46 protein-coding genes (2 of these 46 only partly in view) are annotated in these 57,671 nt (G+C 59.4%); 15 read left to right on the top strand and 31 right to left on the bottom strand.

Going from position 1 to position 57,671, the window contains the following annotated elements:
- Nucleotides 1-222: the beginning of an nSTAND1 domain-containing NTPase gene (locus ACOY6C_RS12665; protein ID WP_420905834.1), read on the bottom strand. Its footprint begins 4,305 nt before the window's first position; 222 of the gene's 4,527 nt are visible here — the first part of the coding sequence; the start codon lies at nt 220-222; its stop codon lies beyond the left edge, outside the window.
- A 390-nt stretch (nt 223-612) separates the two neighbouring features.
- The gene (locus ACOY6C_RS12660; protein WP_420905833.1) at nt 613-864 is read right to left on the bottom strand and encodes a hypothetical protein; all 252 of its coding nucleotides are present in this window, start codon (nt 862-864) and stop codon (nt 613-615) included.
- On the opposite strand from ACOY6C_RS12660, the gene ACOY6C_RS12655 reads away from it, so the two are divergent.
- On the top strand, nt 841-2,061 hold the full coding sequence (locus ACOY6C_RS12655; RefSeq protein ID WP_420905832.1) for a tetratricopeptide repeat-containing protein: 1,221 nt from the start codon (nt 841-843) through the stop codon (nt 2,059-2,061). The two genes, ACOY6C_RS12660 and ACOY6C_RS12655, sit on opposite strands and share 24 nt — an antisense overlap.
- Nucleotides 2,062-2,070: 9 nt before the next feature.
- Here ACOY6C_RS12655 and ACOY6C_RS12650 read toward each other — a convergent pair whose 3' ends face one another.
- From ACOY6C_RS12650 to serC, 3 genes are all read right to left on the bottom strand, one after another.
- On the bottom strand, nt 2,071-3,447 hold the full coding sequence (locus ACOY6C_RS12650; protein WP_420905831.1) for a DEAD/DEAH box helicase: 1,377 nt from the start codon (nt 3,445-3,447) through the stop codon (nt 2,071-2,073).
- Nucleotides 3,444-4,037: a VanZ family protein gene (locus tag ACOY6C_RS12645; RefSeq protein ID WP_420905830.1), complete on the bottom strand. Its 594-nt coding sequence runs from the start codon at nt 4,035-4,037 to the stop codon at nt 3,444-3,446. Before ACOY6C_RS12645 ends, ACOY6C_RS12650 begins: the two co-directional genes overlap by 4 nt.
- 122 nt (nt 4,038-4,159) lie before the next feature.
- On the bottom strand, nt 4,160-5,248 hold the full coding sequence (serC, locus tag ACOY6C_RS12640; RefSeq protein ID WP_420905829.1) for a 3-phosphoserine/phosphohydroxythreonine transaminase: 1,089 nt from the start codon (nt 5,246-5,248) through the stop codon (nt 4,160-4,162).
- A 227-nt stretch (nt 5,249-5,475) separates the two neighbouring features.
- Between serC and ACOY6C_RS12635 the strand changes: the two genes are divergently transcribed.
- Nucleotides 5,476-6,576, top strand: a complete 1,101-nt coding sequence (locus ACOY6C_RS12635) for a SpoIIE family protein phosphatase (RefSeq protein ID WP_420905828.1) — start codon at nt 5,476-5,478, stop codon at nt 6,574-6,576.
- Between the two features lie 122 nt (nt 6,577-6,698).
- Here the strand turns inward: ACOY6C_RS12635 and ACOY6C_RS12630 are convergent, their stop codons facing one another.
- Nucleotides 6,699-6,971 (bottom strand): hypothetical protein, encoded by a 273-nt coding sequence (locus ACOY6C_RS12630; protein WP_420905827.1) that lies wholly within the window; start codon nt 6,969-6,971, stop codon nt 6,699-6,701.
- A gap of 1,198 nt (nt 6,972-8,169) precedes the next feature.
- On the opposite strand from ACOY6C_RS12630, the gene ACOY6C_RS12625 reads away from it, so the two are divergent.
- A complete protein-coding gene (locus tag ACOY6C_RS12625) occupies nt 8,170-9,978 on the top strand; it encodes a hypothetical protein (protein WP_420905826.1) in 1,809 nt (602 codons plus the stop codon).
- A 270-nt stretch (nt 9,979-10,248) separates the two neighbouring features.
- Entirely contained in the window at nt 10,249-11,382 is a 1,134-nt protein-coding gene (locus ACOY6C_RS12620) for a hypothetical protein (protein WP_420905825.1), read from the top strand.
- A gap of 80 nt (nt 11,383-11,462) precedes the next feature.
- Here ACOY6C_RS12620 and ACOY6C_RS12615 read toward each other — a convergent pair whose 3' ends face one another.
- Nucleotides 11,463-12,287, bottom strand: coding sequence for an aldo/keto reductase family protein (locus ACOY6C_RS12615; protein WP_420905824.1), 825 nt, complete (start codon nt 12,285-12,287; stop codon nt 11,463-11,465).
- A gap of 151 nt (nt 12,288-12,438) precedes the next feature.
- Here ACOY6C_RS12615 and ACOY6C_RS12610 point away from each other — a divergent pair, with 151 nt between their 5' ends.
- Nucleotides 12,439-12,837: a hypothetical protein gene (locus tag ACOY6C_RS12610; RefSeq protein WP_420905823.1), complete on the top strand. Its 399-nt coding sequence runs from the start codon at nt 12,439-12,441 to the stop codon at nt 12,835-12,837.
- Nucleotides 12,838-12,864: 27 nt separating this feature from the next.
- Here the strand turns inward: ACOY6C_RS12610 and recD are convergent, their stop codons facing one another.
- The gene (recD, locus tag ACOY6C_RS12605) at nt 12,865-14,946 is read right to left on the bottom strand and encodes an exodeoxyribonuclease V subunit alpha (protein WP_420905822.1); all 2,082 of its coding nucleotides are present in this window, start codon (nt 14,944-14,946) and stop codon (nt 12,865-12,867) included.
- Between the two features lie 120 nt (nt 14,947-15,066).
- Between recD and ACOY6C_RS12600 the strand changes: the two genes are divergently transcribed.
- The gene (locus ACOY6C_RS12600; RefSeq protein ID WP_420905821.1) at nt 15,067-16,404 is read left to right on the top strand and encodes a DUF790 family protein; all 1,338 of its coding nucleotides are present in this window, start codon (nt 15,067-15,069) and stop codon (nt 16,402-16,404) included.
- A 19-nt stretch (nt 16,405-16,423) separates the two neighbouring features.
- Here ACOY6C_RS12600 and ACOY6C_RS12595 read toward each other — a convergent pair whose 3' ends face one another.
- Nucleotides 16,424-17,731 (bottom strand): DUF2252 family protein, encoded by a 1,308-nt coding sequence (locus ACOY6C_RS12595; RefSeq protein ID WP_420905820.1) that lies wholly within the window; start codon nt 17,729-17,731, stop codon nt 16,424-16,426.
- Between the two features lie 334 nt (nt 17,732-18,065).
- Between ACOY6C_RS12595 and acnB the strand changes: the two genes are divergently transcribed.
- Nucleotides 18,066-20,603, top strand: a complete 2,538-nt coding sequence (gene acnB / locus ACOY6C_RS12590; protein ID WP_420906120.1) for a bifunctional aconitate hydratase 2/2-methylisocitrate dehydratase — start codon at nt 18,066-18,068, stop codon at nt 20,601-20,603.
- 185 nt (nt 20,604-20,788) lie between these two features.
- Here the strand turns inward: acnB and ACOY6C_RS12585 are convergent, their stop codons facing one another.
- On the bottom strand, nt 20,789-21,067 hold the full coding sequence (locus ACOY6C_RS12585) for a hypothetical protein (RefSeq protein ID WP_420905819.1): 279 nt from the start codon (nt 21,065-21,067) through the stop codon (nt 20,789-20,791).
- 269 nt (nt 21,068-21,336) lie between these two features.
- Nucleotides 21,337-21,681 carry a hypothetical protein gene (locus tag ACOY6C_RS12580; RefSeq protein WP_420905818.1) on the bottom strand — a complete coding sequence of 115 codons (345 nt, stop codon included), beginning with the start codon at nt 21,679-21,681 and terminating at the stop codon, nt 21,337-21,339.
- A gap of 312 nt (nt 21,682-21,993) precedes the next feature.
- On the opposite strand from ACOY6C_RS12580, the gene ACOY6C_RS12575 reads away from it, so the two are divergent.
- Together ACOY6C_RS12575 and ACOY6C_RS12570 are read left to right on the top strand one after the other, a co-directional pair.
- The gene (locus ACOY6C_RS12575; RefSeq protein ID WP_420905817.1) at nt 21,994-23,448 is read left to right on the top strand and encodes a bacteriohemerythrin; all 1,455 of its coding nucleotides are present in this window, start codon (nt 21,994-21,996) and stop codon (nt 23,446-23,448) included.
- Nucleotides 23,449-23,783: 335 nt separating this feature from the next.
- Nucleotides 23,784-24,242: a transposase gene (locus ACOY6C_RS12570; protein ID WP_420906119.1), complete on the top strand. Its 459-nt coding sequence runs from the start codon at nt 23,784-23,786 to the stop codon at nt 24,240-24,242.
- Here the strand turns inward: ACOY6C_RS12570 and ACOY6C_RS12565 are convergent.
- From ACOY6C_RS12565 to ACOY6C_RS12540, 6 genes are all read right to left on the bottom strand, one after another.
- Nucleotides 24,200-24,718, bottom strand: a complete 519-nt coding sequence (locus tag ACOY6C_RS12565; RefSeq protein ID WP_420905816.1) for a hypothetical protein — start codon at nt 24,716-24,718, stop codon at nt 24,200-24,202. The two genes, ACOY6C_RS12570 and ACOY6C_RS12565, sit on opposite strands and share 43 nt — an antisense overlap.
- A complete protein-coding gene (locus ACOY6C_RS12560; RefSeq protein WP_420905815.1) occupies nt 24,715-26,100 on the bottom strand; it encodes an AAA family ATPase in 1,386 nt (461 codons plus the stop codon). Before ACOY6C_RS12560 ends, ACOY6C_RS12565 begins: the two co-directional genes overlap by 4 nt.
- A 2-nt stretch (nt 26,101-26,102) precedes the next feature.
- A complete protein-coding gene (locus tag ACOY6C_RS12555) occupies nt 26,103-26,285 on the bottom strand; it encodes a restriction endonuclease subunit S domain-containing protein (protein WP_420905814.1) in 183 nt (60 codons plus the stop codon).
- Nucleotides 26,286-26,925: 640 nt separating this feature from the next.
- Entirely contained in the window at nt 26,926-29,895 is a 2,970-nt protein-coding gene (locus ACOY6C_RS12550) for an FAD-dependent oxidoreductase (protein WP_420905813.1), read from the bottom strand.
- Nucleotides 29,896-29,927: 32 nt separating this feature from the next.
- Complete coding sequence (locus ACOY6C_RS12545; protein ID WP_420905812.1) at nt 29,928-31,697, bottom strand: NADH-ubiquinone oxidoreductase-F iron-sulfur binding region domain-containing protein; 1,770 nt, start codon at nt 31,695-31,697, stop codon at nt 29,928-29,930.
- Complete coding sequence (locus tag ACOY6C_RS12540; RefSeq protein ID WP_420905811.1) at nt 31,694-32,272, bottom strand: NADH-quinone oxidoreductase subunit NuoE family protein; 579 nt, start codon at nt 32,270-32,272, stop codon at nt 31,694-31,696. The genes ACOY6C_RS12545 and ACOY6C_RS12540 overlap by 4 nt, the downstream gene beginning before the upstream one ends.
- A gap of 397 nt (nt 32,273-32,669) precedes the next feature.
- Here ACOY6C_RS12540 and ACOY6C_RS12535 point away from each other — a divergent pair, with 397 nt between their 5' ends.
- From ACOY6C_RS12535 to rsxC, 6 genes are all read left to right on the top strand, one after another.
- Nucleotides 32,670-33,995 (top strand): sigma-54-dependent transcriptional regulator, encoded by a 1,326-nt coding sequence (locus ACOY6C_RS12535; protein WP_420905810.1) that lies wholly within the window; start codon nt 32,670-32,672, stop codon nt 33,993-33,995.
- 14 nt (nt 33,996-34,009) lie between these two features.
- Complete coding sequence (locus tag ACOY6C_RS12530; protein WP_420905809.1) at nt 34,010-35,167, top strand: hypothetical protein; 1,158 nt, start codon at nt 34,010-34,012, stop codon at nt 35,165-35,167.
- Nucleotides 35,164-36,966, top strand: a complete 1,803-nt coding sequence (locus ACOY6C_RS12525) for an ATP-binding protein (RefSeq protein ID WP_420905808.1) — start codon at nt 35,164-35,166, stop codon at nt 36,964-36,966. Before ACOY6C_RS12530 ends, ACOY6C_RS12525 begins: the two co-directional genes overlap by 4 nt.
- Before the next feature lie 353 nt (nt 36,967-37,319).
- Nucleotides 37,320-38,648: a citrate transporter gene (locus ACOY6C_RS12520; protein ID WP_420905807.1), complete on the top strand. Its 1,329-nt coding sequence runs from the start codon at nt 37,320-37,322 to the stop codon at nt 38,646-38,648.
- A gap of 926 nt (nt 38,649-39,574) precedes the next feature.
- Nucleotides 39,575-40,882 (top strand): citrate transporter, encoded by a 1,308-nt coding sequence (locus tag ACOY6C_RS12515; protein ID WP_420905806.1) that lies wholly within the window; start codon nt 39,575-39,577, stop codon nt 40,880-40,882.
- Between the two features lie 302 nt (nt 40,883-41,184).
- Nucleotides 41,185-42,663 (top strand): electron transport complex subunit RsxC, encoded by a 1,479-nt coding sequence (gene rsxC / locus ACOY6C_RS12510; RefSeq protein ID WP_420905805.1) that lies wholly within the window; start codon nt 41,185-41,187, stop codon nt 42,661-42,663.
- 307 nt (nt 42,664-42,970) lie between these two features.
- Here rsxC and ACOY6C_RS12505 read toward each other — a convergent pair whose 3' ends face one another.
- From ACOY6C_RS12505 to ACOY6C_RS12440, 14 genes are all read right to left on the bottom strand, one after another.
- Nucleotides 42,971-44,944, bottom strand: coding sequence for a response regulator (locus tag ACOY6C_RS12505; RefSeq protein ID WP_420905804.1), 1,974 nt, complete (start codon nt 44,942-44,944; stop codon nt 42,971-42,973).
- A 5-nt stretch (nt 44,945-44,949) separates the two neighbouring features.
- Complete coding sequence (locus ACOY6C_RS12500) at nt 44,950-46,218, bottom strand: sensor domain-containing diguanylate cyclase (protein ID WP_420905803.1); 1,269 nt, start codon at nt 46,216-46,218, stop codon at nt 44,950-44,952.
- Nucleotides 46,219-46,382: 164 nt separating this feature from the next.
- Nucleotides 46,383-46,841: a response regulator gene (locus ACOY6C_RS12495; protein ID WP_420905802.1), complete on the bottom strand. Its 459-nt coding sequence runs from the start codon at nt 46,839-46,841 to the stop codon at nt 46,383-46,385.
- A 372-nt stretch (nt 46,842-47,213) separates the two neighbouring features.
- The gene (locus ACOY6C_RS12490) at nt 47,214-49,427 is read right to left on the bottom strand and encodes a sensor histidine kinase (RefSeq protein ID WP_420905801.1); all 2,214 of its coding nucleotides are present in this window, start codon (nt 49,425-49,427) and stop codon (nt 47,214-47,216) included.
- Nucleotides 49,428-49,434: 7 nt separating this feature from the next.
- Nucleotides 49,435-50,238 carry a sensor histidine kinase gene (locus tag ACOY6C_RS12485; RefSeq protein WP_420905800.1) on the bottom strand — a complete coding sequence of 268 codons (804 nt, stop codon included), beginning with the start codon at nt 50,236-50,238 and terminating at the stop codon, nt 49,435-49,437.
- Nucleotides 50,239-50,391: 153 nt separating this feature from the next.
- Nucleotides 50,392-50,883: a pyrimidine dimer DNA glycosylase/endonuclease V gene (locus tag ACOY6C_RS12480; protein WP_420905799.1), complete on the bottom strand. Its 492-nt coding sequence runs from the start codon at nt 50,881-50,883 to the stop codon at nt 50,392-50,394.
- A gap of 40 nt (nt 50,884-50,923) precedes the next feature.
- On the bottom strand, nt 50,924-52,018 hold the full coding sequence (locus ACOY6C_RS12475) for an NADH:flavin oxidoreductase/NADH oxidase (RefSeq protein ID WP_420905798.1): 1,095 nt from the start codon (nt 52,016-52,018) through the stop codon (nt 50,924-50,926).
- Nucleotides 52,019-52,181: 163 nt separating this feature from the next.
- Complete coding sequence (locus tag ACOY6C_RS12470; protein ID WP_420905797.1) at nt 52,182-53,246, bottom strand: methyltransferase domain-containing protein; 1,065 nt, start codon at nt 53,244-53,246, stop codon at nt 52,182-52,184.
- 235 nt (nt 53,247-53,481) lie between these two features.
- Nucleotides 53,482-54,279: a multiheme c-type cytochrome gene (locus ACOY6C_RS12465; RefSeq protein ID WP_420905796.1), complete on the bottom strand. Its 798-nt coding sequence runs from the start codon at nt 54,277-54,279 to the stop codon at nt 53,482-53,484.
- Nucleotides 54,279-54,647 (bottom strand): J domain-containing protein, encoded by a 369-nt coding sequence (locus tag ACOY6C_RS12460; protein WP_420905795.1) that lies wholly within the window; start codon nt 54,645-54,647, stop codon nt 54,279-54,281. The genes ACOY6C_RS12465 and ACOY6C_RS12460 overlap by 1 nt, the downstream gene beginning before the upstream one ends.
- The gene (locus ACOY6C_RS12455) at nt 54,644-55,645 is read right to left on the bottom strand and encodes a VTT domain-containing protein (RefSeq protein ID WP_420905794.1); all 1,002 of its coding nucleotides are present in this window, start codon (nt 55,643-55,645) and stop codon (nt 54,644-54,646) included. The genes ACOY6C_RS12460 and ACOY6C_RS12455 overlap by 4 nt, the downstream gene beginning before the upstream one ends.
- 22 nt (nt 55,646-55,667) lie before the next feature.
- On the bottom strand, nt 55,668-56,171 hold the full coding sequence (locus tag ACOY6C_RS12450) for a DsrE family protein (RefSeq protein ID WP_420906118.1): 504 nt from the start codon (nt 56,169-56,171) through the stop codon (nt 55,668-55,670).
- A gap of 30 nt (nt 56,172-56,201) precedes the next feature.
- The gene (locus tag ACOY6C_RS12445; RefSeq protein WP_420905793.1) at nt 56,202-57,521 is read right to left on the bottom strand and encodes a multiheme c-type cytochrome; all 1,320 of its coding nucleotides are present in this window, start codon (nt 57,519-57,521) and stop codon (nt 56,202-56,204) included.
- A protein-coding gene (locus ACOY6C_RS12440) for a 4Fe-4S binding protein (RefSeq protein WP_420905792.1) crosses the window boundary here: on the bottom strand, nt 57,494-57,671 show its end. The gene runs 1,049 nt beyond the window's last position; only the last 178 of its 1,227 coding nucleotides appear in the window; the start codon falls outside the window, past its right edge; its stop codon occupies nt 57,494-57,496. The genes ACOY6C_RS12445 and ACOY6C_RS12440 overlap by 28 nt, the downstream gene beginning before the upstream one ends.

Below are 57,671 nucleotides of genomic sequence, written 5' to 3'. Positions count from 1 at the left end.
CCAGAGGATCACCACCACGATGTCGGTCAGCGATGGTTTGTCGAGCCGGTCCTGGATGTGGCCCGCGGCCTGCTGCACCTCCTCTTCCCAGAGAATCGGCCTGATGTCGAAAAAGCGTTTGAACTCTTTTTTCAGGCGCTCGATGACCAGGGCCGCCCGGCGGCGTTCGTCGGGGACATCGCTGGGGGAGGAGATGAAAATGCGCAAAGGCGTGGCTTGCATGGCGAATCCCTGGGTTGTGGTCAAGATTCCTCGGCGTGCAGTTGCCGTCCCATCCGCTTTTGGGCGCCGTCTGGTGCCCATGGGGTGCCCCTCCTTGGGGGGATGGTCGGGAAGCGATTATACAGGTTTGCCATAACATGACAACCAGGAATGTGTATCAGGCGTTGATTTAAAGTTCTTGCTCTCAAGGGTAGGATGTGACACGATTGGTAATATTTTTTTGGCGCTGATACACCCTTGCCATCCAACGCCTGCCTGCCAACTCAAGCCACTCGAAGGTGAATCATGGGAGACTCGATTGATGCGTCCCTTTCAGCCCCGGCTGGGAGTAAAAGCGATCATGGCTTTATCGTGTTTAGCGATATTCATGGTTTTTCAAAGGTCAAAAAGTCAAGACGGGATAAAGTCTACCGGGCTTTCGCGAACGAGCTTCTGCCCAGTCTCAATAAGAAAGTGATTCAAAAATTCAGGAAAGGTCCAGATCCTCTGGATGTCTTCAACACCTGGGGAGATGGCATGATGGCGGTCTTCTCGGATGCCCTTCAGACGGTACGCTTTTTGGTGAAGTACCGAGATTTCTTTCATGGTTTTAAGTTTTCCAACAATCGCATGCCGAAAATGAAGCCGCGCATCGCCGCCCATTTCGGTCCTCTTTTCCGGTTCCAGGATGCCACCCTGGAGGGACGCCCGAACGTCACCGGCGCACATGTCATCCTGCCCGCGCGGTTGGAGCCCATGACCCGCAGTGGGGAAATCTATGTCACCAAGGATTTTAAGGATTCCGCCAGGACGTCTTATCAAGTCAAGAAAAAGTATGTCTTTGATTCGTTGGGAATGATGCGGCTGGCCAAGGATTTTGGCGAGGACAAGGTTTTTCGTCTGCGGAAACGCACCGATCCCAAGGAGATCATCGATCCGATCATGGCCCTCGATCTGACCAATACCCTGCCCCGACCCAAGGGGCCTGACGATGACGAGAAAAAACTGCTCGACAGCCTGGGCGCAACGCGTAATCCCCAGGCATTCCAGGCTTTGGTTCAGGTCTCTCCGCTTATCAAGGATATGTCGAACAGAAGTGGTCCTTTCCTGTTCGCTCTGGCCACTCTTCTGAAAAGCGGCGGGATGTACCAAAAAGCGATCGATGCGCTTGATTTGCTGGAGAATCAGGTCTTGAAAGCCGAGGATCTCGAAATTCGTCCCTACCAGTACGATTTGAAGGTGTTGGCGCTCAAGACCGATTGTCTCTCCCGCTTGCGGCGCTACCAGGAGGCCGCCAATCTGATCTACGGGGTATTCAAGGCCAACGAGAACGATTCCAACACCCTTTCCATGCTGGCGGCCCAATACAAACGCCATGGACTGTATGCCACCAGTGACACCACCCCTTCCATGCGCGATCGTACCCTGATCGATCGGGCCCTGAATCTCTACAAGGAGGCGTTTCGCCGCGACATCACCGCCTATTATCCAGCCATCAATGCCGCCTACCTTGGCATCATGCTCGGAGGCAAGCAGTCGGACGAAGGGCGGAAATTGGCGGCGTTTGTTTGCAAGTATTGGCAAGAGGGTTGGGATATCGACGCATGGCGGCGTGCGGCGACAGAACGCGGGGAGAAACCGGACTGGTGGTTGCCGGTGAGCGTTGCGGAGGCGCAAATGCTTCTGGAGGGAGACTCCCTGGAAGCGCTGGTTTCCCATTTTGCGAAACTGGTGAACGAACTCAAACCCACCTGGTTCGAGAAGGCCTCGACCCGCGAGCAGATCGAGATCTATGGCATCGTCACCGGGCGTATCGGGCAGGTCCAGCCGATCCTCGACATTCTGGATCCGAACGGCTGAGCGTTCGGCCTACCCCTCCTCGCGTTGATAGGCGGCGTGCTGGCGGCGGCGTTTGCTGGTGAAGGTCTCGGCGGTATCCTGGGAGACCAGCTCATACAGAATCGCCTGCTTGCCGGCGCGCGGACGCAACAGCCGGCCCAGCCTCTGCACATGCTCGCGGATCGAGCCGCTGCCCGACACAATGATCCCCACGCTCACCTCGGGCAGGTCGATCCCCTCGTTCAACACCCGCGAATTGACCAGAAACGGAAACTCCCCCGCCCGGAAACCCTCCAGGAACCGGCTTCGTTCGCTGATCTTGGTTTTGTGGGTGATCACGGGCAGAAAGAAGGTCTCGCCGATGGCATAGGCGGTGTCGTTGTCGTCGGTGAACAACAGGGCCCGTTCGTGGCGATGGCGTCGCAACAGGCTCCATACCATGCGCAGCTTGGCCCGCGAGGCGCGCGCCAGACGTTTCTGCAACCGATAGGCGGCCATCGCCTCCCGTCCCTCGCGGGAGCGACCGCACACCATGATGAACTGACTCCAACCGTTGGGCTTGGAAAAACTCACCCCGGTGGCGCGGGCGAACTCCCGATAGTGGGCATAGGCCGCGTCATAGGCCTGGCGTTCGTCCTCGTCGAGGATCACCGGCACCTCTTCCAGACGGTAGGGGGCGAGAAACTCCCCCTCCAGATCGGTGATCTCGCAGCGATAGAGCAGAGGTCCGAGCAGGTTGAACAGATCCTCTTCTCCGCCATCGGTCCGCTCCGGGGTGGCGGTGAGTCCCAGCCGATAGGGGGCCACGCACATCAGGGCCGCCAGACGGGTGGTCGCGGCGGGCAGATGGTGGCACTCGTCGCAGATCAGCAGTCCGAAGCGGTTGCCGATCCGCTCCATGTGCATGTAGGCCGAATCGTAGGTGCTGACCGTGATCGGCTGGAGTTCGTATTCGCCGCCGCCGAGCATGCCGATCCGTTCGCCGAAGGCCTGACCGAGCTGATCATGCCACTGTTGCACCAGGTTGATGGTCGGGGCCAGGATCAAGGTGTCGCGTTGGGTGCGGGTGATGGCCATGCGGGCGATGAGGGTTTTGCCGGCGCCGGTGGGCAGCACCACCACCCCGCGTCCCTCGGCCTGGACCCAGGCCTCGAAGGCCTTTTTCTGGTGGGGACGGGGGGCATGATCGCCGCGCGGACGGAACGAACGCGGCTCGAAGGCGCGGGCGCGATCCTCGTAGGGGGTGCGGGCGCGGTGCAGGGCCAAGACGATGGGGGCGTAGTGGCGCGCCTCGGCGCGGAAGGCGTCGATGCGGTCGTCCCAACGCAGGAGGGTGGCGACCGGTTGCAGCGACTCGACCGGACCGGAGATGATCAGCGATCCCAGATCGAAGGCGACCTTGATCATGACGGCAGGGGTTCCGGGTTGGGGGCGGGGAGTTGACGCATCAGAATCGCGAACCAGATGCCACAGGCCGCGCCCAGGCCGTTCAAGGCCACATCCCCCAGGTCGAAGTAGCGGTTCGGGAGCATGAACTGGATGCACTCGTCGGAGAAACCGAGCAGGACGACCGTCACATAGGACCAGAGCAGCCCGACGCCGCGCGGTTCTCCCATGGCGCGGAACACCAGAAAGGCCAGAAAGCCGTATTCGAGCAGATGGACCCGTTCCGAGGGGTTGTCGGTGTGGTAGGCCACCAGCAGGATGGCCAGAAATGGGAGCAGGGCGTGGATGCGCTGTTCGCGGCGGATGCGCCGATAGAGGATGCCGACCACCATCCCGAGGGCGATCAGCAGGATGGTGGAGATCACCAGCCCGGTTTCGCGCTTGCCGATGATGGTGAAGATTCCCCGGGTGATGATCGGGGTCAGGGGGAGGGTGAGGTAGATGGTGAGCATGTAGGCCCCGACCACGGCCCAACGCGGCCCCGGATAGTGGATCTGGAGCCGCTTGGGCAGGTCGATGAACTGGGCCAGGTTGTAGAAGGGGTTTTTCATCGGCCACGCTCCAGGTCGTTCGGGCGACGTGGAGCGTTGACCGGATGGAATCCGCCAGGGGATGGGGCCTGATGTTCGGGAAACATGAAATCCGTATCCAACCTCGCGGAATTGATCAAGAGTTATCCGTTGACGCGTTCGAACTCCTTCATGAAGGCGATCAAGGCGTCGATTCCCTCTTCGGGCATGGCGTTGTAGATCGAGGCGCGCATGCCGCCCACCGAACGATGGCCCTTGAGGGTGACCAGACCGGCGGCCTTGGCGCCCGCCAGGAAGGCGTCGGTCAGATCCGGGTTGGCCAGGGTGAACGGCACGTTCATGCGCGAGCGGCTGGCCACTTCCGTGGGGCAGAGATAGAACGCCGAGCCGTCGATGGCGGCGTAGAGTTTCCCGGCCTTGTGGATGTTGCGTCGCTCCATTTCGTTCACGCCGCCCTGCTCCTTCACCCATTCGAGCACCAGGCCCAGGATGTAGATGGCGTAGGTGGGCGGGGTGTTGAGCATGGAGCCTTCCTTGGCGAGGGCCTGATAATCGAGCATCGTCGGCAGATTCGCCTTTCGGCCCATGAGATCCTTGCGGATGATCACCACGGTGACGCCACTCGGGCCGAGATTCTTTTGCGCACCAGCATAAATCATGCCGTACTTCGACACCTCCACGGGGCGCGACAGGATGTTGGAGGAGGCGTCGGCGATCAACGGCACGTCGCCGGTATCGGGCAGATAGGGGTATTCCGTGCCGAAGATGGTGTTGTTGCTGGTGATGTGGGCATAGACGGCATTCGGGTTGAGGGTCAATTCCGCCTGGGTGGGGATGCGGGTGTAATTGACGCTTTTGGTGGTGGCCGCGACACGCACGTCGGCGCAGAGTTTCCTGGCCTCCGAGCAGGCCTTTTCCGCCCAGCTGCCGGTGAGCACATAATCCACCGACTGGGAGGCCGGATCGGTGATCAGGTTCATGGGGAGCATGGAGAACTGCAACGAGGCGCCGCCCTGCAAAAAGAGCACGGCGTAATCCTCGGGAATCCCCATCAGTTCGCGCAGCAGGGCCTCGGCATTGGCGATGATGGCCATGTAATCCTTGGAACGGTGACTCATCTCCATCACCGACATGCCGGATCCCTTGTAATCGAGCATCTCATCCCTGGCCCGTTCCAGAACGGCGACAGGCAGGACGGCGGGACCGGCACTGAAATTGAATACACGTTTCATGGGGCAAATCTCTCCTTGAAGGGGTTGGTCATGTGGCATGGATCAGCTCTTGGCCTGACCGTTGCTTGGCTTTATGATGGAACGGAACGACGCATCGGGAGACTCTTCCTGCCGCGTCCTTTCGATTTTGTGATCACGACAGGGTATTCCAGCGCGTGGCCAGAGGCAAGCATGCCTTTTCGCGGATGCGTGGTTCCATGGAAAGATTCGCAAGGGATGTAACTGACATGCGCACCATTCTGGTTGTGGATGACGATCCGTTGGCCCGGCTGCATCTGGAGCGTTTCTTGAAACGCGAGGGGCATGCGGTGTTGATGGCGCGCGATGGACAGCAGGGGGTGGAGATGTTTCGCGCCAAGCATCCCGACCTGGTGTTGATGGATGTGATGATGCCGGAGATGAACGGCCATGAGGCGACCCGGCGGATTCGGGCGGAGACGACCAACGACGATGTGCAGCCGCCGGTGATCTTTCTCACCGGGGTGGAGGATCAGGAGTTGTTGGCCGAATGTCTGCATTGCGGCGGGGATGATTTCATCTCCAAGCCGTTCAACCACATCATTTTGCAAGCGCGTCTGAAGGCGTGGCTGCGCCGGGTGGAGTTGGCCGAGAAGGTGGCCATGGATCGCGATGCGATCGAGAACGTCATCCAGAAGATGCGCAAGGATGACCGGTTCGATCCCTTTGCCATGCGTCTGTTGATGACCCCGGTGGACAAGACCACCGGGGATCTGGTGCTCTCGGCCCGGGATGCGCGCGGGGTGCAATATGTGTTGTTGGGGGATTTCACCGGCCATGGTCTGGCGGCGGCGGTGTGCGGTCCGCTGGTGTCGGATATTTTTCACGACATGATGCCAATCGGGTGTACCTCAGGGGATATCCTTAGGAAAATCAATGAAAAAATCCATACCCGCCTGCCGGTGGACATGTTCCTGACCGCCTCTTTCATTGCTCTCGATCGGGCCGCGGGTCGGATGACCGTGTACAATGCGGGCATGCATCCGTTGTTCATCCATCGTGACGGTCACGGCTTCTGGGGCCCCGCGTCGAAGCAGATGCCGCTCGGGATCGTGCGGGAGATCGCCGTCGAGGAGACGGAGGTGGTGATGGAGGTGCGCGAAGGGGATCTGATCTACCTTTATTCGGATGGGGTGTATGAAACCCAGTCCCCGGACGGACTGTTCTTCGGAGGGGAAAATCTGAATCGGGCGCTTTCCGGGATCGCGGTGACGCGGGCGCCGTTGGAGTCGATCCAGTTGGAGTTGGAGCGGTTCCAGGGGGATCCCAATCTGCGCGACGATGTGACGCTGGTCGAGTTGACGGTGTGAAGCGTCGCCATGGCTGGGATTGGGATAGGTGCGCGGAATCTGGATTGGGGTGCGCGGTCGTGCGTCCCCCTCGTTGGTTTGCTTGCTCAACGAGAGGGACGGGAGCGACGGGTCAATGGGGGTCAGCCCGCCTGTTCCGCGAAGGCGTGCTGACGTGTGGCGCGCAGAAACAGAAAAACGGAGGCATGTTGCTGTCGATCCTCTTCGCGGGTGCGATAGGCGATGCCGCCCACCGGTTGTCCATCCCACTCATGTTTGACCACGACGTTGATGGCCCGTTCCAGATCGTGGCGGGTGGCGCAGTAGCCGAGTTCGACATCGACGAGGTGGGTGTCGGAGGTCCAGAAATAAGTTCCTGCCCCGCAAAACCAGTCATGCTTCCGTGTTGTGAACATGGTGTCCTCCTGACAGTGGTGACCGCGGCTGATGGACCGCTTCCATGGGAGGCGCGTCGGATCGGGCCGATGCGCCGACACGGGCCGGGGTTGGCCCGTCCCATCGTGATAGAGGGTTTGTCAGACATGGGGCGAATGGCGTTCGAGCCATGCGTCCATTGATGCCTGGATGGAATCACCCCACACATTCGCATGATGAGGGGATCTCCCCGCACCCTTTCGACCTTCCCTCACGGGAGGTTCACGGTACGAAGTGTGTGTGTACAGGTGCGAACTTGAACATGATGGGGGGAGAGCCTCCTCATCCCCCGTACCATGGACCTCCCTTTGGGAGTCTATGGTAATGTACAGGCGCGACCCGAGGGGGAGCGAGTCCCAGCGGATCGCGCCACATGCGGACGATTCCGATTCGTTGGCCTTCCAGGTGTTCCGGCGAGGGAGTTCCTGGTAAGGATGGGGGAGAGGGGATCCCCATCGAGCCAATGTTGGCGGGTGGGGATCGGTGGTCCCCAAGGCTGTGTCGTCCAGACGGCGCAAGGCTACCGGGTGACCGGACTTGTGAGGCAGGCCAGGGCAAAGCCGTATTCCACCTCATGCCATGCCGTTTGATATTGGGTCTATGCAAGAGCCGTGCAAGATGTGTCAGGCTCTGATTATAAGATAAAACATCCCTGTTCTGCCGCGTTTTGAGCCGTTTCCCGCCGCTTCCCTTTCAGGCAATGCGTGCCTGATGTTGTGGCAATCGATCTTGTGAATGCCTGTTTCGCGGGCAATATCTGCCCGCGTCGCCATCTTGATTGTTACCGTGGAATGCACGTCAGGGAGTTCCACGGTCGAGGGATAAGGGGGGGGCTTCCATCATGCTCAAGTGACCGTGGAATTCACGTCGAGGGAGATCCACGGTCGGGGGTGAGGGGGGATCCCCGAGCAGGCAAGTTACTCAAGTTCGGGTTCGTGGTATTTCGAACGTTTTTATGGAAAAAAAATCTTGACATCTCATGGGCGGACTTGCATCATGGATGCCATTGTGATTAAGCCAAGACAATCCGAATTGTTCCAGATGTGCCTTGAAAATCAGGATTTAGTCACACAACACCGCACCTGTCCCGTACTGGCGGCGATTGCATGCCGTTTTAGTTATTTTTTTGAACCGATTCAAGGGGTCTATACAAAAATGATCAAACAGGGAGTCCAATCCATGAATTTCAAGGGTAGCACTTTGTTGGCCATGGCCGGCGCGCTGGCTCTGGTCGTTGGCACCACGGCATGTGGCGGCGGCGGCGGCAGCGGCAGCAGCTCCACCAGCATCGCTCTGGGTGGTCTGGCCTCCGATGGTCTGCTCCAGGGCGCCACGGTGTCGGTGTACTCCAGGGAGGGCACCACCGCCTGCACCACCGCCACCACGGACACCAACGGCAAATACAGCTTGACCGTGCCCGCTTCCTGCGCCACCCCGCTGCGCATCGAGGTGAGCGGCGGTAGGGACAAAACCACCAACAAGGACAATGACCTGACCTTGAAGTCCCTGGTGACCTCCTCCTCCCAGACCACCGCCAACCTGTCGCCCCAGACCACCCTGATGACCGAGGCCATCAGAGCCGCCGCGGGTAACCTGGACAATCTGGCCACCAAGTCCTCCACCGAAGTGACCCAGATCACCGGCACGGCGGTCACCAACGTGGTCAAGGCTTTCGGCTTCGGTTCGGAGGCCCAGTTCGCCAACCCGATGTCCACCCCGATCACCACCACCGCCCAGACCAGCGCCTTCTCGCAGGCCGGTGACGCGGCGGGTGAAGTGTTCCGCCGTCTGGCCTCCTCCGCCGGTCTGGCGACCCCGAACGCGGTGAGCTCTTTGATGCAAACCTATGCCGCCTCCCTCTCCGGAACGACCAACAACGTCACCGTCGGCACCAGCACGATCACCCCAACCACGCTCCAGGCCATGGTGAGCAGCCAGCGCGCCCTGGTGACCGCCGAAGTCCTGGCCGGTACCCTGGTTCGCAACGTGACCAGTGCTTCGGCCACGACCGGCCTCTTGGGAACCGGCGCCAATCTGACCACGTCCGGCTCGGAAGGCCTGATCAGCACCATCACCTCTTCGACCACGGCCAAGAACCAGTTGGCCACGGACGTCTCCACGGCCATCGCCGCCGGCGTGATCACCACCGGATCCACCCTGGCCACGCAGTTGACCACGGTCTCCACCAGCACGACCGCGGTCACCACCGCGCCCGTGACCACCAGCGTTCCGACTGCCGCCGTGGATCTCACCACCGTCACCACCAATGCGACCGCCGCGGTGAACGCCGCGAGCTTCATCGTGCATCCCGCCGTGACCCTGACCGATTATCCACAAGGCACCACGGCTTCCGCCTCCAACCAGACGATTGCCCAGAGCGTCAGCTCCACCGGGATCATGACCGCCAACGTCGGGACCGCCCTGAGCGCCTCCAACCTCACCGCTGTCGGCAACGGTAGTGGCAAGGCCCCGGTCATCAACTTCTCCCTGGGTCAAAGCCTCGGCAACAACAAGGGCTCGGGTGTCGCCCTCGTGACCGCCCTGCTCAAGGATGGGGCCACCGAGACCCGTTCCACCGGGCAGCGTCAGATCATCGCGAGCACCAGCTACAACTGGAGCAGCGACGGCACCAACCTCACCCTGACCGCGCCGGCCAATGGCGTGGCTTCGGTGACCTATTACACCACCTCGGCCACGGCTTCCGCTTCCGCCACCATCACCAACGTGGATGCCGATCTGCTCACCGTTACCGGTGGAAGCGGCGGCTCTCAGGTTCCGGCCACGATGAATCTCAAGGTCGCCAATCTGTTCAGCAACAAGATGCCGGCTTCGGCCTCCATGAGCCCGAGCGGTTCGGTGGGCAACTACTTCTACAAGGTGACCATCAGTGGTATTCCTCTGGCGGCGTGCGCCTCCACGGACACCACCTGCAGCACCACCATCGCCAAGCCGTTCACCGTGGTTCAGGGCACGATCTCCGCGCAGTAAGTGACCTTGCGACCTGTTTAAAAAAAACGCGCCCCTTGTGGGCGCGTTTTTTTTGTCGATAATCACTCCAGGGTGTGGTCACCGGATGGGACACCTGCTGATTCTGGATCTGTCGATTCCCGTTGCCGATAATCACGCCAGGGTGTGGTCATCGGATGGGACACCTGCTGATCCTGGAACCGTCGATTCCCGTTGCGCACGGATGGACCCGTTGCGCACGGATGGACCGTTCGGATTTGATGTTCAACCGCCTGCGGGATGAAGTCGGACATGATGAAAAACATGGGGTGGAAGGTGGCGATCTTGGGGCTTGCCGTGCCGGCCCTGTCCTATGCCGCGCCGTTGGATGAGTTTCTCACCGCCCATCCCGGCTTCGAGGCGATGCACGGCGAGGGGGAGGTCGGCGTGGATCTGATGAACCGCACCGTGGATCTCTTCAAGATGCGCGGCGACCCGGATCCGCGCAACAACGCCATCGGCGACTACCGGGGTCTGCATGCCCGTGGCGGTCTGGCCTTGACCCGACGGTTGTGGGTGGATGGCGGTGTCTGGAACCGCAAGATCATCACCCCGTATGACAATGGCGAAAGCCTTGCCTTGCATGCCGCCGCGCAGTTTCAGGTCTTGCAGCCGCTGGGCGCCTTTCCAGCCATTGCCTTGCGGTTGAGCGGCTGGCGCGATTCGGCCTCGGATGCCTCGAAGGGGTCGCCCACCACCATCACCACGGGGGATATGAGCGTCACGGCCAATGCCATCCGCATCGACAGTCCCCAAGACGAACAGGCGCAGATCGATCTGATCGGCACCTGGACGTTGCCCAGCAACACGGCGCTTTCCACGTTCGTCGGTTATGGCAAGAGCAGCGTCTCCTTTGACCAGTTGACCATCAACGGTATTTCGGTGGGCGGGGAGAGTTCGGCGGGTCAGTTCGTGATCTCACCGGCAACCATGTCCGATGGTTCGATCGGCGTATCCGGCGTGTGCGTGAGTCAGTGCGGCAAGGTGTTGGATTTCAAGGTGCCGGCACCCGCCGGCCAGACCATCCCGAATGGTCTGAACATCGGTTACGATTCGACCTATTTTCAGGCGGGCGGGAGTTTTTCCTGGATGTCGCCGGAGTGGCGGGCGCGGTTGGGATACCGGTTCGTCAAGTGGAACCGCGATGTGGACGAGGCGGTGGTCCAACTCGGGAAGAACGCCATCGACACCAACCATTTTCTGACCGGCGAGATCGGTTACAAACCGCCGTTTCCGCTCTTCGAACACGCGGGTTTCTTCGTGCGCGGACAGGTGATGAAAAACCAGTTCGTGGGTGAGGTGCCCTTCTCCTACAACGCCTTCAGCGCCCACAAGTTCGATCACCGCTATGGGATTGTCACCCTGGGGATCAGCGGCGGCTTTTAAACCGCACCCGGTTTGGAATGGGTCGTGTTTGCCGTCGAAAAAAAAGAGCGCGTCTGGGGTACTCCTCTCCCAGGGTGGTCTCACCCGTTGAGCGGCGCTCCAAACAACGCGCGTTCGAGCGCGGCGCAGCTTGCCTCGTCCAGCCCGATGGCGTCGATCGCCAGATCTTCCGCCATGTGCCGCGCCGAGGTGGTGCCGGTCAAGGGGGTGATGCCGCGCTGGGTCAGCAGCCGGAAGAAGAGTTGTTCGGGGGTGCATTGCCGTTCACGGGCCAGGCTGGTCAGGGCGGCATGGGCCAGGAGATGCGGGTTGGCGGTCAAGGTCCAGAAACTCTGATAGACGATCCCCAGCCGGGCGCATAAGGCGCGGATCTCCCGATCGTAGCCGGTCTGGGCATGAAACCGGTTCTGCACCACTGCCGGTTTGACGCGCGTGTTCAGGATCAGGTGTTCCAGCAGGCGCGCATCGTAACAGTTGCTGATTCCCAGACGATGGGCGCCTCCAGCCAGATGGATTTTTTCAAGGGTTTTCCAGGCTTCAAGCGTCTGTCCGATCGTGGCCAGGGGGGAGTGGAGCAGCAGACCATCGAGATAATCGGTGCCGAGATTGCGCAGCGACGCCTGAAAGGATTGCGCCACCTGGTCGGCGATGGGGGCTTCGGGATCATAGGGGATGCGGTTGGGATCCTGACCGGGCAGGGGGGTGAATTTGGTCTGAATATAAAGTTCAGTCCGTTTGATTCCCGCGCCGAGGGCCACCGCGATCCCCTGACCCACCCCGGCCTCGTGGTAATGTTTCGGCTGGCAGGCGGTATCGATGCCCCGAAAGCCGAGTGCCAGGGCCTGCCCCACCAGCGCGGCGGTCCGATCCTGTTTCCAGGCGGTGCCGTAGACGATGCCGGGCATGGGAATTCCCCCGTTTTTTCGACCGTTTCCCTCACCAGTTGCCATTCGGGTCTCCTCATTGTGCGCGTGATGCCAAGGATGTCTTTCCAAATTCCCCCATGGGGCCTATCCTAAAAGAACCTTTCACCCGAAGTCACGGTCTCAAGTCCACATGTCCGCCAACTCCCCGATGATTCTCAAGACCCTCACCATCTGCCGCGAGCTGTTCGTCGCCGCCCCCTATCTCAAGGAGCGACTGGGCGCGGCCCGCTTCGAGGCGGAACTGCTGCCGCGTTTGCGCCAGATCCGGGAGGGGTTGCGCATCGGGCCCAATCCCGACTTTGGCGTTGCGCTCGTGGATACCTTCGAATGGGGATTTCACACCCCGGCGCAGGCGCTTCTGGATGGGATCATCCAGGCTCAGGGATTTGACTGGCGTTTCGTGACCGGGCGGCGGCGTCGCTTCAAGGAGCTGGCCCCCGATTATCCCGAGTCGATTCCGCCGGTGGTGGGCAATCTGTGGGCCGAGGCGCTGGCGAGCGCGGAGCGGGCGCTGGAACCTGGGGAGTGATCCCCGAGCGGACGGAGCGGCGTGGTTTCAGGCCGGGAACAGGGCGCCGCCCGCCCGTGTCACCCGCCGGGCGATGATGGCATCCAACAACCGCTCCTCTCCGGTTTCCGCCAGGATCAACCGTGTGCGTGCCCGGGTGACGCCGGTGTAGAGCCACTCCCGTGTCAGGATCGGGTTGAGGCTTTCCGGAACCACCAACACCACCTGGCCGAACTCCGATCCCTGCGACTTGTGTACCGTCATGGCGAACACGGTCTCGACCGGCGGCAGACGACTCGGCGCGAACCAGCGGACGCCACCCATCTCCCCGTCCTGGCTCCAGAAAGCCACCCTGGTCCACCACTCCCCATCGACGGGCAGCGTGAGTGTGACGCCGATATCGCCGTTCATGAGCCCGAGGGCGTGATCGTTGCGTGTCACCATCACCGGGCGTCCCAGATACCAACTCCGTCCGGTCTCGATCAGGCCGGCGGCGCGTAACGCCCCCTCCACCCGTCCGTTCAACCCCTCGACCCCCCAGAGACCCTGACGGGAGGCGCACAGCAGTTGGAATCCGGCCTGTGCCCGCAGCACCGCCGCCGCCCAGAGGTCGAATGCTTCGGCAGGGGCCTCGAGGGCGGGTTTTTCGGCATGCAAAAGCTCCAGATAGCCCCGATAGCCGCCTGCGTTTTTTTCAGGGCCCGTGCGGTTTCGCCTTGCCCCTTCCGGCGAGGTCCGTTCCATGTCATCGACGATCAGGGCATCGAACGAGGCATCGGGCGCGCGGAGCGACACCCAGGAGAGATCCGTGCCGGGAGCGGCGCGCAGCGCGGCGATGCGCGCTCCATCCCCTCGGTTGATCGCCTGGGCCAGCTCCCCGATGCCGCTGGTGGAGGCGAAACGGAAGTTGCGTCGCAGACGCACCACCGCCTGATCGAGCGGCGTTCCATCCGTATCGAGCCACATGGGGTCGAGGGGGTGGCCGGTGGTCTCCAGCAGGTGGGTTGCCGTCATGGGGGTGTAGTGGCCGCGGTCGGCGCGCTGACAGAGGGTTCCCAACAGGGCGCCGGCCTCGACCGAGGCGAGTTGGTCCTTGTCGCCGATCAGAAGGAGTCGTGCCCGTGGGGGCAGGGCGCGCAGCAGATCGGCCATCAGCTCGACGCCGACCATGGAGGCCTCGTCGATCACCAGGAGGTCCAACCATAAGGGGTTGTCGGCATCGTGGCGGAAATGACGGCTGTCGCGTTGCCCGCCGAGCAGACGGTGCAGGGTGGTCACGCGGTTGGGAATGGCGTTCCAGACCTGTTCGTCGAGCGGGCAGGCTTTTTGGCGCAGCCGTTCGAGTTCACGGGCGATCGCATCCCCCAGGCGCGCCGCGGCCTTGCCGGTCGGTGCGGCCAGGGCGATGCGCGGCAGTTCGCCATCCGGCTCCGTGCCATCCCGCTCCAGGTGCAACTGGAGGAGAAGGGCCAGAAGACGCACCACCGTGGTGGTCTTGCCGGTGCCGGGACCGCCGGTGAGGATGCCGAAGCGGGTCTGGATCAGGCGCGCGCAGGCGATGCGTTGCCAATCGACCGCGCCGGGCTCGGACGGAGAGGGGGGTAGCAGGCGATCGAGCCACGTTCGGACGCGGGACGGGTCGAACCGGTCGTTGGGATCATCCGTCACAGGGTGGGCGATCCAGGTGGCCACCTCCTGTTCGCACTGCCAGAGACGCCGCAAATGGAGGCGTGTCCCGACCCGTACCAGAGGGGTCGGGCTGTCGGTGGTTCCAGGTTCGGCGATCAGATCCGGGTGGTCGAGTCGGGCCAGCCAGCCCGCCAGATCGATCCGCGCCAGCCAGCGTTGCGGGAGATCGGGATCCCGGAGCGGGGAGGGGTCGCACCCTTCCGGAGGGATGTCGAGCGTGCCGTTGGGATCGGTCAAGAGCGCGGCCAGATCCAGATGGAGGTGTCCGCGTCCGGCCTGATGACTGGTGAGGGCCGCCGCGAACAGCAGCCAGCCGTCCGCATCCGGGCAGCGATCGCGCAGGAACGCGGTAAAATGAAGCTCCACGCCGCGCAACCAGCCGCGTGTCCGCCAGCGTGTCAGGATTTCCAGGGGATCGGGGAGATCTGGCGGGGGGTGCATGGCGCTGGACCATTCTTAGAGTATGGGTGGGGCATCGTTGGTGTGATCGCCCCCCGGACTGTTTCGTCGCCGGCGTGACGCGATCCTCGATCCCCATGGTTACGCCAGAAAGGATCCGGAATGCAACCTGGAATGTTGCCTTCGGAGCCCATCGGGGAGGATAATCCCCTGGATGCCGGCGATTCGTTATCAGGTTTGGAAAGTGACATCCGCATGCTCAACCGCGAACTGCTTCGTTTCGATCAACGCCAGGGGCGACTCACGCCACGCTTCGTGGATGCGGAGAATCAACTGCTGCGCGACCTGGCCCGCGATCTGACCGCGATCTATCTTTCCAGCGAGGGGCAGAGCCGGGATGAGATCTCGGAGGCGGTCGCCCCGCTGATCAACGCCGCCCGTTCGCCGCTGATCGCCAAGGGGTTGAACAAACTTCTCATGGACCGATGCGCCTTCCGGGAGGCTCCGGAGGGGATGGAAGAGCGACGCCTGACGATTTTTCGTGCTGCCGGGCGTTTGTTGCAAAGCGCCGGCATGAGCGATCTGGCGGCTTATCGACACGCCGTGGCCGATGCCGTGCCCCATGAGACGACCGGTCTTGTCTCGGATCCCGATCAGTTGGCCATGGGTCTGCATGCCGATCACCCGGACCGGCAACCTCTGACCGGCTTTGAACCGATCGAGCCGGAAGGGTTGCTGCATCGCTACAATCTCGCCCTGGCGCAGGGACCGCTGTTCTGGGCCAACCGGTTGACGGTGCGCATCGTTGAGCCGGATCCGGGCAAGCGACGGCGTTTTTTCCGTCACTTGAAGTTCCTGCAACTTCTGGCCCGGGTCACCCGTGATCAAGGGGGGGCGGATGGTTTCTCCCTGGAGTTGGATGGACCGTTGAGCCTGTTTGACGTACAGCGCAAATATGGTCTTAAATTGGCGTTGTTGTTGCCGGAGTTGTGTCAGTTGCGGCAGTGGCGGATGGAAGCCGCGCTCCTTCTGGAGAGTCGAACCCTGACCTTCGAGTTGAGCGATGCGAACGGTCTGTGGGCTCCGGAACCCCGTACCGGGAGCTATCTGCCCGAGGAGTTCGGTCAGTTCGCCGAGGCGTTCAAGGAGAAGATCTCCGGGTGGGAGATGATCCCTCACCCGGAGATCGTGGCGCTGGGGGGGCAGGAGTGGGTGGTTCCGGACTTCTCCTTTCGGCATGCCAGCGGCAAGGTGGTCCATCTGGAGCTGTTCCACCGCTGGCATGCCCGGCAACTGCCTGCCCGGTTGGAACGGCTGGATGGTCCGGGTCGCCATCCACCCCTGGCCATCGGGGTGGATCGCGCGTTGAGCAGGCAGGCTGACCTTGCGCCGCTTCTGGAGGCGTCGCGTTGGTTTGAGGGGCACGGTTTCCCGTTCAACCAGTTTCCTCCGGTCAAGCGTGTCGCGGAGTGCCTGGATGGGTTTCTGGTTCCTGGCTGATTGCGATGTGCTCGTGGATTCAGGATGATCCGTTCTTGCGCGCCTGTTCCACCTCCAGACGCAACGCCTCATCACAACACCCGCAGGGCCCGGATTCGGTCTGGCAGCAGCAGATGTAGCCCTGTTCGAGCGCGGCGGCCATCTCCCCGGCCAGGAGGATCAATTCGTTTTGCATGGTTTCGACAACGGATTGATATTCATCCACATCGTTGACGTTGAGCATCGTCGTGCGGTGCAAGATGCCGAGAATTTTGCCTTCTGCGCACAGCAGACCGGGATTTTTCGGGATGTCGTCCGTATCGATCCCCTCCTGTCCATCCCAATGGGCACGGATCAGAAACGCCCCGCACCCCAGCCCCGGAATGGCCACGGACCGGTTGAAACGGCACAAACCGCCCCCACGCTCCTTGCGGATGTTGGTGTTGACGCGCGCGACGATCTCCTTGACGTTGTGTCCCGACTGATCGTAGTGGACGCTGGAGTTGCACTCCGGCTTGACGTCCAGGATGACGTGGCTGAAGGGATCCTGGCTGTCCAGATCCTTGTCGTGCAGGCAGATGCGGTACTGCCGGAGATATCCAGACCCGCCGGTGGTCTTCAGGTAGGCGAGATAGTATTTGATCTTGTAGGATTTCAGGTAGCAGTCGTTCTCCACGAAGCGATCCAGGGCATCCTGTTCCTCGGTGGTGATCTGGATGTTGATCTCCGTCTTGCTGCTGGTGGAGACCGGTTGGAGTTCCCCATTCTTGATCTGGCCGTACTTTTCGTTGCAGTGAAAGCATTGGCTGTTTTTGCTGCACACCATGTTCTTGATGATGCTGTTCGACACGCCGCAATCCGAGAGGAAATCCTCGATCGCGTTCTGATCCGTGGGGATGGTTCCGGAACCCAGGCCAGCCAGATAAGCGCACAACGTCTGCTGTAGCGACTCCCGGAGATCTTTCGGGCTGCCGTTGGTGATCACGAAGTGAATGCCGGTCAGCAACCGGAGAATGTCGTAAATCGGCAAACCTTTGTCGCCATCATCCGGATCGTTCATGGAAAAAACGAGTTGTTTTTTTCCGGTGGTCAGGTAGACCGGGAATACGCCAAAATTTTTCGGGTGTGCATCACCCGCGCACCATCCGACGAACCGGCGCAGGGGGTCGAACAGGGGGCTGTTCCACGTTTTGTTGTGGTTGAGCAGACAATAGAAGCAAGGTACGAACGACCGAAAAAAAATGAATGCATCCGTGGTGCTGACCAATTTGTTGAGGGCGTAATTCGGATAGTCCTGAACGGACTTGGGATCCCTTTGAATGATTTCTGGGATGTTGCAGTTGCTCATTGGCTTCTCCATGGGGTTTTGGATGATGGAAAAAAGGATGCTTTGGAAAGTATATACCTGTTAATTTTATAAAGATCAAGGAAACTCATATATGGCCCGAGCGGAGAGGTGGTCGAACCGGCTTGGATAAAACCAGATGTTTTTTAACCATAATTCTCAATTGTTCCCGTGCCTGGATGAAGAGAAACCCGTGGATCCACCCGAGGCCGGATCCTTGGCCGGGTGAAACGCCATGTCTTGCTGACGAGCCAGAGTTGGATTAAATTGGATGATGCGGCAATTTTATGGACGCGTGCGCGAACGCTCCAGAACTTCCAACAAGGAGAACGATTTCATGCTCGAAGCCTATCGCCAACATGTCGAGGAGCGTGCCAAGCAAGGCGTTCCGCCTCTGCCTCTCAATGCGCAACAGACCGCCGGTGTCGTGGCGTTGTTGCAAGATCCTCCGGCGGGAGAAGCGGCATTTTTGAAGGATCTTTTGGCCAACCAGGTCCCGCCGGGTGTGGATGACGCGGCGCAAGTCAAGGCAGCGTTCCTGGACAACGTGGCTCAGGGGAAGGTCGTCTGTTCGGTCATCTCCCGTCAGGAGGCCGCCCGCCTGCTGGGGACCATGATCGGCGGCTTCAACGTCATGCCATTGATCCGTCTGTTGGACGATGCCGAACTGGCTGGGGAGGCCGTGGCCGCGCTGTCCAACACCCTGATGATCTACGATGCCTTCGAAACCCTGGCGGAAAAGGCCAAATCCAATGCCAACGCCAAACAGGTGCTCCAGAACTGGGCCGATGCCACCTGGTTCACCTCGCGCGCGCCTATGCAGGAGACGTTGACCGTCACCCTGTTCCAGGTCGCCGGCGAAACCAATACCGATGATCTCTCGCCGGCCTCCGAGGCGTGGAGCCGCCCCGATGTGCCGGTGCATGCCCTCTCCATGCTGGTCACCCGCCAGCCCGGCTCCCTGGAGGAGATCACCCGCCTGAAGGCGCTGGGACATCCTTTGGCCTACCTCGGCGACGTGGTGGGAACCGGTTCGTCGCGCAAGTCGGCGGCCAACTCCCTCATCTGGCACATCGGCGAGGATATCCCGCATGTCCCGGCCAAGCGCACCGGTGGCGTGGTGATCGGTGGCACGATCGCTCCGATCTTCTTCAACACCGCCGAAGACTCCGGCATGCTGCCGATCCAGTGCGACGTGAGCGCCTTGAAGAACGGTGACGTGGTGACCATCAACACCCGCGAAGGGACCATCAGCCGCGACGGCACGGTGGTCACCCGCTTCCAGATCAGCCCCAACACCCTGGCCGACGAAGTGCGCGCCGGGGGTCGGGTGAACCTGATCGTGGGGCGCAAGCTCACCGCCAAGGCCCGCCAAGTGCTCGGCATGGCCCCGACCGACCTGTTCGTGGCCCCGGAAAATCCGGTCGATACCGGCAAGGGCTACACCCTGGCCCAGAAGATGGTCGGCAAGGCCGTGGGCAAGAGCGGCGTGCGCACCGGCGAGTACTGCGAACCCACCATGACCACGGTCGGTTCTCAGGACACCACCGGTCCGATGACCCGTGACGAGATCAAGGAGTTGGCCTGCCTGGGCTTCTCCGCCGATTTCGTGATCCAGTCCTTCTGCCACACCGCCGCCTATCCGAAAGCGGTCGATGTCCAGACCCACAAGACCCTGCCGGCCTTTTTCGAGGAGCGTGGCGGCGTGGCCCTGCGTCCCGGCGATGGCATCATCCACTCCTGGCTCAACCGCATGTGTCTTCCGGATACGGTCGGCACCGGCGGCGACTCCCACACCCGTTTCCCGATCGGCATCTCCTTCCCGGCGGGCTCGGGTCTGGTCGCCTTTGCCGCCGCCACCGGCGCCATGCCGCTGGTCATGCCCGAATCGGTGCTGGTGCGCTTCACCGGCCAGATGCAACCGGGCGTCACCTTGCGCGATCTGGTCAACGCCATCCCCTATGTCGCCATCCAGAAAGGACTCCTCACCGTCGAGAAGGCCGGCAAGAAGAACGTCTTCTCCGGTCGCATCCTCGAGATCGAAGGTCTGCCGGATCTGAAGGTCGAACAGGCCTTCGAGCTGTCCGATGCCTCGGCGGAACGTTCCGCCGCGGCCTGCACCGTGCTGTTGAACAAGGAGCCGGTCATCGAGTACATCAGCTCGAACGTCACCCTGCTCAAGAATATGCTCAATCAGGGCTACCAGGCGGAAAAGGCCATCCTGAGGCGCATCGCCGCCATGGAGGCGTGGCTGGCCAATCCGGTGCTGCTGCAACCCGACCGGGACGCCGAGTATGCCGCGGTGATCGAGATCGATCTCAACGAGATCAAGGAGCCGATCCTGGCCTGTCCGAACGATCCGGACGACGTGAAGCTGCTTTCCACCGTGGCCAACACCCCGGTGGACGAAGTGTTCATCGGTTCGTGCATGACCAACATCGGCCATTTCCGCGCCACGGCCAAGATCCTCGACGGTCAGCCGCAGATTCCCGGTCGTCTCTGGCTCTCTCCGCCCACCCGCATGGACGAGCGGCAACTGATCGCCGAGGGGGTTTACAGCACTTTCGGAAAATCCGGCGCCCGCATGGAGATCCCCGGTTGTTCGCTCTGCATGGGCAACCAGGCACGGGTGCGTGACAACACGACCGTGGTCTCCACTTCGACCCGCAACTTCAACAACCGCATGGGCAACGGCTCGAAGGTGTTTCTCTCTTCTGCCGAGGTGGCGGCCATCGCCTCGCAACTCGGACGTCTGCCCACGGTGGAAGAGTACATGAAGATCATGGAAGAGCGCGTCACCCCGAAAGCGGACAATGTGTACAAGTATCTGAACTTCCACCAGATCCCCAACTACGAGCAGACCGGCGGGGCGTAAGCTTCTGCCTGATCGGTGGTGTGTCACGAAGCCGGAGGAGTCATCCTCCGGCTTTTTTTGTGACATCCTTCCTGTTGCCGGATTCCCCCGATTGGGTACAAAAAAAGCGCCTGGATCGCTCCAGACGCTTTTTTTGTACCGGTCCGCCAATCGGTGGACATGTGGTTCTGCATGAAACGGTGGAATCAGCGGGGCGCATCCCACTGTCCAGCGCCGGCACCCGCGCCGTAATCGGTCGCGCCGCCCTTTTTCTTCTTGGCTTTCTTGGCTTTCTTGGCCTTCTTCTTTTTCTTGTCGAGGACAGTGGACTGATCCTCATCCACCAACCCCTGCACCGACGTGTTCGCGAGGGAGGCGACGATCATCGGCTTGAGTTCCATGGTGGAAAGATCCGCCGCGGAAGCGGTTCCGACACCGCCGGCTACACCCAGCATCATGGCAAGCGCCATCAGACTCTTTTTCATCCATTCATCTCCTTGGTCAATGGGTTTACATGCAAAAAAACGATGGCTTCGAGTCCGCTTGCGACTTTCAAGTGACGGCACTGTCATGCGGGTCGGGGAAAAGATGGATCAGATCCCCATCCGTGCAACATCTTGGGGCACGGTTGAAAACGGTACCGAGACATGAAAATCTCCACGGCGGTGGAGGCCATCCAAACCGGTTTGAAGGGGGGATGCCCCCCTTCCATCGATCCGTGTCACTCCCGAACCGGGAGTTCCCTGGATCCGGATTACTTCACCACGCCTGGGGCCATGCGGCTGGCTGGGGATGATTTTTTCTTGGCTTTTTTGGCCGCTTTTTTCTTGGGGGGTTTGGTGCTGACCTTCTTGGTGGTTGCGGTTTGGGTTGGATCCTTGGTGACCGTCGTGGCGGCCATGATCATGCCGTGATCCTTGGAGACGCCCTGCGGGATCGTTCCCTGACCGGCATGGCGCTCAGTCGCATCCACGGAGACTGCCGCGCCCAACAGGCCGAGCGTCATCGCGACAGCCAAAAAACTCTTTCTCATTAAATAGTCTCCTTGTCTTGGAAAATAAGGGTGCTGGTCACATTTAACGCGACCTTCATCAAGCATATCACGCTTCATCCTTCTTGAACAGCCGAATTAAAAAAAATATCAAAGCCGTGTATCGTGCTGAAAAAACAGGCACGAAGCAGTCTTCACCAGGGTGTGGGCGTTGCGTGCCGGGTGCCATTCATCCGGAGTATGTTTGGGATGGGAAAGATGGCTTTCTGGAAATATTGTGATGGTTGGCAATCACGAACTGTGAAATGTCATCACGATCTGTTATGATGGCAATCGAATACCGATATTGATACAAGATGATTGGATTTGAAAGTGACAACCTCGCCAAGGCCTGGCGCGCCTGAGAAAAGGGGGAGTGGCATGGTGGAGCAGTCTGAACTGTTTGAAATGTATCTCAACCAGACCAGTCGCGGACTGTTGTTGTGCGATGACGGCGGCCTGGTGGTGTTTTGCAATCGGCAGTTTCAGGAGTTGTTCAGGATCTCCGGGGAGATCGGTCTGGTGGGGGTCTCATTCGAGCATCTGTTGGCGATCCTGGAACGCTCCGTTGTGGGGATCTGGCAGGAGACCTCGCGCATGACCGAGAAGTTGCGTCTCTCCCATCAGGAGGGTATCCTCTTCTCCCCGGAAGATTTCTTCATGGCAGGCCGGTGGCTGGCGGTGCGCGGTCGGCCCATGGAGAATGGCGGTTATGCGTTGACCATCACCGATGTCACCACCCATCACACCACCCTGGAGAGTTTGCATCGCTCCAGCCGCACGACGGTGATGGCTCTGGCGGAACTGGCCGAAAGCCGGGATCAGACCACGGGGGATCATGTGTTGCGCGTGGCGCGCATGACCCATGCCATCACCCGCAAACTGCTCGAATTCGGATACTGCACCGAGTGCATCGATGAACGTTTCGTCAAGAATATCGCCTTGGCGAGCATCCTGCACGATATCGGCAAGGTCACCACCCCCGACCGGATTCTTTTGAAGAGCGGTCCACTCGATCCGGCGGAGCGGGCCATCATACAGCTGCACGCTGAAAACGGTTGCAAGCTCTTGCAGCGGCTCAACGATTTTCTGGATGACGACGGCTATCTGGCCATGGCCACGCGCATCGCCGGGAGCCATCACGAGAAATTTGCCGGGTTCGGCTATCCCACCGGCGTATCCGGGGATCAGATCCCCCTGGAGGGGCGTATCGTCGCCCTGGCGGATGTTTTTGATGCGTTGGTTTCCGAGCGGCCCTACAAGCATGCCTGGAGCGAGGAGGAGGCGTGCGCCTTGATCCAGAGCGAGTCGGGGCGCATGTTCGATCCGCGCGTCGTCGAGGCGTTTCTGGCTGTATTGGAAGAGAGTCGCCAAACCAATCTGATCGTCTGGACGCCGGACATGAGCGTGGGCGATCGCATGTTGGATTTCGATCACCGCAACCTGATCGCCCTGCTGAATCAGGTCTACAAGTCGATTCAGCAACGGGATGTGATCCTTTTCAATCTGGTGCAGCAGGAGTTGTTCAACTACACCTTGGGACACTTCAACCGCGAGGAGGCCTATCTGCGCGAACAGGGGTATCCCATGCTGGATCGGCACGTCAAGGTGCATCAGGCGCTGACGCGCAAGGTGCGCGACATGCGTCACCGGTTTCTGACCGAGGTGAATTTAAGCAGCCAGCAGCAGCTTGGGGATGAGCTTCTGGAGTTGTTGAGCGGCTGGCTCAGGGATCATATTCTGGAGGAGGATCTGAAATATTACCGGTTCGTGAAGAACCAGGCGGATTCATCCGGGTTCGGACCAGATGGAAAAGGACCAATCCACCGTTTATAATGTGTGCCAACGGAGGAGATGGCAGTGGGCTCGGACTATTCTCAGATGTATAAGAATAAAAGCTAACGGACTACCATTATGGAAATTAGTTATGGTATCCCCGGATTTCTATAGCCATCAGAGAAATGGGTCGGGTGTCTCCAGATTCTGCGAACCACTGGCGTGCCTGCATGGACAGATCGTCGGTCGATCGATTCTGCAAGGATGGGGTGAAGGCAGACGGAGCGATTCGGCGTTTCATTTGAAATCTCTCGCTCTTGAAGCGGTTGATTCATTGAAATCCGGGGACAGCATACTGATTAAATTTATCGTCATCACGCAAATCCGGGGACAGCATACTGATTAAATTTATCGCCATCAGGGAAATTAGGTATGGTGTCCCTGGATTTCGCTTTGGTGGCAAGCCATTAGGCCGCCCGAAAAAGGAGATCGAGGCCAATCGAGAGGAACTTCGTGAAGCCAAGCGTCAGCGCCGCTGGGATCATCTGGAGCGAATACCCATTGAAGGCAAGTTCGGGCAAGGCAAGAATCGGCATGGCCTGGCGAAGATACGGGCCAAATTGGCCGATACCTCCGCGTCCTGGATCCGGGCCATTTTCCTGGTGATGAACCTGAACCTGCTGGTCAGTTTTTTTTGCCCTGAATCGGCCCGCTCTGAACACGGTATTTGCCAGCCTGCTGGCTTGGCTGGTCACCTGGCGAGGTCTGATGACAGAAATGGCCGACCCGCCTGCGACTCCCGGAGGGGAGGTCACCGATTGCGGCAGGGGCTTTCTGAGGAGGCCCTGTCGTAGCCCTGTAGCCCATTGTCCAGAGACCAAATCATGACTCGAGTCATTCTGTGAAGCTCGCATTGCTTCTTCCAATCTTTGATAATAGTCAAATCAGCAAATCCAGCCGCTTTCCATTGGTTGACCTGACCACCACCGACAGCAATTCCCCGGGAAACAAAATCTGGGAATTCGTCGATCCAGGTGAGAATGCACTCCAAGTCCGGGAATGGTAGAGGGCTCCACGGTGCATCTCCACGCTGAGTCTGTTTGACCAGGTTCACAAAAATCTCCCCCCAATCCCGGCGCTGCTTGCCATTACGGATATCCGCGATATGGCTGCCCGTTTCGAGAATAGTGGCCATGGGCAATAGCAATCGATCCCTGTTTTGGATGTGCTGTTTATACTGATTGTCAATTGTCGCCTTATCCTGGTTGTACCCTGGGACATCGAGGATATTGAGTAAAACGCTGGTATCGATGAGGACGATGGTGCTCATTGCCCACCCTCCGTCTCATCCTCCCGTAAGAGGGCATCGGTCTTGGCACGCAGCTGGTCGAGCCAATCCAAGGCTTGCTTCTTTTTCTCTTCACTTCCAGGATGGAATTTGACAAACCGTTCCAGAACACCGTTGGTCATCAGGTGACCCACGCCGCCTTGAGCGATGAGTTCAGGATAATCCGGTACATCCTGGAGTCGGATCAGTCGGCTGGAGCCATTCTGAGGGTCACGGTAGCAGAAGACTACATTGGGCACCGCACTGTTGGGCAAGGCGTCCAAGAGTGCGGGGTTATGGCTGCTGAGCAGGACACGCAGTTTGCGGCGCTCGGCAATGCTGGCAATCTGTTCCAACAACTGCTTGGCTCGGCTGGGATGGACGCCGTTGTCGATCTCTTCGATAACCACTATGCCCTCTTCCGGCGCGGATAGCATGGCAGCGGCAATCGCGAGAACCCGCAGCGTGCCGTCGGAGAGCAGTGAGGCATCATACTCCCGCCTTTCGCCGCCAAAGGTCTCGACGAGTTTCACCATGACCTCATCCCGAGGGCCGGGAAGGAAATCAATGGTTTCAATGTCCTGCTCTGGAAGACTGCTGACGAAACGAAGAATTGTCCCCCGGTTATCTCTTTCCACAGCGTTCAGTTGTTCCAATGGTTTCTTTCCTCCCCATAGGTGGAACAGCACACTGGATAAATGTCTGCCATCGTCGGCAAGCGTTTTCTCGGACTTGAAGCTGTAATCCCGCATTCTGGCCGGTACGGGGTCCAGAAACAGAATTCGTGACAACCCATTCCGGAACTGTTCTGTCGCTTGCGGAATTGATTTTTGCGATTTCTCATGGTGCCGCAGGAACTTGGAGGGGCTGTCCAGTTGGGTGAATATTGCAAATTGATCACTGCAAGAGAGTTTCGGCTTGTGTCCACCTTTTGCAAAGTTATTGTAAGATACGGTTAAATCGGTTCCCATGCCTGTCGCTGCCTCGACAACCTGGTACAGAGGTAGTGATGTCCTTTCAGACCAATCTTCTAATGATTCGTCAACAATATGGAGTGTATCATCATCTTTGATTTCCAAGGTGATGGATAGATGTAATAATGGAAAGTCTAGAATTATATCGGCGCCACAGGAAAGCGTAAAACGAGCCATCTTATTGTATCCTAAATCTTGGATTCGTCCCCGCAACAACTGATTGGATGCTTGTACAGCCGTCTGAATGGAAGAAAGCCGATTCCCCTGAGCCAACCAGGAGAGCAAACGCAGCCCCTCGATGGCATTGCTCTTTCCTGAGGCGTTAGCCCCTATGAGCATGGTAAGAGGGGCGAGCTGCAAAGTCGTATTCTGATAACTCTTAAAATTTTCGAGTGAAATACTATCCAGCATCTCTAATTCTCCTGTTCGATATTTACACGCCATTGGCCGGTGAGCAGCTTTTGCATCAGGCCGCGCTTTTGGGTTTGCAGGGCGTTCTGCTGGGTTTCGAGGAGGCGGATTTCATGATCGCTGTCGTTGAGGAGAATGGTGGCTATGACCATCTGCTCGTCTATTTGTGGCAACAGGAGCCGCATGGTGGCCAAATCACCATAATAATGCGCACCCGCACAGTGTCATTGCCGGAAGTCTCCACAAATTTGGACCATTTCAGAGTACGGCGGTAGTGGTCCAGAAAGTCCGGGTCTAGACGGTCTTCTTGACATATGACAATCCCTGGGACACTATACCGATTAAATTATAGCCATCAGAGAAATGGGTAGGGTGTCTCCAGATTCTGCGAACCACTGGCGTGCCTGCATGGACAGATCGTCGGTCGATCGATTCTGCAAGGATGGGGTGAAGGCAGACGGAGCGATTCGGCGTTTCATTTGAAATCTCTCGCTCTTGAAGCGGTTGATTCATTGGGGTGTCGCAACACCGGCGGATATACTCTGCGCGATTGACGGTCTCATGGTTTTCTGAACCGACCCGGCCCAGGATGAACTCTCAAGCACATCTTAACGATCATTTTTCATGAGTCAAGTGTAATTGATTTGCCCAGACCGGGCAAAAGGGGGGCATCTGGAATCGGTCGTGGACGGATGACGAAGAGGTTGACGCCGCGAGCGTCGTTTCCGATTTTTGGAAACGACGCTCGTATCTTGCATGGCAGCCTCGCCGAAAACGACGCATCCCAGGATGGTTGCGGTTTGGCTCGACATAAGGCCCCACCGGCTATTCCCAATTGAGCGATAAAGCAGCCATATGGGCAACGAAGGCCTGATGACGCGTATCCTGGCTGGCGGCGGACAGGCGGGGCGGCAAGTCGGTGGGCAGGGTCTCCCCAGCCTCGAGTCTTGGCAGGACGGCCAACTCAGGAATCCGATCCGCCAACAGGGCACGTATCCGCCGCAGATCGTCAGCGTCGGACTCCCTGGCAAGCCGGCGCAGCGCAAACAAACCAGGGATGCGACCATCCTGCAATCCGACCTTCCGAAGGGCAACCAGGGATCCTTCACGGTCAAGAACAGCGCCGTCCTGTTGAAGGGGATCGGCCAGAGGCACCCATACGGACACATTTCGAAGGACTGGATGAGTTTCCAGGGCGATCACACATGTCGAGTCGTCCAGGGTGGCGGAATCCACCGGCGCCTCGAGCAGTACGAGCGTATCCAACCCCTCGACAGAGCGCCATGGGGTGGCATCCAGGCGATCCAACAGCGACAGATTGGCTTCGCCGACGATGCGACCATGCGGTCGGGAGTGCTCGCGAATCGTCTCTCCCGTCACATAATGCAAGGAGCCACCATGTCGTTGCGCCAACCGCCACGCCGCGTAGATCTCTTCCACGGTACGCCAGGGTGATACCACCACGGCCATGCGGACGGCCTGGTCCAGCCGTTCTTCGGCGTGGCGCAGGGCCGATTCGACCTCTTCCGGCCTCACGGGATTCTGGTCCAGCAACTGGTGACTGAATCGTCCTTCGGCACAGATCATGGCGCCATTGGCGGGATCGTGATCCACGCTCTGAACCTTCACCACCCGTCCGTTGTTGATCTGAACCCGCAAGGCACAGCCACGCGTGCAGGAGGTGCAATGGGTGGTGTGGGTGATCCAGTTCCATGGACCGCACTCTTTGCCGGTGTTGGGCGTGATGGCAGCCGTGGGACAAAGATCCATGCACATGCCGCAGGCATCACAGCCGGTGTTCTGGAGAGCATCGCCGAAGTTGGGCATGATCCGGGTTCCGAATCCCCGATTGACGAAGGCCAGGGCGTGGATGCCGCGCACCTCCGAGCAGACACGCACGCAACTGCCGCAGGTGATGCATTTGTCCGCCTCGATACGAATCAGGGGATGACGACGATCCTCGGCCTGGCGTCGTCGTGCGCCTGCCAGTCTTTTTTCGTTGGCCTGATAGTCGCTGGAGTGGCGACGCAGTTCGCAGTCGAAGCGGGCCGCACATCCGCACTCGATGCAGCGGCTGGCCTCGGCCATGGCTTGCGCCTGATCCAGTCCGATATTGATGGGCATCCAGCTTTGTTCCAGACGCTGTGTTGACGGTAGCGTGGTTTCCAATGCGCGCTGTTTATGCACGAAGCGGGGTTGGAAATCCGCCCGTTCCAGCTCTTCCAGACGACCGCGCGAGATGGCGTAAGGCTTGGCAAGACGCACCTCGGCTCCGTTCAGATACAGACCAATGGCCTGGGCCGCCTTGTGACCTTCGCCCACCGCCCGTATCAGGATGTCCGGTCCGAACGCGCAATCCCCGGCGGTGAACAGGCCCGGAACCGAGGTGACCTGGGTTTTTTCGTCATACACCAGAGTGTGCCATTTGGTGGCATCCGGACGAAGCGACTCCGGTTCTCGCGTCAGCCAGGAGAGATCTGGATCCTGTCCGATGGCCGCGATGATGACATCAAAAGGCAGATCCTTCTCACTGCCAGGCTCAGGCATCGGACGCCGACGGCCCGAGGCATCCGGTTCACCCAGCACCATGGTGATGACGCGCAGTGCCTTGGCTTGACCTTGCTCCGCGATCACCGCCACTGGCGCGGTGAGGAATCGGAATGTCACACCTTCTTCATGCGTCTCCTCCTGTTCCATGGGCAGGGCGGGCATTTCAGCCTGGGTGCGGCGATACAACAGGGTTACCGAGCCTCCCAGTCGTCGGGAGACGCGTGCGCAGTCCATGGCGGTGTCGCCACCGCCGATCACGGCTACCCGCTTGCCTTCCATTCCGAAGTTCTCGCCCAGCACCACCCGACGCAGGAAATCCACGCCACCGATCACCCCTGCGACCTGTTCATTCTCCACCCCCATGGGTTTGGCCTTGTGGGCGCCGATGGCGACCAATACGGCGTCGAATCCTTGGGACCGCAGATCGTGCACGGAAAAATCCTTCCCAAGCCGCTGACCGTGCAGCACCTCGACACCCATATCCAAAATGACCCGAATCTCCCGATCCATCAACTCCCACGGCAGACGAAAACGAGGGATCCCATAACGCGCCATGCCACCCAGTTCGGGCAGCGCCTCGAAGATGGTCACGGCGTGGCCTTGCAAACGCAGATAATAGGCCGCGGACAGACCTGCCGGACCACCGCCGACGATGGCCACCCGTTTTCCGGTGTCCGATCCGGGTTGGGGCACGAAAGGATCGTGCCCCAATTCGTATTCCGCGGCAAACCGCTTGAGCGGATTGATGGCGACGGCTTCATCCACCAGAGCGCGCCGACACTGGGATTCGCACGGGTGGGGACAGATGCGTCCGCACACGACCGGCAGGGGATTGTTCTCCTTGATGAGACGCACGGCCTCGGCGAATTGTCCGTTGGCGATGTGCGCAATATACCCCTGAATGTCGATGTGGGCCGGACAGGTGGCCTCACAGGGGGCGATGCAGTCGCCCGCGTGATCCGACAGCAGCAGGTTGAGAGCCTGTTGACGGGTACGGATCACCCGTTCGCTGTCAGTCGTGATCACCATGCCGTTTGTCACGCGGGTGCTGCAAGCCGGAATCAGACCGCGGGCATTTTCGACCTCGACCACGCACAGGAAACACGAGGCGAACGGTTGCAGCCGGTCATCGTGGCAGAAGGTGGGGATGGTGATGCCGCGGGACTCGGCGACTTCGCGGATGGTGGCTCCCACCGGAGCCTGCAAGGGCTGGCCATTCAGGGTGATGGAATACGTTTCGCTCATGACCTTGACTCCTCGTTGCGCCTGCATGGACATCAGGCCACGCGCACGGCGTTGGGATTGCACACCTCGGCACACATGCCACAGTTGATGCACAGCTTTTGATCGATGACCCAGGTATCCGGCTTCTTGACCTCGCCGCTGATGCATTGTACCGGGCAATAGCGCAGGCAAATGGAACAGCCGGTGCATGAGGACTGGTCGATGCTGTGGTGGATCAATCCCTTGCATACCGCTGCCGGACACCGCTTCTCGACCACATGGGCGATGTATTCGTCACGGAAGTAGCGCAAGGTGGTCAGCACCGGATTGGGCGCGGTCTGACCCAGACCGCACAGACTGGAGCTTTTGATCTGTGAGCCCAGTTCGTCCAACAAGGCGATATCCTCGAGCGTGCCCTGGCCATTGCAGATTCTCGTCAGGATCTCTTCCATGCGCAGGGTGCCAATGCGGCAGAAGGTGCATTTCCCGCACGACTCCAGCTTGGTGAACTCCAGAAAATAGCGTGCGATATCCACCATGCACGACTTGGTATCCATGACCACCATGCCGCCCGATCCCATGATGGCGCCGGTGGCATTGATCGCCTCGTAGTCGATTTCGGTGTCGAACAGGCGTTCGGGAATGCAGCCACCGCTCGGACCGCCCATCTGAACGGCCTTGAGTGGACGTTCGCCGCGTGCGCCACCGCCGATATCCTCCAGCAATTGACGGATGCTCATACCCATGGGAATTTCGACCAATCCGCCTCGGGATATCGCGCCCGTGAGGGCGAAGACCTTGGTTCCCGCACTGCGCGTCGTGCCGATGGCCGCATAGGTCGCACCGCCGTGCCACAGGATCCACGGCAGATTGGCCAAAGTCTCCACGTTGTTGATGATGGTCGGTTGGCCGAACAATCCCTTGATGGCGGGAAAAGGGGGGCGAATCCTCGGCATGCCCCGGTCTCCTTCGATCGAGGCCATCAGGGCGGTCTCTTCGCCGCACACGAAGGCGCCGGCTCCCTGTTTGATCTTGATGTCGAAAGCGAAGTCGGTTCCCAGGATGGTTTCGCCCAGCAGACCGGCCTGGCGGGCATCGGCGATGGCTTGGCCAAAATGGGCGATCGCCAGGGGATACTCGGCTCGAATGTAGGCATAACCGTGATTCGCGCCGATGGCGTAAGCCGCGATCAGCATCCCTTCCACCACCGCGTGCGGATCACCTTCCAGAAGACTGCGATCCATGAAGGCTCCCGGATCGCCTTCGTCCCCGTTGCAGATCAAATATTTGTCCACGCCTTTGGCGTTGCGGGCGAATTCCCATTTGATGCCGGTGGGAAACCCGCCGCCACCGCGACCCCGCAAGTTGGCGCGCTTCACTTCGGCGATCACCTGTTCGGGCGTCATGCTGTCGCGCAGGATCCTTTCGATGGCCTGGTACGCGCCACGCTGCCGGGCCGAGGGGAACGATGCGGGATCCACATGTCCCACGTTGCGCAGGGCGATCCGCGTCTGACGGGCCAGAAAGGGTGAACCCTCGTGGTTGGGCGCGGTATCCGAACGAATCAACAGTTCGGTGGGCTGGAGACCTTTCCCTTTGTGGAAGTTGACAATCTTGGGAAACGTCTTCTTGGTGACATCACCATACAAGGCATGCTGCCCTTGATCCGTGACCTCCATCAGCACTTCGCGGTGACACATGCCCAGACAGCCCACCGTGCGGAATTCCGCAGCAGGCCAGGCCTTGCGCGCCAATGCCAGCACTTCCCTGGAGCCGGCGGCGATGCCGCAGGTACCTTCGTGAATCGTGACGACCATGCTCATGGACGCGCCTCCAAGGATGGGGTGTTGGATTCAAGGGCGGAGTCGTGTGAGGGTGCGTCGCCGTGGTCGGACAGAGACTCACCGGACTCTTTGGCGTGTTTTTTGAGGTTTCGTTGCGCATCGGCGCCCTTGAGATTGCCGAAGGTCTGATCATCGACCACCATGACCGGCGCCAGGCTGCAACAACCCAGACAGGCCACATTTTCGATGGTATAGCTGCCGTTGCTGGCGGTATCCTGTTCCGGGTCGGTGATGTCGAGCAGATGACGCAGCGAGGTGTTGAGCCGGTCGGCGCCCTGAACATGACAGGCCGTGCCGTGGCATACCCGAATCAGGTGGCGTCCCACCGGTTTGAGGCGGAACTGGGCGTAGAATGTGGCCACCCCGTACAACTGACTGGCGTTGATCCGCGTATGGGTCACCACCAGATCCATGGCTTTGCGTGGCAGATAGCCGTATCGGCCCTGAATGGCCTGCAACAGAGGCACGGCAGCTTCGGGTCCAGAGCCGATCGTCTCGACCCAGCGGAGAACCTCTTCCGGTTCCACCACGGCTTCCAGCGAGGACAAACTCATCAGGTCATCTCCTTGGCGACGATCTCCAGATCTCTTCCCGAACGACGTGGTCCGAGCTGGAGATGAGTTCAGGGCGAGGGAGCGTGAATTCCCCTCACATCCAGGGCGTCGCGGATCGAACCCATGCGGCTGGTATGCCGGGTCCGGCATCCGCGATGCCGCCAACACGGAGGAGCACAGGCTGGGCCAATAAAAAATGCTGATATGGATCAATGACTCAAGCTCGGAATGCATGTTTTGGATCCTGCATTGTGCAAGGAGATTTTATCCGGATCATGCATTTTGCAATGCAAAAAATCAGACTTGACAATCACCCCATAAAAATGAACAGAATCATGTCATTCACGGGTCATCTTCCGTTCATGATCAGCCGACACAAACCAAGACTGAGGCCGCCATGCCACCACTCAACGTGCTGATCATCGACGACGAAAAAAACATTCGCGCCACCTTGGGTATCTGTCTCAAAGGCATGGAATGCCGGGTGACCGAGGCATCCACCGTACATGGGGCACTGGAGGCCGTGGCGCATCAGCGCATGGATCTGGTTTTTCTTGATCTGCGTCTGGGCGCGGATAACGGACTGGATGCGATTCCCCATCTGCTGGCGATCCAGCTGGATCTGATCATCGTGGTGATCACCGCCTATGCCACGTTGAATACCGCCGTGGAAGCCGTGCGTCGAGGCGCGCGGGATTATCTGGCCAAGCCCTTTACGCCAGAGCAGATTCGCGCCCTGGTGGGACGTCTCACCGAGCACCGCGCTCTGACCATGACGGAAGATGTCACCTTCTCCGATACCAATCTGGAGACGAACTCGCCCCGCATGCACTCGGTATTGGATTTGGCGCGTCGCGCCGCATCCTCCGACGTGGTTGTGCTGTTGCGCGGCGAGAATGGCACGGGCAAAGGTGTCCTGGCCCAGGCCTTGCATTTTTGGAGCGCCAGAAAACAAGGACCTTTCGTGGTGGTCAACTGCCCCACGCTGTCGGGGGAGTTGCTGGCCAGCGAACTGTTCGGACATGCACGCGGCGCCTTCACGGGCGCGGTCCGCGATCAACCGGGACGGGTCGAAAGCGCCGAAGGGGGGACACTGTTTCTCGACGAAATTGGTGAACTGCCTCCGGCTTTGCAATCAAAACTGTTGAGATTTCTTCAAGACCGGCGTTTCGAACGCATTGGTGAACACCGAACCAGAGAATCCGACGCGCGTCTGGTGGCCGCCACCAACCGCGATTTGGAACGCGATGTGGCCAACGGCCTGTTTCGGGAGGATCTGTTGCACCGGATCAATGTTGTGGAACTGGTGGTGCCGCCTCTGCGGGAGAGGCCGGAGGATCTTCTGCCCATGGCGCGGCGTTTTCTGAGCCTTTTCGCGCATCGTCTGGGTCGTCCCCCGCCGGAACTGTCCAGTGGCGCGGCAGAGATTCTGCAGGGTTATGCCTGGCCGGGCAACGTGCGTGAACTCCGCAACGCCATGGAGCGCGCGGTGACTCTTTGGCCTTCGCAGCGCATCGATCCCGAGGCTTTACCGGAGAGGGTGGTCGCATCCGCCGGTTCCCGGCGTCCGCGTGTGGGCGGTGACTATACCCTCGAGGCTCTGGAACGGGAGCATATTCTGCAAGTCATCACACGTGCGCAGACCCTGGAGGAGGCTGCCGACATTCTGGGGGTCGATGCATCGACTCTGTGGCGCAAACGCAGACGCTATCTGGAAACATAACCAAGGATACGGGTATGAGCCATCCTTTTCAGGGGCTGACGGGATCCGAGACGCGTCGTGGCCGGATTCGCATGACGCTGAGTTATGCTCCGGGTTCGGGCAAGAGTTTCCGTTTGTTGGAACAGGCCCGACTGCTGGCCAACAGAGGCGAAAGGGTGGTGGTGGGTCATGTGGATACCAGGGGTTGGTCCGATGAACCGTCCCTTCCCGACTGTGTGGTACGCCTTCCATCACGAAGAGTGACCTACTCGGGTGTGAGCATCCAGGAAATGGATGTGGATGCCGTTCTGGCTTTACGGCCCCAGGTGGTGGTGGTGGACGATGCGGCACATGTCAATCCCCCCGGTTTTCGCCACCGTCTGCGCCACCACGACATCCTGGAGTTGACAGCGGCAGGCATCGACGTGCTCACGGCCTGCGACCTGTCGCATCTGGACGGCCCAGGGGAACGCGCCCGCCATCTGGCCATGACGCCCATGCATGTCGTCCTTCCGGACAGCTTTTTGGAAAGCGTCTGGGAGATTGAGGCTCTGGATCTTTGCACCACCTCCTTGCTGGCACGATGGCGGAGCAGTCGGCGTGTTCTGCCGACATGGGCTGAATCCGATGAAGCCCTGTCCAGACTGGAACACCTGCGAGAAATGACCCTGCGCGCCGTGGCCGACTGGCTGGCGCGTCGTGCCAAGCGTCGCATCGCCATGCATCCATTTCCAGGTCCGGCGGGACGGGTGCTGGTTTACGCCGATGCTCCCTGGCCGATGGCGGATATGCTGGCGCGTAAAGGCGCCAGAATGGCCAACCGACTCGATACCGCCTGGTTTCTGGTCTACATGCGCTCCTCCGGTTCAAGCGACAAGGCCGTGGACATCGACTCCGCAGAGATCACGCCCACATCCGTTTCGCTGCAGGGCAGGCCACTCCGTCAGGAGGAGATGGTCCATACGTTAAGTTTGGCTGAACAACTGGGCGCGGAGGTGGTGGGTCTCGACGCCGATGATCCAGTCTCCGCGTTGCTGGATTTTGCCCGTTCTCATCTGGTGGGACATCTGTTGGTGGGAAGGCGGCCCCAACGACGTTGGTGGCGTCGTTCGACGCTCGAACGCCTGATCGCCGAGGCCGATGGGTTGAATGTGCATGTGCTTTCCTGGTCTTCCGAGGATGATATGCCATGAAATTGCACACACGGGTTTTGCTGGCCCAGAGTCCGCTGGTTTTGGCCCTGGTGGGACTCGGCGGGGTGGCGGTGGTGGCCATTTCATACCTGGGCGAGAACTCGCAACGGATGTTTTGGGACAATTATCTGAGTGTGCAGGCCATGCAGCGGTTCAAGGAGTCGGTGGAACGCCTGGACGTGGCGGCGTTGTTCCGTCTGTTGGGCCGCCAGGAGGAGAGTCAACGCATGATCCGCGCACAGTTGCCGCTCATGGAGCAGTCCATGCATGAGGCCAGCCTCCATTTGGTGGAACCTGGAGAACAGGAGGCGTTGGATCGTCTTTCGGAGCGGTGGAACTTTTTTTCACCCTTGTTGGAACAGTTTTCTGCTTTGCCGCTTCCAGGTCCAGCCGAAAATTTTTATTTTGATCGCCTGTATCCGGAGTTTCTCACGCTCAAGATGGCAGCCAACGCTCTGGTGGATATCAACCAGAATGCGATGGTCTTCAAAAGCGATCATGTGGGCGCGCTCTCCCACTGGCTGAATTCGCTGATGCTGATCACGGCCCTGGTCTCCGTGGCCATGGGATTTGCGCTTTCGTGGGTGTTGTCACGGCTTTTGATGAGACCTTTAACCGTCTTGACGTTGACGGCGAGACGTTTGGGCAACGGGGATCACGCCGCACGCGCTCAGATTTCCGGCGTGGGCGAGATGGCCGAACTGGCCATGGCTTTCAACGGCATGGCAGATCGATTGGATCAGTTCCGGCGAGGGTCGGAAGGACAGGTCGCTCAGGCGTGGCGCATCAGCAGGGCCGTCATCGACAGTCTGCCCGATCCGGTGCTGGTGTTGGATACCGCGGGTGTCCTGATCGCCAGCAATGTGGCCAGTTCCTGTCTGATCCCCGGTTCCGGTGACTGGCGTGCCCATCTGGATGCCAGCTTGCGCGAGGCCATCGAACGACAATGGTGTCTGGTGGTGTCGGGCCAAAGCGGCGAGGCATCGGGTTATCTGTCCGAGGCCGTGGCGGTGAGTTGTGAGCACGGTTTGCGTTGGTTCTTGCCGCATGCCCTGCCTCTCCACGGCGAGGAGGGGATTGCTGGCGTGACGCTTTTGTTGCGGGATGTCACCCGGTTTCGTCGTTTCGACGCCTTGAGGGAAGACTTGATCTCCACCGTGGCGCATGAGTTCCGCACGCCGTTGACTTCCTTGCACATGGCCATTCATCTGTGCCTGGATCGCAGCGTGGGCACGCTCTCCGCCACCCAGGAAGAGCTGCTTGGTACGGCCCGCCGTGATTGTCATCGCATGCAAGCGATGGTGGATGATCTGCTTGATCTGTCGCGCATCCAGTCTGGTCGGATTGCCTTGCAAGTGACCCCGACGCTCACGGATGCCTTGCTGCGCGACGTGGCGGATCGTCATGCGATCCATGCCGTCGAGCGTGGCATGACCCTGTTGCTTGCCCCGAACGCGGTTTCACGCACGGTGCAGGTGGATCGGGAGCGTCTTGGCATTGCCTTGTCCAATCTTGTGAGCAATGCCGTGCATCATTCCGGGGATGGATGCAGCATCCTTCTCGATTGCCTTGACGAGGATCGTGAGGTGCGGTTTCTTGTGCGGGATAGCGGTCAGGGCATTCCTGAAATGTATCGGGAACAGGTGTTCGAACGTTTTTTTCGAGTGCCGGGCACGCGTGCTGAAGGGACTGGTTTGGGGTTGTCCATCACCCGGGAAATCGTCGCTGCGCATGGGGGGCGTCTCGGCGTGTCATCTGATCAAGATGGATGCAGTTTTTGGTTTACAATCCCTGTTTGAACCGTATTTGTCGATGAATTATTATTTATATGTTCGAGTATGGGTTGAATTGAAAAATTATAAGATTTTCAGACCAAATCGTGTACAGCTTATCTCTGGCGGTGCAGCCGGGATCGCCGGGCTTTCGGGCAGAAAAACCTTGATGCGTTCCTGTTGGTCGTCTCATACTGCTTCTTTGGCCCATTTCCGATCCCTCCCGGGGATCTGTCTGACGCAACTCTAACGATTGAGAACAGGCCCTATTCCTAACCTCCGAAATCCATCCCGCCACACTTGACGCAGAGCGTGCGATGGACCCCTTCCCAATTCCAATTCCAACTCCAACTCCAAATGCAGGGTGCTCTATGAAAAGAATGCTTGCAATTTTGCCGATCCTTTTGTTTCTTCCCGCCAATTTGCTGGCCAGCACGGGCGCCATTCCGGAAGGGCCTACCTTGTTCGGCATTCCGGTCGAATTCATTCTGTTCGCCATGGTGCTCATGGGTGTTGCCGTGCTGCACAACAACACCCTCCAGGTGGCGCTCACAGGATTGGTGACCATCATTTTCTTCAAACTGGTCTTCACCGGATTCAAACACGGCAGTGGGCTGGAAGGATTGGCCCTGCACTTTCAACACGAATGGGTGATCTTGACCAATCTCCTCTGCCTCCTGATGGGGTTTGCGTTGCTTTCCAACCACTTCGAAAAAAGCAACGTTCCAGAACTGCTGCCACGCTTTCTCCCCTCCGGTTGGATGGGTGGCTTCATGTTGCTGGGATTGATCTTCGTTCTGTCGAGTTTTCTCGACAACATCGCAGCCGCCCTGATCGGCGGCAGCATCGCCACCATCGTGTTCCGGGGACGGGTACACATCGGCTATCTGGCTGGTATCGTCGCCGCCTCCAATGCCGGCGGATCGGGCAGCGTGGTCGGAGATACGACCACCACCATGATGTGGATCGCCGGCGTGGCGCCTCAGGAGGTCTTCCACGCCTATGTCGCGGCTTTAACGGCGTTGGTTATCTCCGGCATTCCTGCCGCCTTGATGCAACACAAACACTCGCCGATTTACGCCAACACTTCGGAAGAGATCCACGTCGATGGCGCGCGCGTGGCCATTGTGGCCTTCATTCTGATCATGGCAATCATTGTCAACGTGACGATCAATGTGAAATTCAATGAAATATCAGATTCTTTTCCGTTCATCGGGGTCGCGGTCTGGGCTGCTCTGCTCTTGACCGCTCCTGTACGCAAACCGGACTGGTCTTTGATGCCGGAAACCTTCAAGGGCAGCCTTTTTTTGCTCTCCCTGGTGGTCTGCGCTTCGCTGATGCCGGTGGAGAAACTGCCCCTGGCTTCTTGGCAGACGAGCTTCGGACTCGGATTCGTCTCCTCCGTTTTCGACAACATTCCGTTGACCGCCTTGGCCATCAAGCAGGGCGGCTATGACTGGGGCATGCTCGCCTATTCGGTGGGATACGGCGGATCGATGATCTGGTTTGGCTCTTCCGCGGGCGTCGCTCTGTCCAACAACTTCCCGGAGGCCAAATCCGTGGTCAACTGGTTGCGATATGGCTGGCATGTCACGGTCGCCTATATCATTGGCTTCATGGTGATGTTGGCAGTAGTGGGTTGGCATCCGACGGCTGATCGGTATCATACGGATATAGGGGGCTCTCAGACAGCCACACAATCCAAGTGACGGAGCTGCCGCGACTGGCGGCGCTTCCGATGATGAAAGATACTCAGGGGCAGGTGGCGCCAGCGAGACCGCGCATCGTCATAGGCGCCAACCTTGTCCTGTAACGAGGTCCGTTGCTTCGATTCGCACCCCCTGATGGCTTTCTTTGAGCGCGCACGGTAACTTGCAGGATGGGGGGAGAACCCCCTCATCCCCCCCTTACCCTGGACCTCCCTTCGGGAGTTCCAGGGTAAGGGGGCGGTCAATGGAAACGCACCACGTTGGATGGACAAGTCGATTGAATACGGATGCTTGCCAAATGAAGCAACAAATCGCGATTGACTATAATTTTAATTAATTGTTTATTTAAAAAAACATTTTAACTCTGCCATCTGAATATTTGTTTTGTTTGACGGTGACCGTTTGCGGTGCGTTTCATGCCCATCCTCCGGCCCGGGTGGGGGAGGGGGATCCCCAAAAAGGCATTCAGAACAGAGGCCTGTCGCTAGACGTTTCCATCCGATCTTTCGGGTTCCTTGACAAGGCGTCGCAGTCACGCTAACCTTGTTTAAGATATTCCTTAAAAACTACAAAACATTGAATTGTAAATAAAATTTTGTTTATAACAGTGTCCGGATGCATGGTTTTCAGCCCTTCTGGCCCAAAAGTCTGGCACCCATGATCCGAGATCCGGGCGGTCTGCGATCAACAGAAATTGAAACATGCAGATCTTTCCGAAGTGAAACTTGGCCTGTGTCCCTTGACCCATATCCTGGATGATTTTTTCGGGGATTTTCTGGTCTTGGCCAATCCTGACAAGGAAAGTGGTGGCTTTATATGCTCTGGATGAGGATAAAATGGTGAAACGTCAGCTTTTTCAATAAGCAGTTGTTCAGGGGGGCACATTGAAAAGACATATTTTTCCTTTCGTCCTTTATGTCGGAGTCATGCTGACTTTGGTTCCGACCGACCTCTGGGCTTACACTCGGTCAGATGGACACTCCGTAGCCGGTATTCCGATCGACTTCCTCCTTTTTGCGATGACCTTGATTGGGGTTGCCCTTTTTCACAACCGGGTTCTGCATGTCGCCCTCAGCGGTTTGACCGTCATTCTGCTCTATAATTTTCTGGTCACAGGCTTCAAGCACGGCAGTGGGATGGGAGGGTTGGTTGCCCATTTTGGCCATGAGTGGGTCATTCTGACCAATTTGTTTTGCCTGCTGGTTGGGTTTGCACTGTTGGCGGACCAGTTCGAACGCAGCCATGTGCCACAATTGATACCAAAGGTACTGTCCAGAGGTTGGGTTGGCAATTTCGTATTGCTGATTCTGGTCTTCATTCTTTCCGGTTTTCTCGACAACATCGCCGCAGCGATCATCGGCGGAACCGTCGCAATGTCAATTTTCAACAAGCGGGTCCATATTGGCTATGTCGCGGCCATTGTGGCGGCATCGAACGCTGGAGGTTCCGGGAGTGTCGTGGGCGACACCACCACCACCATGATGTGGATCGCGGGCGTGAATCCACTGGATGTGCTGCATGCCTATATCGCGGCGGTGGTCGCATTGGTGGTCTTCGGGATTCCTGCCTCTGTTCAGCAGGCCAAACACGCCGAGATCGTCTCCGCAGATTCCGCGACGTTACATGTGGATAAAGCGCGTTTGGCCATCGTCTTTATCATCCTGGTTTCCGCCATTGTCACCAATGTCACGGTGAACCTGCGTTTCAACCACCTGGCCGATCATTTTCCGTTCATCGGTGTGGCCGTATGGGTGGCGCTGATTGCGACGTCCTTCTGGCGCGCACCCGATTGGAAACTCATTCCTGGAACCGCCGCCGGATCGCTTTTCCTGTTGGCGCTGGTCACCTGCGCATCGCTGATGCCGGTCGAAAAACTTCCGCTTGCCTCCTGGGAAAGCGCGTTGGTGCTGGGGTTTGTTTCCGCGATCTTCGATAATATTCCGTTAACGGCGCTTGCGATCAAACAGGGTGGTTACGACTGGGGCATGCTCGCCTATACGGTTGGATTTGGCGGTTCGATGATCTGGTTTGGCTCCTCGGCTGGTGTCGCGATCTCCAATATCGTTCACGAAGCCAAATCAGTCGGAGCCTGGTTGAAGAATGGTTGGCATGTGGTGCTGGGGTATGTGGTCGGCTTTGCAGTGCTTCTGGCTGTTTATGGCTGGCAACCCACTCCGATCGGCAACTCGGCATCAACCGCCGCCCCCACGGCATCTCACTCTGGAACCCGGTAACTCAAGCCCGATGCTCTCTTTGTTTGCATGGGGTGAACCGTATACCATGGAACTCCCGAAGGGAGGTCCATGCTACGGGGGTGAGGGGGGGGATCCTCCCGTCATGATGCACGTTACGCGGGGAAGACGCTGTATGCGTATTCCTGTCGTCGTTCCAGGAGGTTGTTGGACTTGCTGCGTTTGAGCCTGCCCCTTTTGCCGTTGCGGTGTTTTTGTTGGTGCCTTTGTGAAGATCAGAGCCCAGTGCCATTTGTGACGAATTGCGATGAACAGAGAATGCTCAGGGAGGTTTATAAAGAAAAATGAAACATGATTTTGCAACAGCCATAAAAAGATTCTACGGAGGCGTGCATCCCGATGATCGCAAGAAACTGTCTCTTCAAAATGCCATCGAATCGATCTCAATGCCGGAGAGACTCTTCATCCCTCTGCACCAGCATATCGGGGCACCCAGTGAACCCTGTGTAAAAACGGGCGATAAAGTGTTTAAGGGAGAACTGATTGGTTCTTCGCAAGGTTTTGTCTCCTCGTGTGTGCATGCCCCCACGTCGGGTATCGTTTTAGGAATTGAAGACCATGTGGCCGGGCACCCTTCCGGTCTGGGCCAACAGTGCATAGTACTGGAACCCGATGGAAACGATCAATGGCACCCGGAACTGACAGGACTGGAGGATCCATTGAACGCATCACCCGCCCAGATCATCGACAAGATTCGTCAAGCCGGTGTGGTGGGACTTGGTGGCGCATCGTTTCCTAGTTTTATTAAAATGTCGCCTCAGCAGCACCAGTCGATTGACATGCTCATCATTAATGGTGTGGAGTGTGAGCCTTACCTGACCTGTGATGCCAGGGTGATGGAGGAAAGGTCAGAAGAAATTGTCGAAAGCATCCGGATCATGTTGCATGCTCTAGGTATACAGAACTGCGTGATTGGTATTGAAAGCAACAAGCCTGGAGCCATTCAGGCGATAAGTAAAGCTGTAGAAAAAACGCCAAAAATCAGCATTTCTGTTCTGCCGGTTGTTTATCCGCAAGGTGCGGAAAAAATGCTTATTGAGGCGGTGACGGGTCGTCAGATTCCTGCCGGGAAACTGCCAATTGATTTTGGCGTCATTGTTCACAATGTTGCCACGGCGCTTGCTATCCGTAATGCGGTTCTGTTTGGGCATCCACTGATTAATCGTATCGTGACAGTTACCGGCCTTGGTATCAATCGACCTGCCAATCTGGAAGTTCCCATCGGCACGCCTGTACAGGCGCTAATCGATCATTGTGGCGGTTTGAAGCGTGATGTCAAAAGGGTCGTGCTGGGTGGTCCGATGATGGGAGTCGCCATTCATGATTTTGGCGTCCCGGTAGTCAAAGGAACATCGGGTGTTCTTGCCATGTTAGAGCAAGAGATGCATATTGAGCCTGAACAACCGTGCATCCGATGCGGTTATTGTGTACAGGCTTGTCCAATGCATCTGGTTCCGTGCGAAATGGCGTTACGAGCCAGACACGATCTGATCGATCAACTTCAGGATGTTAACCTTCTGGATTGCATAGAATGCGGCAGTTGTGCCTATGTCTGTCCGGCAAACATACCTCTTGTTCATTATTTTCGCTACGGCAAAATGGCCATGGCAAACAGCAAGAGGGTGAATGAGAAAAAGGAGTTGACCAGTCAGCGTTCCCAAGCCAAACAGAATCGTATGGAATTTGAACGGGCTGAAAAGGAACGTAAGAAACAGGAAATGCGTTTGGCGCTTGCCGCGAAAAAAACCGAACCTGTGACGTGACGTGCTGATTCAATTTGGGCTACCGTATTTTGCAGATGAATGGCCAGGATGACTCAGGTATGCCGAATTTCGGAACCCATCCATGATCTTTCCGCAAAAAGCCCCTTTGCCAGGTGTGCGTGAAAGAGATGGTTGAGCAAAACCAACAGGTTGCGAAGTCCGTTTTTTGTCAAAAAGGGCTTTTTGCGGGGGGCTCAGTCATGCTCCCGGATCCGACGGTTGCGGGATAAGCCCGGAACCGCCGGATCCGGCGGGGTTCGTGACTTCTCGACCGGTGAAGGCGGCGGCGGGGGAGCAAGGGGCTTCGTCAACCCGACGGTCCGTTTTCACGGGGGGAGCGGTCGGATAGCCAGCGGGAGAGGAGTTCGATCAGATCGTCGTTGCGAATCGGTTTGCACAACACATCGTCCATGCCGGCATCGAGACACGCCTGTCGATCCTCGGGCATCGCGAACGCGGTCATCGCCATCACCGGAAGGGGTGGACGTCCGTTCTCCCGCTCCTGCTGTCGCAGGATTCGCACGGCGCTCAGGCCATCCATTTCGGGCATCTGAACATCCGACAGCACCAGCGCGTAGGCCTTGGCGGCGATCATCTCCAGCGCCTCGCGTCCATTGCTGGCCAGATCGGGTCGCACGCCCAATTTCTTGAGCATTTTCAAGATGACCAGTTGATTGAGCAGATCGTCTTCCACCACCAGGACCGGCAGTCCCTTGAGCCGTTTGATGAGCCTTGAGGAGACCGTATCCGTCGCGCCGGGCAGCACCCCCAACCGGGACTCTTCGCGGAGTTGCTGCATGCCGTGGCGGAACGGAACGCCTTCGGTCGCGGGAATGGGAATGGTGAAATAAAAGACGCTCCCTTCGCCAGGTGAACTCTCGGCCCAGATGTTGCCGCGCATGATCTCCACCAGCCGTTTGCTGATGGCGAGTCCCAGACCCGTGCCACCGAATTTGCGGTAAATGGAGTCGTCCGCCTGGACGAAGAGTCCGAAAATCTCTCCAAGTTTTTCGGCGGGGATGCCGATTCCCGTATCGGCGACCGAAAACATCAACCAGGATCCCTGTTGATTGAAATCGTGCTCCACGGAGACCCGAATCCAACCGCGTTCCGTGAACTTGATGGCATTGCCCACCAGATTGATCAGTACCTGACGAATGCGCCGATAGTCCCCCTTCACCGCGTTTTGCACGGCTGTCCCAACCTCGCAGATCAGGCGCAACCCCTTTTGCCGTTCAGCCGGGATCCGCATGATGTTGCATACGCCGTCCAGAAGCGCGCGCGGGGAGAACTCCTCCTCCTCCACGCGCATTTCGCCGGATTCGATCTTGGCCAGATCAAGGATGTCGTTGATCAGGGTGAGGAGCGCATGGCCCGAATCCTTGATGATCGTCATCGCCTGGGACTGCTCCTCGGGCAGTTGCTCCATGCTCATCAGATCCGCCATGCCGATGATGGCATTCATGGGCGTGCGAATTTCGTGACTCATCGTGGCCAGAAATCGGCTTTTGGCCAGATTGGCCTTTTCTGCGGTCAGCTTGGCGCGACGCAACTCATCTTCCGCCAGTTTGCGTTCGGTGATGTCGCGCATCGAGGCCAGCCAACACGGATCCCCTTCCCAGAGAATCCGGCTCACCCGCATCTCCACCACCCGCCGTTCCGTTCGGCCCACCGGCACCACATCCAGTTCCGTGGTTTGATTGTCGCCCACGATGGGAAACCCGAACTCGTCGCCGACGCACAAGGTCGGACCGCCGAAGATCTGTTCCATGGCCCGGTTGAGAAAACGGATCATCCCATCCTGGTCCACGATCAGAATGCCGTCCGCGACATTTTCCACCAGATGTCGGAAACTCGAGTGGCTCTCCACCAGACGGATCTGGGTACGGTGGCGCGCGATGGCATACCGGACCGAACGGGAGAGGAAATCGCCGGGGGCGATTTGCAGCGCTGTTTTGACCAGGAAATCCTGGGCGCCGCGTCGGACGCCCTCCAGGGCGAACTCCTTGTCATCCAGGTTGGTCAGGATCACCACCGGCAGGCGGGGTTGTGCGATGCGGATCGCGTGCAGGGTATCCAGCCCCTGACTGTCCGGAAGATTCAGATCCAGCAGCACCAGATCGAAATCGTGTTGATCCAGGGCCAGCAGGCCATCGCGCAGGGTATCGGCCAGCGTGACCCGATAGGGGAAGGGATCGCTCTCCTCGAGAAGTTCCCGGATCAGCAGGGCCTCGGCGGGGTGATCCTCAATCAACAGGATGGCAATCGAAGAGTGTGACATGGCGCTCATCTCGTCTGGTTTTGTCTTTTGGCGGTTTTGACCTGGTACATGGCGGCATCGGCCTCGAGGATCAGTTGTTCCAGGTTGCATCCGGCCTGACAATTCACCTCGACATGGCCGATGCTGAACGAGAGTTTGAACGGGCGACCGGGCTGGGCATTCAGGCGGGCCAGTTCGGTTTCCAGACGGGTGCGGATGGAGTCCGCTGGAGCGTGATCGTTCTTCATGCGGAGCGAGAGGGCCAGAAATTCGTCGCCACCCAGACGGGCCAGGATATCGGACTTCCGGAACGCCCGGCGCATGATTCCCGCGGTTTCCACCAGCGCCTGATCTCCGAACTTGTGGCCCAGACGGTCATTGATCCCTTTCATGCCGTCCAGATCGATGAAGAACATCAGAAAATGGGTATGGGTTCGTTCGGAAACGGACAACTCCTGGGAGGAGAGCAGAAAGAATCCCCGCCTGTTGTTGAGTCCGGTCAGTTCGTCTTCCATGGAGAGTTGACGCAACTGATCCCGCAACTGGACATTTTCGGTCACGTCCCGCAAGGAGACCAGCAGGGAATCCTGTTCCTGCCAGCGGGAGATGACCGTGCGCATTTCGACGATTCCGACCTGCCCGTCGGCACGCACCACATCCAGCTCGGTCACGTTGTCGGAGCCGACGGGAAAACCGAACGGCAGGCCGATCATGGCGTTTGCCTCCCGGTCCAACATGTGCGTGGCTGTCTGATTGACAAAGACCACCCGTCCCTCTTCGTCCAGGATCAGGATGCCATCCACGCTTTTATCGACGATGGACTGGAAGCCATCCTTGCTGGCGCGCAGCGCCGCCTGAAGATTGAGTTGGGCGGAGATGTCCTGTGCGGAGCAGACGTATCCCGCCAGGGAGCCATTCTGGGTTCGCAGCGCGGAGACGGAAAGAATCACCGGGATCTTGCGGCCCTTTCCGGAGAGCAGCCATCCCTCCTGATTACGGATTGCGCCTTGATGGGTGATCGTCAGCATGCACGCCTCGACCCACAGTTTGCCTTCCGCCAGAAGGTGCCACACCTCCGTGCCGAGCAGTTCTTCCGGGGGTCGTTCCAGAAGCGTGCAGGCGGCCTGATTGGCTTTGCTGACCCTTCCTTCGGGGGTGCTCACGATGACCGGGTTGACCATCACGTCCAGGATCTCTTGCAGCTGATCCCGCGTGGCGATGGCATGTGCCATGGTGGTTACAAGGTTGGTCAATTGACCCGCGTCGATAGACGCCAACTCGTCCTGATGGTTCATGTTTTCAGTGGATCGTTTCGGGTGTTCGACAGCTTGCCGATGCGTCTCCGGATGGGTGATGCTGTACTTTGAGAAGGGTCGGAGTGGCTGGCATTTTTTCGTCGTCCGTATCGTTCCGCATCGGAAGTCGTTTTTTTCGTGCAGGAACGGTGGGGATCGCCATTTCAGAGGGCGTCGCCGTTTTTGGGGGGGAGCTTCACCACCGAGAACCAGAAGTTCTCCACGGATTTGACAACCGCGAAGAATTGATTCAGATCCACGGGTTTGGTGATGTAGCAGTTGGCGTGGAGCTGATAGGTGCGCAGGATGTCCTCGTCGGCGCGGGAGGTGGTGAGCACCACCACGGGGATGGCTTTCAGTTCTGGATCCCCCTTGATCTCTTCGAGCACCTCCCGGCCATCCCGGCGCGGGAGATTCAGATCGAGCAGCACCACATCAGGCCGGACGGCATGGGCGAACCGACCTTTCCGGCGCAGAAAGTCCAGGGCCTCCTCGCCATCCTCGACAACGTAGAGGCGATTGAGCAGCTTGGAGTCGGCCAGCGCCTCGCGGGTGAGTTCCACATCGCCTGGGCTGTCTTCGACCAGCAGGATTTCAACGGGTTTGGCATGTTCCGGGTCCATCAGGGCATCTCCCTTGTCTGACAAGGCATTTTCGATCTGGATCCGGCGGTTGCGGGGGCTTGCATGGGCGAACAAGGAGGTTTCCAGGGTGCATGGCAAAAAACCGAAGTCGCCTTGCCGGCCATGAGGCTTTGTCCCGTTTTTCCGGATGGATCAAGAGGTTGCTACAGGTTTTCGTCCGCAGCTGTCGGACCGGGGTCGTTGTCTCGTCCACGGGCGAAAGCAGCGGGTCACGGCTGGATTGGATCGGGTGTTTTTTACCGTGGCACTCCCGCCGGGGAGGTCTTCGGTCGGGGGGTGAAGGGAACTCCACCCCAGCATGTCCCGTTTATTCCTAACACATCATGCGCCATCTGTCCACGGGTTTGAGGATCAGGTTCCGGAACTTGGGATGGTGAAACAGAACGTGCTGCCTCGACCCGGTGTGGACTCCACCCGGATCTGTCCGCCATGCAGCTCCACGATCCGTCTGCACAGGGCCAATCCGATGCCGGTTCCCTCATAACGTGCCCTGGAGTGCAACTTCTGGAAGATCAGGAAGATCCGCTCTTGATGCCTGGGTTCGATGCCGATGCCGTTATCCGCGATCGAAATTTCCCAGAGCCCCGTTTTCCGGGTGGCGCCCAGATGGATGCGGGGGGGATCCTCGCCGCGAAATTTCAAGGCATTGCCGAGCATATTCTGCAACAACTGTCCCATCAGTATCGGATCGGCCCGCAATTTCGGGAGCGGATCGTGGCTGACGACCGCTGCGGTATCGTGGATGAGCGTTTCCAGATTTTGCAAGGTTTGCGCCAGCACCTCGTTCAGATCAATTTCGACCAGTTCGCGGGGGGTGTTGGTCACCCGCGCGTAACCGAGCAGATTCTGGATCAGACTCTGCATGTGGTTCACGCCGTCGATGGCGCTGGCAATGTATTTGTCCGCCTGGTCATCCAACCGGCCACGGTAACGTTTTTCCAGCAGCTGCACAAAACCGGCGATCAACCGCAACGGTTCCTGAAGGTCATGGCTGGCCACATAGGCAAACTGCTGCAGATCCAGGTTGGAGCGGTTCAGCTCGCGGGTACGTTCCTCGACCCTCTGTTCCAGTTCCAGGTTCAGGGCCTGTTGTCGTTGTTCCAGGCGGATGCGTTCGGTCACATCCCGAAAGATGCCCAGAATCACCTGTTGATCGCCCAGATCCGTCACCGCGGCGCGAATCTCCACCGGCACCTCGGAGCCGTCCTGGCGAACCACGAGGATACCGGTCACCAGTCCGCTCCCTTTTTGGATCTGTGACTGGAACAGTTTGGCGTAATGTTCCCGTTCCCGTTCGGGGTGGAGTTCGGTCTGATGCGTGCCGATCAGATCCGTGACCGGGCGGCCCACCAACTCTCCGGCCATCGGATTGGCGTCGAGGATGATCCCGGTTTTGGCATCGGCGATAAAAATGGCATCGTTGGCCGACTCGATGAGCAGACGGTAACGGCGCTCGGAGAGGATCAGGGCATCCATGGCCGCTCGTGCCGCGGTGACATCCCTGGCCAGCAGCAGAAAGCCGTTCAACTCGCCGTCATGATTGATGATTTTCGACAAGACGGCTTCCAGTCGGCAATCATGCCCCTCGACCTGCAAGCAGATCTCGAGGGGATAGTCCTGGTTTTCCGTCCCTTCGACAAGGGTCTGGATCAGATCGTCGCCGCGCAAGGCCGGATGCAGGGATCCCAACGTTTCCCCCAGGGTGCGGGTGGCGTCGTGACCGAACAGATGTTCCGCCTCGGGATTGAAATAGAGGATGCGTTGTTTCAAGTCCGTGGCCACGACGGCCAGATCCGCGGCGCGCAGAATGCTGTCGAGCTGTGCCGAGGTCTCCTGCATGGCGACCTGGACACGCAGCAGTGCCTGGCGACTTTCACGCAGGGCTGAGGTTTCGGTGAGTTGCCGCACCATCGGTTGGCCGATCCGGTAGAACAGCACCGTTCCGGCGACGAACACCAGAAAGCCGATGACGCCAACCAGGAATCCCGCCCGGATGAACGGGCGGCGCAGTTCGTCAAGATCGATCTTGGCCACGACGCCCATGTTCAGAATGGCCACCGGCTCGTGCGCCGCCAATACCGGTGCGCCCCGGTAGTCGAGTCCGACCATGACACCGGACTCTCCCTGCAACGCCCGACGCATCGGTTCGGCGAGTCGGGAGTTTCTGGGGACCGGCAAGGGTTCATCCTGGTTGGAATGCCGATGACGCAGCACGAAAACGATGTTGTCTCCCTCCTGCCGCCCCATGGTGAATTCGCCGGTCTCCCCGAACCCCTTGAAGTGACGATGGGCTTCGCGCACCTGCTCCATGACCAGCGTTTCGAGCATGGCCGATGTCAACGGGATGTCATGGTCGGCGATATGGGTCTGCTCGTTGCGGGCGATCGCCTCGATCAGACGCGCATAGCTCTCCACGGCCTGTTTCAGACGCTGACCATTTTCGGTGAAGGCGGTGTCGTAGAGGATGACGATGGCGATTCCGCTCATGATCAGCCCCACCGCGGCCATCAGCCCCATCAGCAGCAGCATGCGCGCGGTTTCGGGAATTTTGATCGGAGCGATCATGATGGGGTTATCTGGCGTCCTTATCCGGCAAGGAAAAACAGAGCGTGGCTCCGGGTGATTGTCCGGATTCCACCCAAATGCGACCGCCATGCCGTTCCAGGATCCGTTTGCCGAGGGTCAGACCGATTCCGACGCCGGGATGGCGACCGTGGGGGTGGAGTTTCTGGAAGACCACGAACACCCGTTCGGCGAAGCGATCGGGAATGCCGAGGCCGTTGTCCCGCACAGAGACGAGCCAGTCTTTTTCCCGGCGCTCGGCGCGGATCCGGATCTCCGGGGTGGTCTCGCCCCGGAAGCGGAGGGCGTTGCCGATCAGATTCCGGAACAGTTGGACCATCTGGATCGGGTCCGCCTGGACGGTGGGCAAGGGTTCGCGGAGGATGCGGGCGTCGGTTTCGCGCAGTTCGGCGCGCAACTGGAGGAGCGATTGATCCAGGGCATCATCCAGGCTGGTGGTCACGAACGAGCCCCCGCGGGAATCGACTCGGGAGAGTTCCGTGAGGCCCTGGAGCATGGCCTGCATCCGACCGACCTCGGCGGTGATGGTGTTGATGTAGCTGTCGGCCTTGCTGTCCAGGGTGCCGCGATAGCGGTTCTGCAACAGTTGGGCGAAACCGGCCACCAGACGCAACGGCTCCTGGAGATCATGGGAGGCGGCGTGGACGAACTGCCGCAGGTCTTGGCGGATGTGCTCCAGTTCCTGGTCGCGCGGGTCGAGCCGCGGGCCTGGATCGCCCGGTTCATGCACCGCGCGGGGCGACGGTTCGAGAAGATTCCCATCCGCCCCGGTGATCGGCTTCGGCTCAGGCATGTTTTCCATCGCGTCCCCCGCAAGAAAGACCATTCATTCCCATGGGGTCATTCTGTTCCCTTTGGGCGGGCTAGGCAAGGCTCAAGTCACGGGGGAGGGGATATCCTTCGCGGGATCAGCGTGGAGGAGTCGTGGGCGGCCTCTCGCCGACCTTCAAGGGAGGGTGCTCCCCACGGACCGCTCCCAGACCGCGACGTCACCCGCCACCAGCGTGAACAGGGGGTGGGGTTCGGGTCTGGGAAGCGTCAGCAGCGTGGCATGATGGGCGGGACTGCGCAGGGCGGTCTTGCCGAGCAGGTGGCGCCACTCATGGAGCAGTTGCCCGGTGGTCGCCTCGATGCGGCCACTCCAGGGCGTCGCCGCGATGCGATCGGCATCGAATCGGTAGCCCCGCCGGGTCGCCTCCCGATGCACCTCCCACAAATAGGCGGATACCGCTCCAACCGGCTCATCCTGTTCCCGAAAACGCCACAGTTGCGGATGGCGGGTATAGCCTCGCGTCAGCCCCTGAAGAACCTTTTGGGCCAGCAGGGTCTCTCGCCACAGGGCCACCACGCCTTGCGGGTCGAGATGGCGGGGGTGCAGGGTCCAGATGCGCATGGATCGACTCGGAAGCGGATCATCGGGCAGAACCCGGGATGCCATGCGTGGCATCCCGGGTCATGGGTGGATCGATGGCGTCGCGTTACATCCGATACTGCTGCAACCAGTGGGCGTAGGGGGCAGGCAGCACCCAGGCCGGACGCTCCACATTCAAGGCCTGGGCCAGCCGGTACGGGTAGTGGGGATCGGCCAGGATGGCGCGACCGATCATCACCAGATCCATCGCCTCCTCCGCGATCACCCGTTCGGCCACCTCGGGGGCATGGATGCCCCAGGATGAGGCCACCGGGATCCCGGTGGCCTGACGCACCTTTTTGGCATACGGAGCCAGAAATGCCGGTCCCCAGGGGATGTTGGCCGTCAGGGTGGAAAAACCGACGCTGATGTTGAGCAGATCCAGTCCGCGTTCCCGGAAGGCCTGGGTCAGGGCGATGGACTCGGCCAGCCCCTCTTCGTCGCGGCCATCGAATTCGATCACTCCGAAACGGGCGGTCAAGGGCAGGTTTTCCGGCCATGCCGCGCGTACCGCCTCCAGGGTTTCGAGCAGAAAGCGGCTGCGTCCCGCGAAATCCCCACCATAGCCATCGGTGCGCTGGTTGGCATGCACCGAAAAGAAGCTCTGCCCCAGATAGCCGTGGGCGAAATGCAACTCCAGCCACTCAAAACCAGCGGCTCGGGCCCGCTGGGCCGCGGCCACGAAATCGGCGCGCACCCGGTCGATATCTTCCAGGGTCATGGCGCGCGGCATGCGCGACAGATGGGCGCCAAAGGGGATCGCCGAGGGGGAGATCGTCTGCCAGCCGCGCGGATCCCCTTCGGGAATGTGGTCATCCCCCTCCCACGGACGGTTGGCGCTGGCCTTGCGTCCGGCATGACCGATCTGGATGCCGGGCACCGCGCCACCCGCCTGGATGGCGCGGGCGATCCGGGCGAGTCCTTCGATCTGCCGGTCATCCCACAACCCCAGACAGGCGGGGCTGATGCGCCCTTCCGGCGCGACCGCCGTGGCTTCGACGATCACCAGACCGGCTCCGCCCCGCGCCATGCCGGCATAATGGGCCCAATGCCAGTCGTTGCTCAGGCCGTCGATGGCACTGTACTGGCACATGGGCGGAACCGCGATGCGGTTGCGCAACGTCACATCCTTGAGACGAAACGGGGAGAAGAGTTGGGACATGGGGGTTTCCTTTTCCATGAAAGATGTCGCGCCAGGCGGAGTTCTGATTGAATTGGCTTGGTCAGGATAGCTGGCCAGACAGCCTTGATCAAGTGCCGTTTGGAACGGATTCTCCAGTTCAACCGGTCCGAAGGCCGGCGCGGATTCCGACGACCGCCTGGTCTCAGCAGCAGTCGCCATTGGCCTTTCCGCGGGAGTGGTTTTTGGAGACCGTCGGCACACAGTCGAAAGGACCGTAATGAACCGAACGGTCTCCCTGCACGCTGAAATGGTCCCGGTAGCGGGTTCGGCTCAACATGGCGGCGGTGTTGCCGCAGATCAGCGCCGGTTTTCCGGTGAGAAAACGGTGCCGGTCATCCAGATCGAAGTGGTGCGGCCAGTCCGGGATGGTGCCTTGATAAACCGCCTTCTGGCCGTAATTCTCCCGGCCATCCTCCAGGTCGGCGAGCTTGAAGGCCCGCACGGTTTCGGAGTGAAAATCCACCATGCCGATGCGTTGGGCTACCTCCGGGTTGTCCAGGGTGATGGGGTGGGATTCGGTGATTCGATGGTCCAGACAGCCGCAATCCCGCAACAGACGGCGAAAATCCTCGCGATACAACGCCCCGGCGAGACACTCGCCATGCAACACCGGATCGGATTTCAAGCTTTCCGGCACCCTTCGTCCGGCGAACACATCCGAGAAAAACAGCTCCCCACCTGGTTTCAAAACGCGGAAAATCTCCCCGAAAACCGCCCGCTTGTCTGGGGAGAGATTCAGCACGCAGTTGGAGATCACCACGTCCACGCTCTCCTCTTCGATCCCCAGGACGCGCAGATCTTCCAGATAGCCCTGCAAGAAGGTGACATTCGGCGTCTCGTAACCGAAACGGGCCATCTGGCTCTCCAGATGGTCCCGCGCCACGGCCAGTTGACTGTCGGTCATATCGACACCGATCACCCGGCCTTGCGGACCCACCAGTTGCGACGCCAGATAGACATCCCGTCCGGAACCGCACCCCAGATCCAGCACCGTGCAGCCGTCGAGCAGCGGCGGCAGGGGGGAGCCACATCCGTAAAACCGGTTCAGAATCCCGGCATCGATGCGCGCCAAGGCTGCCTTGATCGTGGGTGTCAAGCCTGTGTTTGCCGTGCAACAGGCGCTGGTCTTGAGATCCTGACTGCCTTGCAGCACCGTGCCGTAGTAGTGTTTGACCCCTTCGCGATCCAGTCGTGATGCATTATCCATATCGATGCCCGCCATCCATTGAAGAAGTGTGAGAAGCCTGATCCCGAGGTGTACCTTACTGAAACTTTCATCCATTGGCCAGAGCGTGTTGACATATTGCGTCAGCGGCCTTGATACGGCGTTGCGACGCCCCTCCGCTGCTCACATACTACCGTGTATGCTGCGCTGCTCGTGTCGTCGCGCCTTGTCTGAAGGCTCGCTGCCTTCATTATGTCAACACGCCCCAGAGCGGAGGTCATGGGGTGTTCACCGATTGCGAACCCCGCGACAGGATCTCGCCGACCCGGCTCTTGATGCGCAACAGATCGCCATCGAGCGCCGGATGGCCGTGCCACCACTGATCGTCCGGCGAGGCATGGCCAACCCCCAGTCGGACGTTGGAGAGATGCACGCCCTTCATCCGTGCCAGAATCTTTTCCGCCTCGGCATCCTCGTGCCGGGTGAGCAGCGCCTCGGCCTCGCGCACTTTCATGCGACCGATCTCGACCATCCGATCCCCCGTCGAAAACCAGGTCTCGACAAAACGAGGCGAGTGGCAGTCCCGACAGGGGGCGGCACGCGCCTCGATGCGTGCGGCCAGATCTGGTCCGGACGTGAGACCGGCGGGGTCCAAGGGCAGGATCCCGCTCCCGGCATCGTGTTCCTTGTCGTGCAGATGGCAATAGGCACAGGATGGGGATCGCTGGTTGCCCTCCTTCAACGGCAACGAGAAATCCAACCGTTCTCCCTCCAAAACGGCGATCACCCCGTGTTTGGACAAGGTGTAACTGCTCCTCTCCCGCTCATGACAGCCGCTCACGCAGGCCTCGACAGGCCGGGCGCGGCGCGCCATGGCACCATCGTGTTCTGCGCCGTGGCAGGATTCGCACTCCAGCCCGGCTTGCGCGTGGCGACTCTTCTCCCAGGCGGCTACCAACGCGCCATCCCGTTCCCGGTGGCATTCGAGACAGGTTCCGGCCATGAGTTGAGCCGGGCATGCCCAGAGCGTCATCAGCAGGAAGAACCATCCACGAAAAAGCGTTTTCCCGTTCATCACGTGCGCCTTCCGGACACTTCACGTTTGCGGTTCGCGCCCACGTCCCGCGCGTCCGACCAATAGGGCCTGCCCCCAAAATGCCGCTCCATCCATTCGGCAGGCGACAGATACTTTTCCACCTCTTCGACGCAAAACGAATAGCGGTAGCGGGCACAATAATCGCGGATCGTCTCCAGAGCATCCAGAATGCGTTGCGTCATGGCTGTGCTCTGTTCCAGATCCTCGGCATTCTTGTCCGGATGCCAGCGTTTGAGCAGGGCTTTGGCCCGAGCCTCGATTTCGGCTTGCGTCGCCTCCTCGCCCAGACCCAGAATCTCCCGTGCTTCGGTGATCCGTTGCATCAGGGAGGGAGATCCGGCGTTCATCCGTGCTCCACCGGATACCCTTCCTGACGCCACTGTTTGATTCCGCCCATGACCAGATGCAGCGGACCGATGCCATGCGCCTCCAGACGACGGACCGCCTCGGTGGAACGCCGGTCGGTGTGGCAGATGAGCGCCAGGGGACGTCCCAGACGACGCACCTCCTCCAGGCGGGCCTCCAGTTCCGGCAGCGGGATGTTGAGCGAGCCGGGCAGATGGCCGTTTTCGCCTGAAAAATCGGCGGCATCGCGCACATCCAGCACCACGAGATCTTCACCTTTCTCCAGCATCGTGCGCAATCCGGCAATCTCCAGCCGGTTGCTCGTCCCGCGTGCCTTGCGCACCCAACGCGGGATCATCATCACCACGGCCAGGAGCGCCAAGGCCCACAATCCGGTTTGCACCGCATCGGCACTGCCCGAGGCCGCCTCGCGACCGGCATATCCCAACCAGGCATAAGCCAGACCGCCGGGGGCCATGCAGATGAGCGAGGTGAGCAGATAGTGATCGAAACGGATGCGGGTCAATCCGAGGGCATAGTTGAGCAGGTTAAAGGGAAAAACCGGCACCAGCCGCACGAAAGCCACAAAGCGCCACCCCTCCTGTTCCACGCCGGCCAGCAACCGGGCTGCGATTCCGGCGGAACGTTTCGCCACCCAATCCCCGGCCAGATAACGGGCGATCAAAAAGGCCGCGCCCGCACCGAGGGTGGCGCCCGTCAGGCTCAGGGAACCGCCCAGCCAGGGGCCGAACAGGGCGCCCCCGGCCAGGGTCAGCACCGATCCAGGCAGAAAAATCACCGTGGCCAGGACATAGATCAAAACGAACAGCGCCATGCCGGCCACGCCCCAATCCCGCAACCAGGATTCCAGTTGCAGCGGATCGAGCAGCTCCCGATAACGCCAGGTCGCCACCAAAGCCACGATCATCACGGCTGCGACGATCACACGAATGACGGTCCGGTTGCCGGAGGACGAGGATGCGGGGATAGGTCTGTTCATGCAAACAACTCCTTCCGGCAGATCAATAGATCGGAATCGCGGCAAATCCTTGGGCATGATAGCCGGTCAGAGAGACGAAGGTGTTGCCGACCACCTTGATGCCCGGCAGGATGGTGGCATTGTCCACGCCGAACAGTTTGGTCGCCAGTCCGCACACCTCCATGCGCACGCCGGGCTTCTTTTGCAGATCGGCGATCAGATCGGCGATCTCCTCCAGAAAGGGATGCTGGTCCATGGGCAGGGCCTCCCGGTTGCGAGAAACCAGTTTCACCGCGCCGCCATGGAAGGCCAGCACCACTTCGGGCTTCACCTTCTGTCGCTCCAGATCGGCATGGGTCTGGGCGATCACCTTGAGATAGAGCGGCAGGGTCTGGGGATTGGACATGCCGATGTCGAATACCACCTTGCCCACCGTTACCCCTTTCAGGGCATCGGCATCATCGAGCGGCTTCTGGTGGGAATCGGCCATGGCACCACCCGGCATGCCAGCGATCCAGGCCAGACAGATCATCCAGATTGCAAACATCTTTTTCATGTTCTCATCCTCTCCATCCCGTTAATTGTGATCCCGATTGAACTCCGTATAATCGCCTTCCATCCACAACGGTTTCAGATCTTTTTTTTCACCGGTTTGTCCGCGCAGACGTTCCGCCTCGTTGCGGATCGCCTCCACCTGAACCTCCATGCGCTGGTGAAACCGTCCGGACATCTCCTTGGATCCGTGTGCCATCCCTTTGTAGGCCCCCAGGTTGGTAAAATACCACAAATCGAAATAGTCCCGCTCGATGGTGCCGACATTGTAAAACGCCGACGCCTGGCCTTCGTAGAAACCGATCCGCTCCCTGGGCCAGAGTCTGCTCAGCCAATCCATGGGATAAGGGGGGCGCTCCCTGGCGGTCGGCGTGAGTCGGCCCTCGCCGCGCAACCCTTTGAGCAGCCGTTCCACGCCGTGGAGTTTGTCCCAGGCCAGGGAGCGTTCGGCATCGAGTTCACCAAAAAAACGCCTGGCCACTTCCGGGGCATGACAATCGGTGCAGAGTTCCAGCCAGCGCTTGCGCTTGATCTGATTCTCGGCGCTCCTGGGGTTGATCTGGCGGATGCCGAATTTCCACACCGCCTTGTCGGCCACCTGATGGTTGCCATCCTTCATGTGACAATAGGCGCAGGTGGGGGCGGGATACCGTCCCTTGGCGAGCGGTTGGCGCCAATCCCACTGTTTTCCCTGTTGTTGATAAATCCGCCCATGCGCACTGTCGAAGAAGGATTCATCATCCGGATGAGGCGGCCCGCTGTGACAGGTGATGCAGGCTTCGGGACGGCGCGCCTCGGCGGCATCGAAGCGATGTCGGGTGTGGCAGGAGTCGCATTTGGTGGCCACGGAATGGCACTGGAGACACGAGGCGACCTCGGCCTTGGGTTTGTCGGCGAAGTGTTTGGAATCCACCGCGCGCTCCATGGCCAGGGCATGGCTGGGAAAGCCGTATTTTTTCTCCTCCTCCATCTGGGCCAGTCGTTGCGGATGGCAGGTGCCACAGGTTTGCGGCGTGGGAAAGCTCAACTTCTGGTGATCCTCCCCGTGACAGGCCGGACAGAGCACCGGTTCCTTTGACTGGGCATGACGGCTGTCGCGCCAATCCTTGACGATGCCGGGTGTGACCACGACATGACACTCCAGACACGCCTCGCCCTTGAAAATCCCCTCCACCCGATCACGCTCCGGTTGATGATAGGTTCCCGGATCCCAATATTCATGCATGGGATCCGGACGCCAATGTTCGGCGTGTTCGCCCGTGCCCGTGGCCGCCGGATCCATCCCGGACCAGGCGAACCATGGCCAGAACAGCATCGCTACCAGGAGATGTGTGGCAATCCGCATAGCGCCCCCATTCGGGCCGGAAGTTCGTTCAAGGTGCCCACCTGGTTGGCATGGTGGATCGCTTCGACCAGAACCCAGGCCAGAACCAGCACATAGCCGACGGAGCGCCAACGCACGGCGCTCCGTTTCCACTCCGTGCGTCTGAGCAGA

It is taken from the genome of Candidatus Magnetaquiglobus chichijimensis (genome assembly GCF_045865675.1).
Lineage (GTDB): Bacteria > Pseudomonadota > Magnetococcia > Magnetococcales > Magnetaquicoccaceae > Magnetaquiglobus > Magnetaquiglobus chichijimensis.
The sequence above is the reverse complement of the archived record's forward strand: the minus strand, read 5'-3'. Positions and strand labels throughout refer to the sequence as shown.

Excerpts from the sequence above, each read along its gene's own strand:
- ACOY6C_RS12465 (WP_420905796.1), bottom strand. The coding sequence starts at position 54,279 with ATGAACGGGAAAACGCTTTTTCGTGGATGGTTCTTCCTGCTGATGACG.
- rsxC (WP_420905805.1), top strand. The coding sequence starts at position 41,185 with ATGAAACATGATTTTGCAACAGCCATAAAAAGATTCTACGGAGGCGTG.
- serC (WP_420905829.1), bottom strand. The coding sequence starts at position 5,248 with ATGAAACGTGTATTCAATTTCAGTGCCGGTCCCGCCGTCCTGCCTGTC.
- ACOY6C_RS12595 (WP_420905820.1), bottom strand. The coding sequence starts at position 17,731 with ATGAGCAACTGCAACATCCCAGAAATCATTCAAAGGGATCCCAAGTCC.
- ACOY6C_RS12615 (WP_420905824.1), bottom strand. The coding sequence starts at position 12,287 with ATGCCCGGCATCGTCTACGGCACCGCCTGGAAACAGGATCGGACCGCC.
- ACOY6C_RS12555 (WP_420905814.1), bottom strand. The coding sequence starts at position 26,285 with ATGCGGCTCCTGTTGCCACAAATAGACGAGCAGATGGTCATAGCCACC.
- ACOY6C_RS12540 (WP_420905811.1), bottom strand. The coding sequence starts at position 32,272 with ATGAGTTTGTCCTCGCTGGAAGCCGTGGTGGAACCGGAAGAGGTTCTC.
- ACOY6C_RS12455 (WP_420905794.1), bottom strand. The coding sequence starts at position 55,645 with ATGAACAGACCTATCCCCGCATCCTCGTCCTCCGGCAACCGGACCGTC.
- ACOY6C_RS12635 (WP_420905828.1), top strand. The coding sequence starts at position 5,476 with ATGCGCACCATTCTGGTTGTGGATGACGATCCGTTGGCCCGGCTGCAT.
- ACOY6C_RS12650 (WP_420905831.1), bottom strand. The coding sequence starts at position 3,447 with ATGATCAAGGTCGCCTTCGATCTGGGATCGCTGATCATCTCCGGTCCG.
- ACOY6C_RS12630 (WP_420905827.1), bottom strand. The coding sequence starts at position 6,971 with ATGTTCACAACACGGAAGCATGACTGGTTTTGCGGGGCAGGAACTTAT.
- ACOY6C_RS12535 (WP_420905810.1), top strand. The coding sequence starts at position 32,670 with ATGCCACCACTCAACGTGCTGATCATCGACGACGAAAAAAACATTCGC.
- recD (WP_420905822.1), bottom strand. The coding sequence starts at position 14,946 with ATGCACCCCCCGCCAGATCTCCCCGATCCCCTGGAAATCCTGACACGC.
- ACOY6C_RS12475 (WP_420905798.1), bottom strand. The coding sequence starts at position 52,018 with ATGTCCCAACTCTTCTCCCCGTTTCGTCTCAAGGATGTGACGTTGCGC.
- ACOY6C_RS12485 (WP_420905800.1), bottom strand. The coding sequence starts at position 50,238 with ATGCCTGAGCCGAAGCCGATCACCGGGGCGGATGGGAATCTTCTCGAA.
- ACOY6C_RS12585 (WP_420905819.1), bottom strand. The coding sequence starts at position 21,067 with ATGAAAAAGAGTCTGATGGCGCTTGCCATGATGCTGGGTGTAGCCGGC.
- ACOY6C_RS12600 (WP_420905821.1), top strand. The coding sequence starts at position 15,067 with ATGCAACCTGGAATGTTGCCTTCGGAGCCCATCGGGGAGGATAATCCC.
- ACOY6C_RS12660 (WP_420905833.1), bottom strand. The coding sequence starts at position 864 with ATGGGCGGCGATGCGCGGCTTCATTTTCGGCATGCGATTGTTGGAAAA.
- ACOY6C_RS12460 (WP_420905795.1), bottom strand. The coding sequence starts at position 54,647 with ATGAACGCCGGATCTCCCTCCCTGATGCAACGGATCACCGAAGCACGG.
- ACOY6C_RS12545 (WP_420905812.1), bottom strand. The coding sequence starts at position 31,697 with ATGAGCATGGTCGTCACGATTCACGAAGGTACCTGCGGCATCGCCGCC.
- ACOY6C_RS12450 (WP_420906118.1), bottom strand. The coding sequence starts at position 56,171 with ATGTTTGCAATCTGGATGATCTGTCTGGCCTGGATCGCTGGCATGCCG.
- ACOY6C_RS12530 (WP_420905809.1), top strand. The coding sequence starts at position 34,010 with ATGAGCCATCCTTTTCAGGGGCTGACGGGATCCGAGACGCGTCGTGGC.
- ACOY6C_RS12565 (WP_420905816.1), bottom strand. The coding sequence starts at position 24,718 with ATGAGCACCATCGTCCTCATCGATACCAGCGTTTTACTCAATATCCTC.
- ACOY6C_RS12505 (WP_420905804.1), bottom strand. The coding sequence starts at position 44,944 with ATGTCACACTCTTCGATTGCCATCCTGTTGATTGAGGATCACCCCGCC.
- acnB (WP_420906120.1), top strand. The coding sequence starts at position 18,066 with ATGCTCGAAGCCTATCGCCAACATGTCGAGGAGCGTGCCAAGCAAGGC.
- ACOY6C_RS12445 (WP_420905793.1), bottom strand. The coding sequence starts at position 57,521 with ATGCGGATTGCCACACATCTCCTGGTAGCGATGCTGTTCTGGCCATGG.
- ACOY6C_RS12610 (WP_420905823.1), top strand. The coding sequence starts at position 12,439 with ATGTCCGCCAACTCCCCGATGATTCTCAAGACCCTCACCATCTGCCGC.
- ACOY6C_RS12580 (WP_420905818.1), bottom strand. The coding sequence starts at position 21,681 with ATGCTTGATGAAGGTCGCGTTAAATGTGACCAGCACCCTTATTTTCCA.
- ACOY6C_RS12575 (WP_420905817.1), top strand. The coding sequence starts at position 21,994 with ATGGTGGAGCAGTCTGAACTGTTTGAAATGTATCTCAACCAGACCAGT.
- ACOY6C_RS12500 (WP_420905803.1), bottom strand. The coding sequence starts at position 46,218 with ATGAACCATCAGGACGAGTTGGCGTCTATCGACGCGGGTCAATTGACC.
- ACOY6C_RS12655 (WP_420905832.1), top strand. The coding sequence starts at position 841 with ATGAAGCCGCGCATCGCCGCCCATTTCGGTCCTCTTTTCCGGTTCCAG.
- ACOY6C_RS12470 (WP_420905797.1), bottom strand. The coding sequence starts at position 53,246 with ATGGATAATGCATCACGACTGGATCGCGAAGGGGTCAAACACTACTAC.
- ACOY6C_RS12490 (WP_420905801.1), bottom strand. The coding sequence starts at position 49,427 with ATGATCGCTCCGATCAAAATTCCCGAAACCGCGCGCATGCTGCTGCTG.
- ACOY6C_RS12525 (WP_420905808.1), top strand. The coding sequence starts at position 35,164 with ATGAAATTGCACACACGGGTTTTGCTGGCCCAGAGTCCGCTGGTTTTG.
- ACOY6C_RS12480 (WP_420905799.1), bottom strand. The coding sequence starts at position 50,883 with ATGGCATCCCGGGTTCTGCCCGATGATCCGCTTCCGAGTCGATCCATG.
- ACOY6C_RS12495 (WP_420905802.1), bottom strand. The coding sequence starts at position 46,841 with ATGGACCCGGAACATGCCAAACCCGTTGAAATCCTGCTGGTCGAAGAC.
- ACOY6C_RS12520 (WP_420905807.1), top strand. The coding sequence starts at position 37,320 with ATGCTTGCAATTTTGCCGATCCTTTTGTTTCTTCCCGCCAATTTGCTG.
- ACOY6C_RS12645 (WP_420905830.1), bottom strand. The coding sequence starts at position 4,037 with ATGAAAAACCCCTTCTACAACCTGGCCCAGTTCATCGACCTGCCCAAG.
- ACOY6C_RS12550 (WP_420905813.1), bottom strand. The coding sequence starts at position 29,895 with ATGAGCGAAACGTATTCCATCACCCTGAATGGCCAGCCCTTGCAGGCT.
- ACOY6C_RS12625 (WP_420905826.1), top strand. The coding sequence starts at position 8,170 with ATGAATTTCAAGGGTAGCACTTTGTTGGCCATGGCCGGCGCGCTGGCT.
- ACOY6C_RS12515 (WP_420905806.1), top strand. The coding sequence starts at position 39,575 with ATGCTGACTTTGGTTCCGACCGACCTCTGGGCTTACACTCGGTCAGAT.
- ACOY6C_RS12560 (WP_420905815.1), bottom strand. The coding sequence starts at position 26,100 with ATGCTGGATAGTATTTCACTCGAAAATTTTAAGAGTTATCAGAATACG.
- ACOY6C_RS12620 (WP_420905825.1), top strand. The coding sequence starts at position 10,249 with ATGATGAAAAACATGGGGTGGAAGGTGGCGATCTTGGGGCTTGCCGTG.